We start from the raw sequence: 56,576 nt of genomic DNA on the forward strand, positions 1-56,576 counted from the left end.
GGTCAGTGAGCTGCCTGCGGAGCTGCGGGGCGCCGTCGAGCTGGCAGTGCGGTCCAGCGGTGACGCTGACTACGTATTCCTCATCAACCGCACCGACGCGGCGGTGGACATTACCGGCGTCGACGGCAACCCCCTGCCGGGCTGGGAATCCAAGCTGGCTCCGCGGTCGGTATCAGTGCTTACGAGAAAGGCACGCAGCGCCGCCTAGGAACTCCCTTCCAATCCGCGAGCGCCGTGCCGATGCCGGGGAGCAAGTCTCCCCGGCATCGGCACGGAGTAAGTAGGGTCTGCGCTATGGATGACAGCGCTCCCCTGTGGGCTCAGGCGGTGGATTACGTCAGCACCGGGACAGCGGGTCCGCCCCTGGATCCGTCCCTTGACGTCACGGTGCACTTCCATCCCGACTCCCCCGTGTCCGGCACAACACTGCTGGCGCATCTGGTCACGGATTCCGTCTACCGCTCGCAGTTTGAAACCGGAACCGGCAACGGGGGCCTCACGGCCTGGCCGGGCGGCGAGCGCTGGCGCTGGGAACAGCGGATGTTCGGCGGGGTGTACGACGGCGCCCCGGCAGCTGAGCGCCCCAAGTACGGTTCGCTGAACTACCGCCGTCTCCCCGTCGGCGGTTCCGTGCGGTTTGGCTCCTCCCACTTCCGGCTTCGCGGCGAGGAGCTTCCCCGCGTGACGTTCTGCTATCCGGACAGCAGCACGGAGCCGGAGCACTTTGGCACGGCCGAACACATGCCCCTGGTGGACCTGGCGCTCAAACATGCGCCTGCAGCCGGTCTGGACGTACTGGATGACCATGTGGAAGCGCACATTCACGGCCCTCTAAGGATCGAAAGCGACATTGCGGTGCTGGTCCTTGATCCTTCCTACCGCGGCACTGACGTCGAAGCGGCTGCCCGCGCCCTCCCGTGTCCCCTGGAGTGGCACCCCGGGTTCCGCCTTTCTGCGGCGGAGCTGTCCCGGTACCCCGACTATCGCAGCCCCCGCGTTGTGGCGGCCGGGCAGGAGATTGCTGAAGACGGGTGGCTGGACCCCCGGGTTATCGGCATCGCCGTGCGGGGCCGGCGGTATGACCGGCAGACGCTCAAGCAGCTCTGGCACTGCGTCGCACGGTTTGGCTACGACTGGAGCGGCACTGGAGATCCCCCTGCGTGAAGAAGATCCCCCGGGGCAGAGCACCGGGGGATCTTCTTCATGTGGGATCTTCAGGGGGAATATCTATTCGAACATGTGTCCGATCAGGCCTGGTGTTAGGCCCGGAGTTAGGGAAGGCTGCCTGCCTCAGCTTCCCTGGGCCGGGACAGGGCAACCGCGGCCGGACGTTCACACGTACTGAGAATCGGCACTGCGCCGCCGGACTCCGCGGAGGCCAGCACCGCCTGCATGACCTCCAGCACGTGGAACCCCAGTTCCCCGCTGGCCCGCGGCAGCTCCCCTGCCGGGGTAAGGGCCAAGTCCTCCAGGCCTATCCCCCGTGACGCGCCCTGATATCCCGCTGATACCGGCAGAAGCTCCCAGCCGTCGCCGTCGAGCCGCCGCAGATGGACCTCCCCGTCAAAGCGGTTCGGGTCGGGAACTGCCAACGAACCCGTCTCCCCGTGGATCTCGATGTTGGAAGACCGTGTGGCCACGGCATCAAAGCTCATCACCAGAGTGGAGAGCGCACCGGACGCGTGGACCAGGACCCCGGTGACGTGAGTGGGAGTGCTGACCGGAATTTCCTCTCCCGCACGAAGGCCCGAGCCGATGATCCGGGTATCCCGGGTGCTGCTGGCCGCACCGATAACAGAAGCAACGGGTCCCAGCAGTGTCACCAGGGCGGAAACATAGTAGGGACCCATATCCAGCAGGGGACCACCTCCCGGGACATAGTAGAAATCGGGGTTCGGATGCCACCGCTCATGGCCTGGCGTGACCATGGTGGCCGTGGCGGAGATGGGCTTTCCGATCAGCCCGTCATCAATTGCCTTTCGGGCCGTCTGCGTGCCGGTGCCAAGCACTGTATCCGGTGCCGAGCCCAAGACGACGCCGGCAGCAGCGGCGGCATCCACCATCGCCTGTCCTTCAGCCGTGCTGGCGGCCAGCGGCTTTTCGCCGTACACGTGCTTGCCGGCAGCAATCGCCTTCAGCGCAACCTCTGCATGTGCGGCGGGGATGGTGAGGTTCAGGACCAGGTCAACGCCGTCATCGGACAGCAGTTCATCGACAGTCAGGGCGCGAACGCCGGGGTACTCGGCCGCGACGGCACGGGCACGGTCCATGTTTAAGTCCGACACTGCGGCAAGCTCCACGGCATCGAGCCGCGGAAACGTCTCAAGATAGGCGGCACTGATGTTGCCGCAGCCCACCATGCCGATGCGCAGCGGGGCAGCGCCCTTCGATTCGGAATTCAGCGGCTCGCCCACAGCATGCCCCTTTCAATGAGAGTCTTTACGTTCTGGTCCTTCAGGATCTCCACCGAGTGGCCGGGCGTGGCCACGAAAATCCTGCCGGCGCCCCACTGCCGCGTCCAGACCGCCGGACAGGTGACGGGGCGGTGCCAGGAGTCCCATTCCCGCGCCGGAAGCGTGGTGGTGGCCAGCACGTCGATGTAGTCGTCGGTAAGGACCCAGTACTGTTCGGTGCGCAAATCAAAGTCCGTCAGCCCGGCCGTAATGGGATGGTCTGCGGCTGCCGGGAGCATCTGAACCGTGTAATCGATGAAGTTGTCGGAGGCGTCCCCCACCCTCTCCTCCGGGTGCTTGCCCGGGTGGCAGGCGAACTGGCCGCCGATCAGGTGCAGATAGTCGGAGTTGTTCCGGTAGGAGTCCGCGATCCCGCCGTGCCAGCCGGCCATCCCGGTACCGGCGTCAATGGCAGCCCGCAACCCCTCGAATTCCTCTTTCTCGATGGTGTTCATGGTGTTGCACTGGACGATCAGGTCAACAGTGGCCATGTACTCGGCGTCGGCATAGATCTTTGGGGATTCCTCTACCCGGATCTCAAAGCCGTTGTCCCTCAGGTGCGGCAGGAAGAGGTCGGTGGCTTCAACCGGCTGATGTCCGTCCCAGCCGCCCCGGACAACGAGGGCCTGGCGTGTGGTGCTCATAGGGTAGTTCCTTTACTTGGTAGCAAAAGCTGAATCGAAGGCTGCTGCGGGCGGGGTGATCTGGGCCAGGGATTTCACCAGGGCCAGGGCCCCCGGTCCGCCGACCATGCGGTCCATTCCGGCGTCTTCCCATTCCACGCTGGTGGGACCGTCGTATCCGGTGGCGTTCAGCATCCGGAAGATGCGCTCCCAGGGCACATCTCCGTGCCCGGCGGTGACAAAGTCCCAGCCGCGGCGCGGATCGCCCCACTGAAGGTGTGAGCCGAGCCGGCCGTTGCGGCCGTCCAGCTGCTTCACCGATTCCTTGACGTGCACGTGGTAGATGCGCTCGCGGAAGTCGTAGAGGAAGGCCGCTGGATCGAGATCCTGCCAAATGAAGTGGGAGGGGTCGAAATTCAGGCCGAAGCCCTCGCGGTGGCCGATCGCTTCCAGGGTCCGGTGTGCGGTCCAGTAGTCGTAGGCAATCTCGGAGGGATGGACCTCCAGTGCGAAGCGGACCCCCACCTCGTCGAAGACATCGATGATGGGGTTCCACCGGTCGGCGAAATCCTGGTAGCCCCGCTCGATCATGGAGTCGGGAACGGGCGGAAACATGGCCACGGTCTTCCAGATGGAAGAGCCGGTGAACCCGGTTACCGTCTTTACCCCCAGCCGAGCCGCGGCCCGGGCTGTCATCTTCAGTTCTTCGGCCGCGCGGGTGCGGACGCCCTCGGGATCGCCGTCGCCCCAGACACGCGCGGAAACAATGCCCTGATGGCGCTCGTCGATGGGGTCGTCGCAGACAGCCTGCCCGTTGAGGTGGTTGGAGATGGCATAGACCGACAAGTTGTTCCGCTTGAGGATGTCCAGCCGGTCCTGGAGGTACTCGTCGTCCTCCACGGCACGCCAAACATCCAGGTGATCGCCCCAGCAGGCGATTTCAAGGCCGTCAAAGCCCCACTCTCCTGCGAGCCGGGCCACCTCCTCGAACGGAAGGTCGGCCCACTGGCCGGTGAACAGTGTAATGGGGCGGGTCATCGGATTTCCTCTGCTGTAGTTGTCAGGGCGGCAGCGGCCGGATGCGGCTGGGCATCCACCGCCGTCCAGCGGCTTTCGTCAGCCGCACTGTCCTCGACGGCTGCCAGCACGCGCTGTACCTGCAGGGCGTCGGCGAACGACGGCGTGGGCTGGGTTCCGGCGGCGAGGGACGTCACCAGGTCCACCACCTGATGCGTGAAACCGTGCTCGTAGCCCAGCCCGTGGCCCGTGGGCCACCAGTTCCCCACGTAGGGGTGCTCCGGTTCGGTGACCATGATGCGGTGGAAGCCCTGCTCACCGCTGCGGTCGGTGGAATCGTAGAACTGCAGGAAGTTCATGTCCTCGAAGTCGAAGGACAGCGAGCCCAGGGACCCGTTCACTTCCAGCCGCATGGCATTCTTGCGGCCAAGGGCGGCCCGGGTGGCTTCAAAGACACCGATCGGTCCGCCGTCGAACCGGGCGGTGAAGATCGCGGCGTCATCCACCGTGACGTCTCCCATGGGCTGGTCTTCCCCGGTGGAGCCGTGGCCGCCGAGTCCCACGAAGTCCCCGCCCACAGGGCGCCGGCTGGTAAAGGTCTCCAACAGCGCGGAAACACCGGTGATCTGCTGGCCGGTGACAAACTGGGCGGCATCAATAATGTGGGCGCCGATGTCCCCCAGGGCACCGGAGCCTGACAGCGTCCGGTCCAGCCGCCAGGTCAGGGGTGCGTTTTCGTCCGATAGCCAGTCCTGCAGGTACTGGGCCCGAACCTGACGGATCTTCCCCAGCCTGCCGTCGTCGACCATTCGCTTGGCCAGCGCCAATGCGGGCGTGCGGCGGTAGGAGTAACCGCACATGGCAAAGACTCCGCGGCGTGCCGCTTCGGAGGCCGCGGCCGCCATTTCCTCTGCTTCCTCCACCGAGTTGGCCAGGGGCTTTTCACACAGGACATGTTTGCCGGCGCGCAGTGCTGCAATGGCAATCTCGGCGTGGGTATTTCCGGGTGAGCAAATGTCGATCAGATCGATGTCTTCCCGTTCCACCAGCGCTTTCCAGTCCGTTTCCGTCGAGGACCAGCCCATTTGCCCGGTTGCTGCCTCGACGGCCGAAGCATTCCGGCCCGCAACGGCGGTGAGCTCGGGTCGAAGGGGAAGGTCGAAAAAACGGGGGGCGCTGCGCCACGCATGCGAATGCGCAGCGCCCATAAAGGCGTAGCCCACCATTCCGATTCGAAGCGGGGCAGTTTCTGCCTGAGGCATGTAGTTCCCTTTCATTTCAAGTGCTAACGCTATTTGCTGAAGCCTGCGGTCAAGCCGCTCAGCAGCTGGCGACGTCCCACGATGTACAGCACCAGGATTGGCAGCGTGGTCAGGACCACAGAGGCCAGGACCGCCGGAATATTCACACTGTATTCGCCCTGGAAGCTCCAGAGGGCCAGCGGAAGGACACGCAGGTCGGGACTCTGCGTCAGGATGAGCGGCAGCAGGAATCCGTTCCAGACTCCCAGGGCGTTGTAGATACCCACCGTCACAATGGCCGGTTTGGTCAGCGGCAGGGCCAGCCGCCACATGGTCTGCCACTCGCTGCAGCCGTCCAGGCGCATTGACTCAAACAGTTCATTTGGCACGTCCCGAATGAAGTTCGAAAGGATCAGCACCGTCAACGGAATAGAAAAAGCGATGGAGGGCAGGATCAAGGCCAAGAGAGTGTCATACAGCTGGAGCCGGATAATCATCAGGTAAATCGGAATGATGGTTGCCTGCAGGGGAATGGCCAGGCCCAGCAGGAACAACCCGTTCGAGAATCTGAGGAACCTGCTGTTGCCGCGCACGATCGCGAAGGACGCCATGAATGAGATGGTCACTGCCGGAATGACGGTGCCCAGCGTGATAATTGCGCTGTTCAGGAAGTACCTGGCGAAGTCCGCCTCCAACACCATCCGGTAGTTCTCCAGAGTTGGAGAGGAGGGTACGGCAAGCGGGTTCTGCGAATAGTAGCCGGCGGAAGTCTTCAGGCTGGTAATCACCACGTAGTACACGGGAATGATGATGATCGCCAGCCGAATCCAACCGGAGAGACCGCCGGCGTAGTTCAGCTTGCTCCAGCGCAGCCCGCGCCGAGCAGACGAGGACGCAGCCGGAGGGGCGGGGGATTTTGGCCGTTTGGTGGCTGTTGCCGTCATGTCAGAGACCTTCCAGTTGGCTGCCGCTGGAGCCCTTGCCGCCCAGCCGCTGCAGGGCAAGCGCCAGGCCCAGCCCAATAACCACCAGGATCACGGCAAGAACGCTGGCCGGTCCCATAAGGTTGGCACGGAAACCCGTGAGGTACATATCCAGTGCCAGGATTCGGGTTGAATTGCCGGGGCCTCCCGCCGTCAGCACGAAAATGAGGTCGAAGTAGGTCAGGGATCCCACCACCATCAGGGTGGAGGACGTGATGATGGTGTATTTCAGCTGCGGAAGGGTGATGTGGAAGAACTGCTTTACTTTCCCCGCCCCGTCAATCTCCGCGGCCTCGTAAAGTGACTGGGGGATTTGGCGCACGCCGCCTTGGTAGATCAAGGTGTGGAACGGAACAAACTGCCACGCAATCACGAAGATGACCACCAGGAGGACCAGCTGCGGATGGCCGAGCCAGTCCTGCGCGAGGGCCGGCATGTTCAGGCCTTCGGCCAGGCCAAAGTTCGGATCCAGCAGCGCCTTGAAGGCAATGGCTATGGCAGCTGAGGAGAGCAGCAGCGGCAGGAAGTACAGGACTGCGAGAACTGCCCGGTACCGCTGGCTTCCGGCGGTGAAAACGCCCAGCAGGAGGCTGATCGGTGTCTGCACCAGCCAGGAGACGATCATGATGAGGAAGGTCAGCCGGAGGGCATTGTGCATCACGGGATCCCCCAGGACGGACAGCCAGTTGCCCACCCCGGCCAGGGTGATGCCGCCGATCCCGTCCCAGTTCGCAAAGCTGAGCACAAAAACACCGATCAGCGGAATGACGGCGAAGACCAGAAAGAAAAACAATGCCGGAAGGACCAGCCACCACAGGCTGCCGGTCTTTCCGCGGCTGGCACCCTCCACCGGTCCCTTGTCCGTGCGGCCCGCGGCCGGCAGCGCCGCGGGCGGTACAGCGGCGATCATTTGCCCAGCGTCGCATTCATGTTGTTGGCGAATTCCTCGGGCGTGATGGACAGCAGGAACAGCTGGTCAATGTTGCTCAGGAGCGCTTCGGCGGCGGTGGGGTTCAGGGCCTGGTCCCAGGACTGCTGGAAATTCGGGGCATTCTTCGTCAGCTCGTAGACGAAGGTAAGGAATTCCTTGTCCTCGGACTCCTGCAGCTTGTCTTCGATGCCCTTGACGACCGGCACCGATCCGGACTTGATGTAGGCATCGACCTCTTCGTCGGTCAGCAGTCCATCCTTGAAGTATTTCTTGGCCGTTTCCTTTTCGGCGTCGCTGGCCTTGGACGAGATGTACTCGTAGCCGCCCGGGTTGCCCACGGTATTGGCCGGATCACCCGCACCTCCCGTAACAGAGGGGAAGTTGACCCAGCCGAGCTTGCCGCCCTCAACGAAGCCCGCGCCGTCGTTCTTCATGCCTCCGTAGGTCCAGCCGCCGTGCAGCATCATGGCAGCCTTGTTGGTGTACAGCAGAGCCTGGTCGGCATTGCTGTCAGCAGTGATGGAGGTAAAGCCCTTGATGAACCCGTTGGCCTTGACCAGGTCCTGGATCATGGTGTTGGCCTTGACAGCTGCGGGGTTCGACCAAGCGTCCGCCTCACCGTTGTAGATAGCGGTAAAGACTTCCGGACCTCCCACGCGGTCGTAGAGGTACTCGAGCCACATCATGGAGGTCCAGCGCGACTGTCCGCCCAGGGACAGCGGAGCAATGCCCATGTCGTTGAACGGTTTGGTCAGGGCCATGAGATCGTCCCAGGTCTGGGGCGGTTCTGCTCCGGCCTGCTCGAACAGTTCCTTGTTGTAGTAGAAGATAATCGGCGTCACGGTCTGGGTGGGAAGGGCATAGATCTTGCCGTCAACCGTGGCCGCGCCGAACGTCGAGTCCAGCAGGCGGTCCTTGACGTCCGGATTCTCCTCGAACCAGGGAGTGAGGTCCTCGATCTGCCCGGCGTCGGCGTACGCGCGCATCGTTCCGCCGCCCCAGCCGGCAATGATGGTGGGTGCCTGGCCGGCGCCGATGGCTGTCTTGATCTTGGTCTTGTAGGCGTCGTTCTGGAAGAACGTGACGTTGATTTTCCCGTCCGGATTGGAGCTGTTGAACACGTCAATTGTGTTTTGCCGGATGGCCTCATTGGGCTGCCCGCTGAGGGCCCAGATGGTGGCTCCCCCGGCGGAGGTGTCGCCGGGCCCGGAAGAGCCGCAGGCCGTCAGGCCGTAGGCGGCGATGGGCACCAGGGCGGCCAGCGACAGGAAAGACCTGCGTGACGTGAGCTTCTGTTCCATTCTTATCTCCATTGAAAAGAGCCGCGTCGCTGCGGCGGGATGGTTGACCCCAGCCCGGGGCCGGGAAGTATCGAAACTTTTCGCAACACCTGCTGTACTGCCATGAAAGCTACTGTGATATGCATCACTCGTCAAGAACAATTTTCGCCATAAATGTGGGCGTGTTGACGCCGATGCACCTATCCGCCAGACTTCAGAAACCGAAAACTTTCGCAAAGGAGCGTTGCCTTGAACCGGGCTCAAACTGCTAAAACGACGCTTGCCAGCGTCGCAGAGCTGGCCGGGGTGTCCGTTCCTACTGTTTCCAAGGTCATCAACGGACGCGACGACGTTGCTGAGCCGACCCGGAAACGCGTACGGGCGGCATTGACCCGGCTGGACTACGAATCGCCCGTCCAGCGGCGGGTCCGCAGCAGCGCCCCGGCCATGGTGGACCTGGTCTTCGACGGGCTCAACACGTCCTATTCGCTTGCCATCCTGATGGGGATCACCACCCTTGCAGCTGCCGAAAACGTTGAAGTGGTGCTCAGTACGGTCACGCCGGGAAAGCTCAAGAGCACCAACCATCTGGAATGGTCTTCCCGACTGGCCGATTCGGGGCGCACGGGACTCATCCTGGTAACCTCCGAGATCACCAGCGAGCAGCTGGAGGCCTTTGCCCGGCGCCATATTCCGGTGGTGGTGATCGATCCCCTGAATCCCCCGCCGTCCGGCTACATCAGTGTCGGAGCCACCAACTGGGCCGGGGGCAAGGCAGCCGCCGAGCACCTGGTGGAACTGGGACACCGGCGGATCGCGTTTGTGGGCGGGCCTGACGCAGCAGAGTGCAGCATGGCACGGCTTCACGGGTACCTCGCAGCGCTGCGGGCGCACGGGATTGATGTTCCGGACGGCTACATTGTCACCGGCAATTTTAACCGCGAATCCGGAGTACGCGGGGGGTCCGCGCTGCTGTCGCTCGAGAATCCGCCCACCGCCATCTTTGCCGGGAGCGATCTCATTGCGCTGGGAGTGCTGGATGAAGCCCGCCGCCGCGGCATCCGCGTTCCGGAAGACCTGAGCGTCGTGGGTTTTGACGGAACTGAACTCACGGAGCAGTCCGTGCCGCGGCTGACCTCGGTCAGCCAGCCCCTGCAGGAAATGGGCCGCACAGCCCTGCGCAGCGTCCTGCGTCTGGCTAATGGGGAGGAACTGGAGTCCCTGCACGTGGAACTTGCCACCACGCTGGTGGTGCGGGACTCCACCGCGTCCCCCCGCTGCCTGAAACCGGCCCGGCCCCGGCAAGCCCCTCCGCCCGGAGGACCGAAAAAGAAATAAACGTTAGCGCTAACAGTTTTCCTTGCCCTGTGGCCTGTCAGGTCCTAGGCTCGGGGCAGATCGGGCCGGCTGCTTCTGCAGCAGGCCGGTTTCAGGCAGCAACCACCGTTCACAAGGGAGTGACGAGTGAAAACAACACAGCAATTAGGCGGCCCGGTTTTTGACCGCCGCCAGGTGCTTCTGGGGGCCGGGGCAATAATGGGAGGCCTGCTGACCGCAGGCACCCTGACCGGCTGTGAAGGGCCGGCTGCTTCGGCGGCACAAACGCTGCGCTTCTGGCACCTGCTGTCCGGCGGCGACGGCATCAAGATGCAGGGCATGATCGACGCCGCAAACGCCAAGAACACGAATTTCCATGCCACCCCCACCGTGCTGGCATGGGGGGCGCCCTATTACACCAAGCTGGCCATGGCCTCGGCCGGCGGGAGGCCGCCGGAACTGGCCATCATGCACGCCAGCCGGGTGGTCGGCTATGCACCCGGAGGCCTCCTCGATGAATGGGACCTGGATCTGCTGGCAGAAAACGGTCTGACCGAAGCGGACTTCGCCCCCCGGATCTGGGAGAACAGCCGGATAGACGGGAAGCTCTACAGCATCGCCCTGGATTCCCACCCCTTCATCATGATGTACAACACCGACGTCGCCTCCAAGGCGGGAGTGTTGGGAACGGACGGGCTACTGATCCCGATCAGCTCGCCGGACCAGTTCCGGGACGTTGCCGTGGAGATGCAGAAGGTCACGGGCAAGCACGGCCTGTCTTACGGCTTCCTCGGTGACGGTGCCCAGATGTGGCGCCTGTTTTACACCTTCTACCGGCAGCACGGGGCGGAGATGATCCTGAACCAGGGTGAGACCGCCGTCGTGGACCGGGATGTGGCCATCTCCAGCCTCGAGTTCATCCGGTCACTGCTGGATGACACCATCACCACCAGCAGCGGGGATATTGGAACGGCCATTGCTGAATTTGCCAGCGGCGAATCGGGCATGCTCTTCAGCGGAGTCTGGGAGCTGCCCACCATGAAGACGGCGAATGTACCGCTCGGTGCGGCACCCATCCCCACTCTGTTCGGTACTCCGGCCGCATATGCCGACTCGCACGCCTTTGTCCTGCCGCACCAGGTGAACCTTGATGATGCGCTCCGCCGGGATTCCTACAAATTTGTGGCGGACATTCTTAAGGGGTCCCTGGCCTGGGCGGAGGCGGGACATATTCCGTCCTACCAGCCCGTGGTTTCCTCCCCGGAGTATGGCGCCCTGGCTCCCCAGGCCAACTACGCTGCAGCAGCCGAAATCATCAACTACGATCCCCGGGCGTATTTCTCCGGTTCGGGGTCGGACTTCCAAACGTTCTTCGCGAACAGCGTCCAGAACGTTTTCCTTGGCCGTGACCAGCCGGCAGCGGGCTGGGACTCCTTTGTGGAACGGCTGAACATCCTCCTGGCCAAGCCCAATCCCGTCTAAGCCTGACCGGCAATCCGCACTGCAATGAAAGCGACAAAGGAGTCCTTCATGAGTATCGCAACCGCTCCCGAGGGTGCCGACAGACGCGCGCCGGCCCCCGCACCCCCGCCCGCCAATCCGCTGCGCCGCACACGGGGCAACAACCTTGCCGGCTGGGCGTTCAGCGCACCGTTCCTGGTGTTTTTCCTGGCATTCCTGATCGGGCCCCTCGTTTACGGGTTCTATATGAGCTTTACCGGTAAATCCCTGACCGGCGCGAATGACGAACTTCTGGGCCTGGCCAACTACACCGAAGCGTTCGGCGACCCCGATATGTGGCATTCGCTTGGAAACACCCTGTACTTCACGGTCATCAGCACCGTGCCGCTGGTGATTATCGCGCTGGCCTTGGCGGCACTGGTCAACATGGGCCTGCCCGCCCAGTGGCTTTGGCGGCTTTCCTTCTTTTCCCCCTACCTGCTGGCGTCCACCGTTGTTTCCCTCTTCTTTTCGTGGATGTACAACCCGCAGCTGGGCCTGATCAATGACATTCTCTCCAAGGTGGGAATTGCGCCGGTTGCCTGGCTCAATGATCCCAACATCGCCATGTGGGCAATCGTTATTGCCACCGTCTGGTGGACCGTGGGGTTCAACTTCCTGCTCTATTTGGCGGCTATGCAGAACATTCCGCAGCAGCACTATGAGGCGGCAGCCCTGGACGGCGCCGGCGGGTGGCGCCAGTTCTTTTCCATCACCCTGCCCCAGCTTGGTCCCACCACGGTGCTCATTGTCATCCTGCAGATACTGGCCTCACTGAAGATTTTCGACCAGGTGTACCAGATGACCGCCGGCGGTCCGGCCGGTACCACCAGGACGATCGTGCAGTACATTTTCGAATCCGGGTTCACGGGTTACCGGCTCGGTTACTCGGCAGCGATCTCCTACGTGTTCTTTGCCCTCATTGTCCTGGTGTCAATTGGACAGTTCTTCATCACCCGCCGAAGGAGCGTCTGACATGGCAGCACCGGCACTCACCCGAGCTCCGTCCGCAACAGCAAAGCCTGCTCCCCTGCAGAACCGCAGGCGGATCGCCCCGGCACGAATTATCGCCACCGTCGTCGTTTCGGTGCTGGCGGTCATCTGGCTGATCCCGTATGCGTGGGCCGCGGTCACCGCATTCAAGTCCGAGACGGAGGCCGCCGCCACGCCGCTGACGTGGTTTCCCCAATCGGGCTTTACCCTCGATGCTTTTTCCAAAGTGCTCAGCGCCGGCAACATTCCGCTCTGGACGTGGAATTCACTCTTCACCTCCACCGTCATCACGGTCATTACCCTGGTGATCTCCGCACTGTGCGCCTACGCCCTCTCCCGGATCGATTTCAAGGGCAAGCAGATTCTCATGGCGGTCATCATCGCCTCCATTGTGGTTCCACCGCCGGTGCTGATCATTCCGCTGTTCTACCAAATGCTCTCCATGCATTTGATTGACACCTACTGGGCCGTCATTCTTCCCCAGGTCATAGCCCCGGCCATGGTTTTTGTCCTCAAAAAATTCTTCGACCAGATTCCGCGGGAGCTGGAGGAAGCAGCCATCATGGACGGCGCCGGACGCATGCGCGTGTTCCTGCAGATAGTGCTTCCCCTGTCGCGGCCCATCCTGGCCGCCGTCGCCATTTTCGTGTTCATCGGAGCCTGGAACAACTTCCTGTGGCCCTTCATCGCCACGAATGAATCCTCGCTGCTGACCCTTCCCGTGGGGCTGCAGACCATCAAGAGTGCCTATGGCATCCAATATGCGCAGAACATGGCCTCTGCCCTGCTTGCTGCCCTCCCGCTGATCATTGTGTTCCTCTTCTTCCAGCGGCAGATCATCAAGGGCATTTCCACCACCGGCCTTGCCGGCACCTGACCGTTCCACCCCGATTTACACAGCACCGGATTTACACAGCACCGGATCTCGACAGCAACAACAATCAAGGAGCAAGAACATATGTCCCGCGCAAGGATCAGCATTGACCGCAACTTCACCATAGGCGAGGTACCCCGCCGCCTGTTCGGCTCCTTTGTGGAGCACATGGGCCGATGCGTCTACACCGGTATTTACGAACCGGGCCACCCGGAAGCCGACGAGCAGGGATACCGGCGTGATGTCCTGAAACTGGTCCAGGAACTCGGTGCCACGGTGGTCCGCTACCCCGGCGGAAACTTTGTATCCGGCTACAACTGGGAAGACGGCGTGGGACCGGTGGAGCAGCGCCCTGTCCGCTTGGACGGAGCCTGGCACACGGTGGAGAGCAACGCCTTTGGCCTGCATGAATTTGTTGACTGGTCCCGCAAGGCCGGCGTCGAAATCATGGAGGCCATCAACCTGGGCACCCGCGGAGTGGACGCCGCCCGCGAACTGGTGGAGTACGCCAACCACCCCGGCGGCACTTACCTTTCCGACCTGCGGGCCAAGAACGGACACAAGGATCCCTTCAACATCAAACTCTGGTGCCTGGGCAACGAGCTGGACGGGCCGTGGCAAACCGGCCACAAGACGGCGGATGAATACGGCAGGCTGGCCCAGGAAGCCGGCCGGGCCATGCGCTACGTGGATCCCGACCTGGAACTGGTGGCCTGCGGCAGCTCCGGTTCCGGCATGCCCACCTTCGGAGCCTGGGAGCAGACCGTTCTGGGCCACGCGTATGACGAAGTGGACTACGTTTCCCTGCATGCCTATTACCAGGAAGAAGAAGGCGACGCCGAGAGCTTCCTTGCCAGCGCCGTGGACATGGACTACTTCATTGAGTCAGTGGTTGCCACGGCGGACGCCGTGCGGGCGCGGGGCAAGCACAAGAAATTCATCAACCTTTCCTTCGATGAATGGAACGTCTGGTACCAGCGGGGCCTGAACACCGAGGACCAGCCGGAAGCGGTGGCCCGGGCGGGTTGGCGCGAGCACCCCCGCGTCATCGAGGACAAATACAACGTGACCGACGCCGTCGTCGTCGGTACGCTGCTGAACTCGCTGCTGCGGCACGGCGACCGCGTCACCATCGCCAACCAGGCGCAGCTTGTGAACGTGATTGCACCGATCATGACCGAAGAAAACGGTCCGGCCTGGCGGCAGACCATTTTCCACCCCTTTGCTCGGATGGCCGCCCTGGCCCGGGGCCAGATCCTGCGCACGGCGGTGGATTCGGATAAGTATGAAACCACCCGCTTCGGCGGCGCCGACCTGGTGGACGTCAGCGCCACCTGGGATGAGGAGAACGGCAAAGTGGCGCTCTTCCTCGCCAACCGCGGCCTGGAAGAGGCCGCAGACGTAGAGGTTGGGCTGGGCGGGTTCGAGGCCGGACGCATCCTCCGCGCCGAGGTCCTGCAGGTTCCTGCCGGCAAGGACCGGTTTGCCATCAATTCCCAGGCCGACGGCGAGCAAGTGGGGCTGGTCCCGCTCCAGGACGTTAAGGCAGTTGGCAGCGAGCTTCGCCTGTCACTGCCCGCGCTGTCCTGGGCCGTGATTGAGGTGGAGGTCAGCAAGGGCTAGGACCCTTCGCTGCGGTTGAGGGCCCGCTGCGGGGTGCGGGCCCTCAACCCACGGGTCGGCGAGCGCCGGCGCTCCGGAGCAGCGGCAGGAGCGCCAGGAAGCAGACAGCTCCCATTGCGGCTATCAGCAGCCGGTAATCCACGACGCCGATCAGGGCCGCTGCGGCCATGGACGCCGCCACCTGGGGAACGTTGGTTAGGACGTGGGTTGCTGCCGCGGCCCTGCCCTGCATCCTTCCCGGCGTCTCCCGCTGCCGCAGAGTCACAAAGCCAATCACCAGCCAGGACGCGCTGACTCCCAGGAGCACAGCGGCGGTAAACACCAGCGCCGGGACCGTGAGCGCTGTGAGCAGGACGGCGAGCGCCAGCACCGCCACCGACATGATCATCGTGGCACGGAAGCCGACCCTGCGGATCACTGCTGAGGCAGTGAGGCCGCCGAGCACTGCCGCAACCCCCTGGATGCTGAGCAGCACACTGAGGAACTCCGGCGGCATGCCCAGGCCCTGTTCATTGGTGGCAAAGATGGTGACGTTCAGGACGCCGGTGGCTCCCACCGCAGCGCAGAGGGTAACGACGGCGGGCCGAAGCAGGGAATGGCGGGCCAGAAACCGGAACCCCGCCGTCGTGCTTTGCCAGAATGTTTCGGTGCTGTCCACGGCAAACACGGACTCCGTCAGCTTCAGCGTTCCGAGCACCGCTGCGGCAGCCACAAAGCAGCCGCACGCCAGCAGTACCACGGAGTCCATCCCCCACAGGGCCAGCATGCCGGCGCCCAGCAGCGGGGAGACGATCCGCAGTCCCTGGTCAATGCTGCTCAGGAGTCCGTTGGCGGGGGCCAGCAGGCGGTCGGCAAGCAGGTCCCGCAGCAGGCCGGACTGTGCAGCAGCCGTGACATAGGACGAAGCCGCGTATCCAAACATCACGGCGTAGATCAGCCACAGCTGGTCCGCGTCCCGCACGGCAAGCAGAAAAAGGACAACGACGGCGGCGCACACGTTGTTGATGATGAGGACCGGCTTGCGCCGGTAGCTGTCCGCGAGTTTGCCCATGAGGGGAGACAGCAGCGCAGGCAGCCCCAGTGCGGCGAACACCATGCCGGCCGCGGCATCGCTGCCGGTGAGCTGCTTGACCCATATCGCCGCCGTCAGGAACAGCACCGAGTCGCCAAAGTTGGAAAACACCCAGGCCAGGGCGAGCCTGCGGAAAGCGGGGACACTGAACGCCTCCCGGTTGGTGCCGACGCCGCCGGCCGGATGCTCTGCGTCGGCGGAAGCGGACGCAATCGGATTCTCGGTGCTCACTGCCGGCCCTCTCCGGTGCCGTGCTCCGGCGCCGCCGGCGTTCCGAAATCCGGATCGATGTTCAGGACGGTGAAGAGCTGGACCGGAACCGACCCCTGGGGCCGCTGCTCCGGATGCTGCCAGCGGCCGTCAAAGCGGGCGGCGATTTCCCAGAGGTCCGCCCGCAGCTGCCGGAGCTCCTCATGGGTGGCGTAGAAGCTGGAGTTGGAAATGGTGGCAACATCCATATCTTCAAACGGCAGTTGCGGAGCACGGCGGAGCCAGGACTGGATACGGTCCAGCTGCCGGTTTACGTGGATGGCAGCCATGGCAGACAAGGCGTGGAGGGATCCCGGAGCGTTGCGGTCGGGAATGTGCGACCTTCCCCGGGACAGCACCCGCCAGGGTTTCTCCCGTCCGGTCCGTTCCCCCTGCTCGATGTAACCGTGTTTGGCCAGCATGCGCAGGTGATAGGAACAGCTGGCCACGGATTCTCCGATGCCCGCAGCACACTCGGTGGCTGTCGCCTGGTCCACGTCGTCGAGGAAATCAAGCAGCTCAAGCCGGACCGGATGTGCCAGGGCCCTGATGCGGACGGGGTCGGAGATGATCTCCTCCCCGCTGCGAGGACGGTATGCGCCCGGTTCTGCGTCGGAGAGCGGGGCGCGGCTGTCTTGACCGTTGTCGGCTGGGGAATCCATGCCCAGAGTCTGCCTGCTAAAGAAGTCTTTAGCAAGGGTTCTTTAGAATCACTCCGGAGAGAGCAAATGGCGGAGGACGAACAGAGCCAGGGCCGGAGATGTCCGGGTTCCCAGCGGTGACAGCCCTAAGCGGAGAACGTGACCGCCGACGTTTCCTCGACGCTGGCCGTGCGCCCGGGAGCCGTCTGGAACCGCCAGTACAGGTTTGTGTGGGCAATAACCGCTTCCGGAGCAGGTGCACCCCACTGCGTCAGGTCATCCGTCGTGTGGGCATCCCCCACCAGTGTGACGTCATATCCGCGGTTAAAGGCCCCGTGGATGGTCGAACGGATGCACGCATCTGTTTGCGCACCGGCAACAACAAGCCGCCCGATAGCCGCACGGGCCAGAACGCTTTCCAGGTCCGTGCCCTCAAAGGAATCACCGTAAGCCTTGTGCACCAGCGGCTCCGCCTCCAGGCGTGCGAGCTCGGGGATGTATTCCCACTCTTCGCTGCCCTGGGGAAGCTCGTCCCCGTGATGCTGGATCCACACCACCGGGACTGCCGCAGACCTCGCGCCGTCCAGCAGGGCGTTGATGTTGGCTATCACCGTGTCCCGGTCATATGCCTCCGCCACCACACCCTTTTGCATGTCGATGATCAGCAAGGCAGTGTTGGGCCGATCAGGCAGTGTGCTCATGTTGGTCCCTCGGGTTTGTGGATGGCCGTGCCCACAGCGTACTGCCTGCCGGCGCCGGATGGGAACGTGTGTTCGAACCGCATCCGAACGGTTCCCCCGGCCGCACTTATGCCCTTGACGGTTCCGGATCCGGGAGGCAGGCTAAGTAATTCATCAGCATGCTTGCTAATAAGGGAGTGACGGATGCGGTCCATGACGTACCGCGGGCCGTACAAGGTCCGTGTTGAAGAAAAAGACATTCCAGTCATTGAGCACCCCAACGACGCAATTGTTCGGGTGACGGCGGCGGCCATTTGCGGGTCTGATCTGCACCTTTATCACGGAATGATGCCAGACACCCGCGTGGGCACCACCTTTGGCCACGAGTTTGTGGGCGTGGTCCACGAGGTGGGGCCCTCCGTCCAGAACCTCAAGCCGGGAGACCGGGTCATGGTCCCCTTCAACATCTACTGCGGCTCCTGCTACTTCTGTGCACGCGGGCTGTACTCCAACTGCCACAACGTCAATCCCAATGCGACGGCGGTGGGCGGCATCTACGGCTACTCCCACACCTGCGGAGGGTACGACGGCGGGCAGGCGGAGTTTGTCCGTGTCCCGTTCGCCGACGTCGGCCCCAGCATCATTCCCGACTGGATGGACGAGGAGGACGCCGTGCTGCTCACTGACGCCCTCGCCACGGGGTACTTCGGCGCACAGCTGGGAGACATCGCTGAAGGAGACACCGTCATCGTGTTCGGTGCCGGACCGGTGGGACTCTTCGCAGCGGCTTCCTCCTGGCTGATGGGTGCCGGGCGGGTCATCGTCATCGACCACCTGGACTACCGGCTGGAAAAGGCCCGTACCTTTGCCCACGCCGAGACGTTCAACTTCTCCGAGTACGGGGACATCGTGGTGGAGATGAAGAAAACCACCGATTACCTCGGCGCGGATGTAGTGATTGACGCTGTGGGAGCGGAGGCGGACGGCAGCTTCCTCCAGAACGTCAGCGCTTCCCAGCTGAAGCTGCAGGGCGGATCCCCGGTTGCCCTGAACTGGGCGATTGATTCGGTCCGGAAAGCCGGCACCGTCTCCGTGGTGGGAGCCTACGGCCCAATCTTCAGCGCCGTGAAGTTTGGCGATGCCCTCAACAAGGGGCTGACACTGCGCATGAACCAGTGCCCGGTCAAGCGGCAGTGGCCGCGGTTGTTCGAACACATCCGCAACGGGTACCTCAAACCCAGCGACATCATCACCCACCGCATCCCGCTGGAGCACATTGCGGAGGGCTACCACATGTTCTCGGCGAAACTTGATGACTGCATCAAACCCCTCATCATTCCCAGCGCGTCCTGAAGGCGAGGAAACCATGACGGAAACACCAAGCACCCCCTACGTCGCCGCCGCATCCAACCGGAAGTACTCCAATGAGGAGCTGCGGGCGCGCATTCCGGGCTGGGGAGCGGACCTGGATCCCCGGAACCGCCCCTCGGTTCCCAAGGAACGCATGGATCTGGAAACCGGCGCCCGCTGGACCTTCCCGGACCGGCAACCGGAGAAACAGCCAAGGGAACGCTCCATTGAACACCAGTTTGTGACTCCCGTCTTCGGAACCTCCGCTCCGCTGAAGGGCGTCTCCGGAGCCATCCGCCGGTACGCCTACCGGTACAGCGAAGCGCGCGCCGCGCACTGGCTCATCCTGATTGCCGCGGATCGGGTGGATGCCGGCGGCAGTCACCTGCGCTCATTCTTCACCCAACACCCCGACAATCCGTTGACCGAGACGGGGGTCGTCAGTGAGTTCACCCGCCACGGCATATCCTCCCGGGTGGGCAAGGAAAGGGCGGATCTCAAGGAACAGGCTCTGGCTCCGGTGTTTGTGGCGGGGCCCTGGATCCTGGCCGGGGGTGCTGCGTTCGTCGTCGTCCGCAGACTGCTTCGGGCGGTCCGGCACTGAGCGCTGCAGCTTCCGGGCCAGGGGCTGGATTGCCGGATTAGGTTGCCGTTCCCGCCGGTGCAGCCGTCAACACGCGTTGTCGTAGGACTTTCGAGCAGGGCGCGCCTCCGCCTGCCAGAATGGGGAGATGCCACGCTCCCAGGGTTTTGATGATCCGCGGCTCGTCCGCGAAATCCAGCGGCGGCCGGACGCCGTCGTTCCGCCGGACAGCTGGCCGGCGACGGTTCCTGCCGTGGCATCGGTCCTGGAGTCCGGTCTTCAGCTTCCTGCCGGCGTGACATTTTTGGTCGGAGAAAACGGCAGCGGCAAATCCACCCTGGTCGAGGCGGTTGCGGCGGCCTACGGCCTCGGACCGGAGGGCGGCACAGTGCATTCGGCGCACAGCACGCACCACACCGAATCTCCGCTGAGCACCTGGATTACCCTTGCCAGGCAGCCGGGAGCTCCGAAATGGGGCTTTTTCCTGCGGGCGGAAACGATGCACGGGTACTACACCTTCCAGGATCAGCTCGGCGGCGGCCGAAACTTCCACGCGATGAGCCACGGCGAGTCCTTCCTCGCCCTTGCGGAAACCTACCTGAACTCCCGGGGGTTTTACTGTCTGGATGAGCCCGAGGCTGCCCTGTCCTTCAGCTCCACCCTGGCCCTGATCGGTGTCCTCAGTGACCTCGCGGCCAACGGGTCGCAGATCCTGTGCGCCACTCACTCCCCCGTGCTGGCCTCGCTTCCTGGAGCCGCGATCTATGAAACGGGCGACCACGGGTTAGCCCGCCGCGAGTGGGAAGAGCTGGACCTGGTGACGAACTGGAGATCGTATCTGAACGAACCCCGCCGCTACCTGCGGCACGTCCTCACGCCGTGACACCGAAGACCAGCCGCAGCAGGCACCGGTCTTCCCGCAGCCACGGTCAACGTCCGGGTATCCCGGGTGCGGGTGCGGGTGCCGGAGCGCTGTTCGTGCTCGTGGCTTCCGTGCTTTGGGGCACCACCGGCACCGCCGCCACCTTCGCATCGCACGTCGGTCCGCTTGCCATTGGTGCCGCGGCAATGGGAATCGGCGGGCTGCTCCAGGCCCTGACGGCTCTGCCGCTGCTGCGGACAGCCCGCCTTGCCCTGCTTCGCCATCGGTCAACAGTGCTCCTCGGCGGGGCGGCGGTAGCCGTGTACCCGCTGGCCTTCTATTCCTCCATGCACCTGGCGGGTGTCACGGCGGGCACAGTGGTCAGCATCGGCTCTGCTCCGCTGGCCTCCGCAGTCGTTGAGCGATTCGCGGACGGCAGGAGGTTCAGCCTGCGCTGGATAGCGGGAGCGGGCACGGCAATCGCCGGGACGGTGCTGCTGTGTGCGGCGGAAGCGGCCGCCGCAACGGGCGACGACGGCGCACGCCAGCCCGGCGCCGTCGTCGCCGGTGTCCTGCTCGGGCTGGTTGCCGGGACCACCTACGCGCTCTACTCCTGGGCTGCGCACCGACTGATGAACCGGGGAATCCCGGCACGCGCTGCGATGGGAGCGACCTTTGGCTTGGGCGGGCTCCTGCTGCTGCCGGTACTCGCGGCTACCGGCGCCCCGCTGCTGGCCTCGTGGCCGGCTGCGGCGGTGGGACTGTACATGGCGCTGGTTCCGATGTTCGCCGGCTATGTGCTCTTCGGCCGGGGACTGGCCCGAATCCTGCCCAGCACCGCAACCACGATTTCCCTGGTGGAGCCCGTGGTTGCCGCGGCGCTCGCGGCCCTGATTGTCGGCGAGCGCCTGCTGCCGGCCGGCTGGGCGGGCGCAGCGCTTGTCCTGGCCGGGCTGCTGGTCCTGACTATCCCCGCATCATCCGGGACACTGAGCCGCAGGACAGGACATACGACGCCGTGACGCTTCGGGCCCGCTCGCACCGCCGCTGGCTGCCCTTTGACTTTGGGACCGCGTTACCGTGGGATGGCACCATGACGAAGAACTACCGCATTGCCCTCATCCCAGGCGACGGAATCGGCCACGAGGTCCTCCCCCCGGCCCGGGCCGTGCTTGACGCCGTGGCACCGCGCCACGGAATCAGCCTGGCCTACGACGAATATGACTGGTCCTGCCAGCGGTATCTGGAGAAGGGCGCCATGATGCCCGAGGACGGGCTGGACCAGATCCGCGGACATGATTCCATCCTGCTTGGAGCGGTTGGCTGGCCCGGAGTGCCGGACCACGTGAGTCTGTGGGGGCTGCTGATTCCCATCCGCAGGGAGTTCCGGCAGTACGTCAACCTGCGGCCCATCCGGGTTCTGAACGGTGTCCCCAGCCCCCTGCGCGCGGAGCTGACCGAACCGGGGGTGGACTTTGTGGTGGTGCGGGAAAACAGTGAGGGTGAGTACTCGGAGATCGGCGGGCGCATGAACCGCGGACTGCCCTCGGAAATGGCCATCCAGGAATCAATCTTCACCCGCCGGGGCGTCACCCGGATTCTGGATTATGCCTTTGACCTGGCCGGACAGCGCAGGGGCATCCTGACCTCAGCCACCAAATCCAACGGCATCATCCACACCATGCCCTTCTGGGACGAGCTGCTGCAGGAACGGGCGGCGGATTACCCCGGGGTGCAGTGGAACCAGGAACACATCGACGCCCTGGCCGCGAAGGTGGTGCTGAACCCCTCCCGCTTCGACGTCATCGTGGGATCGAACCTCTTCGGGGACATCCTCAGCGACCTTGCCGCAGCCATTGCCGGCAGCATCGGCATTGCTCCCTCCGCCAACCTCAACCCGGAGCGGGAGTACCCCTCCATGTTTGAGCCTGTCCACGGTTCAGCCCCGGACATCTACGGCCAGGGGGTCGCCAATCCCCTCGGCGCCATCTGGTCCGCGTCCATGATGCTGGATCACCTGGGCCACGCGGAGGCCGGAGCCGAGGTGCTTGAAGCAGTTTTTGGTGTGCTTGCTGAATCCCCGGTACGGACCCGGGATCTGGGCGGCACTGCCGGCACCGAGGAATTCACCCGGGAAATCCTCAACCGGATTGGCTAGTCCCGCAGGGGAAGGGGGTGCCGGGCTTCCGGGAACGGCGCGGCGTCTTGCACTTCGCCTCCCGCGGGCCAAGGTGGAGCCATGAGTAAACAACCGGGATCAGTCATCGTCGTGGGCGCGGGCAGCGGAGTGGGGCTTGCGGTGGCCCGCCGTTTCTCCCGGGACGGGGCGAACGTAGGACTGATAGCCCGGTCAGCACAGCACCTGGATGAGCTGTCCTCCGCACTGCACTCCGAGGGAGTCCAGTGCGAATGGATAGCAGCCGACGCCGGGCAGCCGGACCAGCTTCGGACCGCCATCCGCGAACTCGTCAGCCGTCTCGGTCCTGCCGATGTTCTTTGCTACAGCCCCCTGCCGGCGGTGGGGCTGATCAGGCCTGTGCTGCAAACCGGTCCCGAGGACCTAATGGCCTCCCTGTCACTCAGCGTGGGCGGGGCGGCAGCGGCAGTGACCGAACTGGTGCCGGGAATGATCACCCGCGGAGCGGGAAGCCTGCTGTTCACCACGGGCAGCGGTGCCCTGCGCCCGCACCCGGACCGGGCCGCCAGCGCCGTGGGAACAACAGCGGAAACGGCTTACATCGCCCTCCTGCATGACGCGCTGAAGCCGGCGGGAATTCGGGTGGTCCAGCTGGCCGTGGCGGGTCCGGTCGGCAGCGGCGCGGTCCATGAGCCGGCAGATGTCGCAGACGCTCTGTGGGCAGCTTCCCGTGAGGACTCGTCCGGCCCGCTCACCGTCCTGGACAACCTTTCAGCGCCTCAATGACGGCGTCAGTGACCTCTTCCGTATCCGCGGTTCCGCCCACGTCCGCCGTGGTGCAGCCGGCCGCCGTGACGGCTTCCACCGCGCCCTGAAGCCTGCGGGCGGCAGCGGGCAGGCCCAGGTGCTCCAGCATCAGCGCTCCGCTCAGAATGGCGCCAACCGGGTTGCAGATGCCGCGGCCGGCGATGTCCGGGGCGGAGCCGTGGACCGGCTCAAACATGGAGGGAAAGCGCCGCTCCGGATTGAGGTTCGCGCTCGCCGCCAAACCCAAGCTGCCGGCGAGCGCCGAGCCCAGGTCGGAGAGGATGTCAGCAAACAGGTTGGAGGCCACCACCACGGACAAGTCCTCCGGATGCAGGACAAATCTGGCGCTCATGGCATCCACCAGGACACTCTCCGACTGAACGTCCGGGTAATCCGCGGCCACCCGGTGAAATACGTCATCCCAGAGCACTGAACCGTACTGCTGGGCATTGGACTTGGTCACGCTGGAGACCCTGCGCACCGTACGGGTACGGGCCAGGTCAAAAGCGAAACGGATGATGCGCTCGCAGCCCTTCTCCGTAAAGAGCGCCGTCTGCACCGCCACTTCATTGCCCGGGCCCCGACCGGAAAGATTGCGTCCCCCCAGACCGGCGTATTCGCCTTCGCTGTTTTCCCGGACCACCACCCAGTCCAGCGGCATCCGGTCCGCCTTGCGCAGCGGAGACTCGATGCCGGGCAGGAATGTCACCGGGCGCACGTTGGCCCATTGGTCGAAGTTCTGCGTGATGTTGAGCCGGAGTCCCCACAGGCTCACATGGTCCGGAACGTTCTCCCAGCCCACGGCGCCGAAGTAGATCGCGTCGAAGTTCCGCAGCCGCTGGAGCCCGTCCGGGTCCATCATGAGTCCGTGCTGTGCATAGTATTCGGATCCCCAGGGGAAGTCTGTCCAATCAAACCCGAAGCGGGGCTCGTCCCTTCCTGCTGCGGACTGGCCGGCGAGCGCGTCCAGGACGCGCCTTCCGGCGGCAATTACTTCCTTCCCCACGCCGTCGGCCGGGATAGCCGCAATACGATAGATCCTTGGTCCGGCCATCTCCTGCTCCCGCCTTCAGCGTCCATTGTCCCCTCCACTAGAGCGGGCCGGGGCGGCGGGCGTCAAAGACCGAATCCGCATCCGATCAATAGGTGTTTTCTATCAGGGAACGGCAGCGGCCTCCGGTCGCGCGGCGACGGCAAGGAAGGCCCGTGCGGCCGGGGTCAGATCGGAGGCGCGGCTGAGGGCGGAGACGTACAGGTACACGGCCGGTTCAATGCGGGCTGTCCGCAGTCCGGCCTGCCGGGCCAGCGGAGCCCACGACGACGGCAGGACGGCGTGCCCGAGGCCGGCCAGGACCAGCGGGAGGACAGAGGTTCGGTGCGCCACCTCCACGGCGATTTCCAGGTCAACGCCGTTCACCACGGCCTCATCCACCGCCCACCGCATCAGTGATCCGCGCTGCGAGACCACCATCCGCTGGCCGGAGAGGTCCTCCCACGCCAGCACCAGTTTGCCGGCGCCGTCGTCGTTGTCCATGTCCTTGCCTTTGTCCAGCTCTGCGCTTGTGCCCTCGGGGAGGACGGCATCCGGATTGAGGACCAGAATCAGCGGCTGCCGGTCCAGCGGCAGCACGTCGATGTCCGCCGCCCGGAAGGGCCGGTCAGAACCGAGCAACCCAATCTCGGAACTTCCGTCACGGACCGCCGCCACTACATCATCGCGGGTGAAGGCCGCCGCAATGTTGACGGTGACCGTCGGATGGGTGCGTGCATAAGCGGCAATGATCGAGGTCAGCGGCTCAATTCCGGGCGAAGGCATGGCGATGACGTCCAGCCGCCCCCGGCGCATGCCCTTAAGCTCGTCGATTGCCGAGCGGGCGGCGTCGAGGTCGCGGACGACGACGCGCGCCGGGCCCACCAGTTCGCGGCCTGCCTCGCTGAGCACCACGTTGCGCCCCACCCGGTGAAAGAGCGGAACCCCCAAATCCCGTTCCAGGCTTTTGATGGTCTGCGAGAGGGACGGTTGTGCGATGAGCAGCCGCTCTGCTGCCCGGGTGAACCCCTGGTGGTCCACTACGGCCAGGAAGTACTTCAGGTGCCTGACGTCCACGCGGGCTCCCTTGCAGTCGGGTGAACGGATCCGGGGCCGGATGCCGCGGCGATGCAGTGGCGCCGTCCCATTGGTTTCGCCTATGGGGAAGTAGACAACAGGTTTTGGACGCGGCACAAGGGACTGGGCCATAGTGAACGCAATTCAACGAGGAAGGACTCCGACGTGTACACACAGCAGCCGGCTCCAACCGAAGATTCGGGGGCTCCGCAGCGCACGGATGTGCGGGCAGCCCTCTTGGGCGGGACCACGTTCCGCAGCCTGAGCGAACAGACCCTCTCTCCGCGGGAGGAGAAGTTTGAACGCACCAGGCAAACCATCGGACTGTTCCTCGCCCCCGTCGTCGCCGTTGTCTTTGCCCTGCTGCCGCTGAATTTGGACTTGCGGCAGCATCTGCTGGCCGCGGTTCTGCTGGGCGTCATTGTCCTGTGGATCTGTGAACCGGTGCCCATCCCCATTGGCGGGCTGATTGGAGTCGCTGCGGTTGTGGTGCTGGGAGTGGCGCCGGCCAGTGCCGTCCTGGCGCCCTTCGGTTCCACCACCATCTTCACGTTTATCGGCGCTTTCATCCTGGCCCAGGCCATGCTCAAACACGGGATCGCCCAGCGCCTGGCCTTTGCCGTGCTGTCCGCTCCGGGTGTCGGCAAGTCCACGTACCGGGTGGTGATTGCCTTCGGCGTGATCACCTGCCTGCTCTCCGCCTTTGTCTCCAACACCGCTACGGTGGCCATGCTGATGCCCACCGCCCTGGGCGTACTGGTGGTGATTGCCCAGCTAATGCAGGACCGCGGCATGGTGAAAGCGGATTTCGATCCGCTGCGGCTGCGCGTCGGTGCAGCCCTGCTGCTGATGCTCGCCTACGGAGCCAGCGTGGGCGGGCTGCTCACTCCGGTTGGCTCGCCGCCGAACCTGATCGGGCGGGGGCTCATTGAAGAGGCAACCGGAGTGCGGATTTCCTTTGCCCAGTGGATGGCCATCGCTGCGCCCGTCTGCTTGGCCATGTTCGTGGTGCTGGCGCTGGTCATGCTGCTGCTGAACCGGCCCGAGATCCGCCGGCTGGAGGGCGTGGAGGAGTATGTGCGCGAACAGCGTGCGGCGCAGGGCAAGATGTCCCGGGCTGAGGTCAACACGCTGATCGCCTTCGGCGTGACGGTGACCCTGTGGCTGGCTCCCGCCGTTGCAAGCCTGATCGGAGGCACCGAGTCGGAAGCATACATATTCCTGGACGACCGTCTGGATGAAGGAATTGTGGCCGTCATCGGCGCCTCCCTGCTGTTCATCCTGCCGGTGAACTGGAAGCAGCGGCAGGCCACGCTGACCTGGGCAGATGCGGCGAAGATCGACTGGGGAACCATTCTGCTCTTTGGCACCGGAATCATCTTCGGTGCGCTGCTTGCCGAAACCGGTCTTGCCGAAACCATTGGCCAGGGCGCCTCAGACAACCTGAACATCACCAACATTGTGGCCATTACGGCCTTTTCCGCGGTCCTGGCCATCCTGATCTCCGAAACCACGTCCAATACCGCCTCCGCCGCAGTGATCGTGCCCATTGTCATCCCGCTGTGCCAGGCCATCGGCGTCGATCCCTTTGTTCCGGCGCTGGCCGCCACCTTCGCCGCGTCCTTCGGGTTCATGCTGCCGGTCTCCACACCGCAGAACGCCATCGTGTACGGGACGGGAGCCGTACCCATCACCCGGATGATCCGCACCGGGCTGTTCTTCGACATTCTGGGAGCCGCCCTGATCGTCACGATCGTGCCGGTGATGATCGCCGTGGTCGGGATCGGCGGTTAGCTTCCCTGTCCGGCCCAGCCGGTGAGGTCCAGCAGGCGTGCGGCGACGACGGCGGCGCTTGAGGTGTCCGTGTCGATCCGGTGCACCCAGCCGGGTGTGTCCCGGTCCAGGGCCGCTGCAGCGGCCCTGCTTCTTACCACGTGTTCCTGCAGCGTGCTGCCGGATTCGCGGGAGGCCAGCCGTACTCCTGCGCACCCGTCGGAGGCGCGCAGGAGTACAGCGTGAACGCGGGGGCTGTCCCCCATGGCCGCTGAGAGTTCAGCCGTTTCGCGCACGGCCACGGTGTTGGTGTAGATCAGGCGCCGGTAGCCGAGGGCCCGGTAATTGCGCCACATGGCGGCCAGGTTCACGGCCGCCAGTCCCTGCGGCCACGGGGAGGGTTCCTGCCAGGGTGCCGGATACGCCAGGTCAAGGTTGTCCCCTTCAATGACCGCGTGCCGGATCTTATGGCGGCTGAGCAGCGCATGCAGTTCCAGGGCGGCGGCGCTCTTGCCCACGCCGGACCGTCCGCCGATGAAAAGGACCTCGGATTCCGGCTGCAGGGACATGGCGTCCAAGCTATCAGCAGCGGCGGCGGTCTTCGGGCGCCATGGCCGCGATGCTGTTCCCCTGTTCTGCGTTTCCCACCGCCGGTGCCCGGCTTTCCTCTTGCGAAGGAACGGTTCAACGGAAAGACTTCCTCCACACGCCCGCCTTGAAAGGAACCGTCATGCCCCATGTCACTGTAGGGACCGAAAACACCGGCGACATCAACCTCTACTACCAGGACCAGGGGTCGGGGCAACCGGTGCTGCTGATCCACGGATATCCTCTGGACGGCGACTCGTGGGAGCGGCAGACCAGGGCCCTGCTGGGCGGCGGCTACCGGGTGATTACGTACGACCGGCGCGGTTTCGGGCGGTCAAGCCAGCCCAACACGGGCTATGACTATGACACTTTTGCCGATGATCTTGCCGCCGTCATCAACGAACTGGACCTGCAGGACGTGGTGCTGGTGGGCTTCTCCATGGGAACCGGTGAGCTCGCCCGCTATGTTGGCCGGCACGGAACCGACCGGATCAGCGGCCTGGCCTTTCTGTCCTCGCTGGAACCGTTCCTGCTGCAGACCGATGACAATCCGACCGGAGTGCCGGCCGAGGTCTTCGAAGGCATCGTCGCGGCCGCACAGGACGACCGCTTTGCCTGGTTCGACAATTTCTTCTCGGACTTCTACAACCTGTCGGAGAACCTCGGTACCCGCATCAGCGAGGAGGCTGTCCGGGGCAGCTGGAACGTGGCCGCGGGAAGCGCTCCGCGGGCCGCCTACGCCGTCGTGCCGTCCTGGCTCACCGATTTCCGGGACGACGTCGCCAAGGTCCGGGAATCAGGGCTTCCGGTGCTGATCCTGCACGGTACGGAGGATAATATCCTGCCCATCGATGCGACCGGGAGGCCGTTCTCAGCGGCGCTGCCGGATGCCCGCTACGTTGAGGTGGAGGGCGCCCCGCACGGTTTGCTGTGGACGCATGCCGATGACGTCAACGCTGCGCTGCTGGACTTCCTGAACAGCTGAGCCCTGCTATCCGGTGATCTTGTACTTTTCGCGGTCCTGTTCGTCCAGGATGACCTGCTCTTCCACCGTCATGGCGCTCCCGCCGCGGCTGACGGGCATCCACCAGGCCCCGGGCTCGGGCTTCACCGGATAAGTGTCGATGCAGTGGTCCATGCCGGACTGCAGGATTTTCTGCAGCTTCTCGGTTTCTTCGGCCACTGAGGCATCCGTGGCAACCCGCAGCATGGGACTGACATGGATGCGGACCGGCGTCTTCCAGACGGACTTCAGGCTCAGGCCGTGGCCTCCGCGCGTGAGCATGCGGTGGCTTCCCCACACGGAGACGGGAATGATCGGCACTCCTGCTTCGGCTGCCATGCGCACGGCGCCGGTCTTGAGTTTGCGGACGCTGAAGCTGCGGCTGACACCGGCTTCAGGCAGCACCGCCAGGTATTCGCCGCGGCGCAGGGCTTCCACGGACTCGGTGTACGCGGCGGCGCCGTCGGACCGGTCAACGACGATGTGCTCGCACATGTCGCAGACAGCTTTGACGAACGGCTTGCGCGCTGCCTTCTTGGTGACCAGAAAGCGCATGTGGGCCTTGAGCTTCTTCCACACCAGTAACTCGGCGAAGGCAAAGTCCAGATAACCGAAGTGGGTGATCGCCACGACCGCTCCCTTGCCCGGCACGGCGGTGCGCGTCAGGCCCCGGATTTCCTCATCGGCGGGAAGATTCTCCAGGCCGGAGGGGAGAACGGGAATCCGGAGGGCTTTGAAGGACAGGACCCCGGTCAGGACAATGCTGCGGTAGACGTACTTGTTGGGGCGAAACTTCAACGTCATCTCCTCGTCGGTAATCCGGACAGGACAATGATTCTATCCGGTCGGTGTCCGCTCCGTTGAACCGGCGTATAGCAGGTGACGGCCGCCTTTCGGCGGTACGTGTCTGCCATCCGGGCGGCACACCCGGTTATCGTGACGTATGGCCTGGCGAAACCTGACACGCGTGCGCGGTGGACGGAACCCCCTGCGCGCGTACCCGGTTTACTTCGACGAAGCCCAGCGCCTCGATGCCCGGCTGGGAGAGGTCGATTGGGCCGCTCCTCCGGCAGGCTCGGTTTCCCGCACGTTCCACGCGCCCAGCGGCCCACTGGCCATGCGGACCATGGGGGCCGAGACCGATCCGCCCGTGCTCCTGGTTCCGGGGGCGATGGGGTCCAAGGAGGACTTTGCGCTGATGATGCCGTTGTTGGCCGCGGCGGGATATTACGTCCTCAGTTATGACCTGGCCGGGCAGTATGAGTCGTCCCCCGCCGGACCGGAGCATCTGAGCCCGCCGCAGGACCATTACAGCTATGACCTGTTCGTGAACGACCTCCTGGCCGTCCTCGAGTCGCTTTCCGGTGCAGCGCACGTCCTGGGCTACTCCTTCGCCGGGATTGTGGCGCAGATTGCCCTGCAGCGCCGCCCCGGCCTCTTCCGTTCGCTGTGCCTGCTCAGCTGTCCCCCGGTTCCCGGCCAGAGTTTCCGCACCGTCAGCCGGGTGGGCAGGTTCAGCCCGCTGGTCAATGACAAGATGCATGCCGGGCTCATCGTCTGGGGCATCCGACGGAACTTTGTGGGCGTGCCTGCCGCACGCATGGAGTTCATCCGCCACCGCTTCGACTACACCCGCAAGGATTCGCTTCAGGACATCGTGTCGCTGATGAAGCGCTCACCGGATCTGCGGCAAACCCTGGCTGCCGCTGCGCTGCCCAAGCTGGTGGCCGTAGGCCGGGCGGACGTGTGGCCGCTTTATCAGCACTATGCATTTGCCCGGGCCATAGGCGCCGGATTTGCCGTCTACGGAACCGGACACGGGCCGTGCGAGGACGCGCCGCACCAGCTCAGCCGCGATCTCCTCGGGCTCTACGAGCAGGCCCGCTAGGGACGCGCGCGCGACGGCGGGCAAGCGGCGGCTCCGCCCGAAAATTTAAGTCAAAAGTCTGCCAGGCCATGACCAGCCGGCGGCGCAGCCCGCTCCAGTCATCAAACGGCCGGGCGGAGACCCCAACGCGCAGGGTCGGGTCATACAGGACGGACATCCACGGGCGAATCTGGTAACTCAAATCCAGATCATCGTGGACCTGCGGCAGGTCACGGTGGACGCGCTCGCGCAGCTGCTTCCACATGGGCGCGGACAGGGCAAAGTTGGAACCGAACAGGGGCGGGTGGCCCAGGAGCAGGCCGACGACGCGGATGTAACCGCCAATGTAGACAGTCCGCCCAATCCACCTCGTGAGGCGGTTGCCTCCGTAAAAATCCCCGGGGCCCGTTACCGCAGTCATGGGCCCCTGAGCTTCGAGGATCTTTTCCACCCGCTCCAGCCAGTCCGGCGGCGGGACCGAGTCTGCATCCAGTCTGGCCAGGATGTCCCCGGCGGCGGCGTCGAACCCGGCCGCCGTTGCCCCGGCGATTCCCGGAACGTCCAGGGGCACCCGCCGGACCCCCGCGGCGGCGCACACGGCGTCCGTTCCGTCCGTGCTGCCGTTGTCCACCACTACGATTTCCTCCGGCTGCCGGGTCTGCCGCTGAACGGCCGCCAAACAGGCAGACAGCATCGGTGCATCGTTCCGGGACGGGATAACCACCGAGATTGTAGGCATGGTGTCAGACTGTAGCGGCCTGCCGTCCCGGCGGAAATGCTCCGTGCCGCAGTGGCTGCGGTGCCGTCCTATTTAGTCCCGCGGTCCTGCTGATAGACGTCCGGGATGCCGTCGCCGTCGTCGTCCGTGTCTTCTTCGGCTTCAACGGCGCGGTAGTGGCGGTTGCGCGGCGTGAGGACCAGGGCGGCCAGCAGTGCGGCCACAACGGAGGCGGTGAGGATCCCCACCTTGGCGTGGTCATTGGCAATGGTTCCGGAGCCGAAGCTCAGGTCCGCCACCAGCAGGGACACGGTGAAGCCGATGCCGGCGAGCACTGCCACGCCGAACAAATCGATCCACTTGAAGGACGTATCCAGCCGGGCCTTGGTCAGTTTCGTCAGCAGCCAGGTGGTGCCCAGGATGCCGATGGGCTTGCCCAGCACCAGGCCGGCAATGATGCCCAGGGAGATGGGATCCGTCAATGAGGACATGAAGCCGTCCCAGCCGCCCACGGCCACTCCGGCGGAGAAGAACGCGAAGACCGGTACGGCGAATCCGGCCGAGATGGGGCGGAACCGGTGCTCGAAGATTTCGGAAAGGCCGGGACCGGCTTCGGGTCCGCCGCTGGCCTGGCTGCGGATGACGGGAACAGCGAAGCCCAGCAGGACGCCGGCAACGGTCGCGTGGATGCCGGAGGAATGCACCAGGGCCCAGACGACGACGCCGATGGGCAGCAGGATGAACCAGGCGGCGCTTGCTTTCAGCCCGAAGAAGCGGCGGTACTTCTGTGCCAGGAAGGTGTAGACGGCAAGGCCGGCAACAGCCAGCAGCAGCGGGGTGATCTTCAGTTCATCGGTATAGAAGACAGCGATGATGGTGATGGCCAGCAGGTCATCCACCACAGCCAGGGTCAGCAGGAAGATCCGCAGGGCGGAAGGCAGATGAGAGCCGATAATGGCCAGGACGGCTACGGCAAAGGCGATGTCAGTGGCGGTGGGGACCGCCCAGCCGGTGAGGCTTTCGGGATTGCCGAGATTGATGGCGGCGTAGATGGCGGCCGGAACGGCCACACCACCGACGGCGGCAGCCACCGGGACGATCGCCTTGCTGATGTTGCGCAGGTCGCCCGCGACGAATTCGCGTTTCAGCTCCAAGCCCACCAGGAAGAAGAACACGGCAAGAAGCCCGTCCGCAGCCCAAGCCCCCAGGCTCAGCTGCAGGTGCCACGGCTCGTAGCCGATCTCGAAGTCCCGCAGCGCGAAGTAGCTGTCCGAAAGCGGCGAGTTGGCCCAGATGATGGCAATGAGCGCTGCCGCTACCAGCAGCATGCCGCCAACGGTTTCCTTGCGCAGGATTTCGCTGATGCGAAGCTTTTCGCTGTAGCTGCCGCGGCTGAACAGGCGTCCGCCTTCAGCTGCCGGCTTTGGGGAGGTATTGGGCTGCACGGAAATCTCCTGAAAATGCGGTCGACAATGTTGTTGCCGACCAGACTTCCCGGCGCACCTTCGTTCCACCCTACGGGAAATCGGGAGTGCGCTCCAATCCGCAGCGGCTGCCGGGAACTGCGTCATCAGGCGTTTCGACGGCGGCCTTTCCGCCGGCCAGGCGGATGCAGCAGTCGGCTGTGGCGGCCTGGGCGGCGTCGTGGGTGGACTGCAGGACCGTGACTCCCCTGCGCACTTCAGCCCGCAGGACCTCATTGATCAGCTGCAGCGCCGACTGGTCCAGGCTGGCATCAGGTTCATCGAGCAGCAGCACGGCGGAGTCCTGCGCCAGGCCCTGTGCCACCAGTGCACGCTGGCGCTGGCCGCCGGAAAGTTCCCCGAGCGGACGGTCCGCCAACTCCCGGATTCCCAGCCGTTCCATGGCCTCCTCCACGGCGCGCCGATCCTTCGCCGTCGTTCTGCCGAGGAGTCCGGAGTGTGCCCACCGGCCCATGCCCACGGCACCCTGCACGGTGATGGGAAAAGCGTCGGGCACCGCGGAGCGCTGCACCACAAGCGCGGCACGGCCGGGGATATGTGCCTGCACCCGGCCGGCATGGGGTTTGTGCACGCCCGCCAGCAGGGACAGCAGCGTCGATTTGCCGGCCCCGTTGCCGCCGACCAGGGCGGTCAGCGCGCCTCGGGGCACGGCAAGGGACAGATCCGTGAACACTGCCCGGCTCCGGTATCCGAAGGCCACTGATTGAACGGTGAAGGCCTGCATGAATCTCCTCAGATGGGGATGAAAGGTCTTATTGCGATTGATTCTCATTATCTATTGTAGGGTTTCTCTCGTGATGACTTGGTTGCTTGAACCGTTCGCGGTTGTTTTTGTCCAGCGGGCACTGATTGCCGGTGTGCTGGCGGCTGTGCTTTGTGCCGTGGCCGGCACCTGGATTGTGCTGCGGGGGATGGCATTCCTGGGTGATGCAATGTCCCACGGAATGCTTCCGGGTGTTGCTGCGGCAACGCTTCTCGGGGTCAACCCGCTGCTCGGAGCGGCAGTCAGCGCCGCACTGATGGCTGCCGGAATGAGTGCGGCGACCCGCAGCGGACGCATGTCCCAGGACACGGCCATCGGAATGCTCTTTGCCGGGATGCTCGCCCTGGGGGTCATCATTATTTCCCGCTCGGGATCCTTTGCAGTGGATCTGGCCGGCATCCTTTTTGGCGACATCCTCGCTGTCCGGCCTCGGGACCTGGCCGTCCTCGCCGCCGGACTGCTGGTGACGTGCCTGCTGGCGCTGGCTTTCCACCGCGCTTTTGCCGCGGCTGCCTTCGACCCGCGCAAGGCACAGACTCTGGGCCTGCGTCCCGGCCTGGCGCACACCGCCCTGATGGCTCTGATGATCATCGCGGTCTCTGTCTCGTTCCAGGTGGTCGGAACACTGCTGGTGTTCGGCCTGCTCATCGCCCCGCCGGCAGCTGCGCGGCTGTGGACCACAACGATTCCGGCGATGATGCTTCTCGCCTCAGCCATCGGAACGGCGGCCGTTGCCGCCGGGCTCCTGCTCTCCTGGCACGCCTCCACTGCCGCTGGGGCAAGCATCACCGCCGTGGCAGTCCTCGCTTTTTTCCTGTCTGCGGCCCTCCGGCCGCTGGTACGCGCGGCCCGCGCGGCCCGCGGAGGAAGCGACGACGGCGACGGCGGCATCCGCCCGGAACCACCACCACTTCCAACTGCAGTTCCAATTTCCGACGTTCTGCCCGTCCCCCGCCCCGACACAAGGAGCCACCCGTGATCCATCATTCCGCCGTCCCCTCCCCGGGCCTTTTGCCGCCGCCGGGACCTGCCCCCGGTTCCATCCGCCGCACTGCACCTGCGCGGATCAGCGGCGCAGTGGCTGCCCTGTCTGCCGCAGCCCTGCTCCTGACGGGGTGCATGGCGCCGGCAGGCAGCCCTGCTGGGCCCGCTTCGTCCGGCCCGCCGGCGGCGGAAACACCGCACGGCTACGTTGCCGGCGCCGCGGAGGCTGCCGAACCGCAGGCGCGGCTGACCGCGGTCGCTGCAGACGGGCAGGTTAGCGTGACCGATCCGGCCGACGAATCGGTCACCGAACTGGGCACGTTCCCGGGCGTCAAAGCGGCAACCGGCACCGGCCGCTTCGTCTTCCTGTCGAACCCCGAGGACGGAACGGTCCACGTTGTGGATGCAGGGGGCTGGACCGTCAATCACGGAGACCACCGGCATTATTACTCCGCGGAGCCCCGCGTGGCCGGAAGCATCAACGGTCCGGACCCGGGGAGCATAGAGAGCAATGACGGCCGTTCCGCCGTGTTCTTCGGTGACGGCACCGTGGCCGTGCTGGACCATGAAGACCTGGGCGCCGGTACCGTGACCGAAACCCGTTTCACCGTCGCGGCGCACCGAGGGGTGGCCATACCCTTTGGGGACTCCGTCCTTGTCTCAGTTGCGGAGCCGGGAGCGGAACGTGCCTCCGCCGTCGGGCTCTATTCCGCCGACGGACGGCGGGCCGGCATTACCGGCGCACGGTGCCCGGAACTTGAGGGGCACGCAGTGACCCGCACGGGTGCTGTCTTTGGCTGTGCGGACGGAGCCCTGGTCATTACCGCCGGAGACTCCGGTGCTCCTGTGGCCCGGCACGTTCCGTACCCGGACACAGACGACGGCGCTGCCCCGGGCGTCGAGAGGGCACGCGCGTTTGACCACCGCCCCGGTTCCAACGAACTGGCCGCCGTGGCCGGAACCGCAGGGGCCTGGCATTTTGACGCGGCCGCTGAAGCCTGGCAGCTGCTTGCCACACCCGAGCCGCTGCTGACAGCGGCAGCCGCAGGCGACGGCACCCGCGTCCTGGGACTGGGAACGGGCGGCACTCTCTTTGCCCTGAACACGGGCCCCGTCCCGGCGGTTAGCCCGGTGGACACCAGCCGGCACCTCCTGGCCGGCCCAGCCGCACCGGACACCGTGCCCGGCCTGGAGATTGACCTGGAACGCGCCTACATCAATGACGAACACTCCGGATCCATCGTCGAGATCGACTATGCCGACGGCCTGCGGACCGCCCGTGAACTGGATCCCGGCCTGCCCGCCCGCCTGATCGTGGAGACGGGACGATGAGGGCCGGCCGAACCCTGGCCTGCGTCCTGGCCGCCTGCACGGCACTTACGGGCTGTGCTGCGCTCACCGGAGCAGAGGAAAAACCGGGAACGATTGTGGTGACCACGAACATCCTGGGGGATCTGGTCTCCAACATCGTCGGCACGGAGGCCGATGTCGTGGTGCTCATGCAGCCGGGGGCAGACCCGCATTCCTTCGGCATCTCCGCACAGCAGGCGGCCCGGCTGGAGTCAGCTGATCTCCTGATCTACAACGGACTCGGCCTGGAAGAGGGAGTGCTGCGCCACGTCGAAGCCGCTGCGGACCAGGGCGTGCCCGTCCTTGCGGTGGCTGACGTCCCGGATCCGCTGCCGTTCGCGGCCGGAACCGGCGCCGGGGACGGAGCTGCCGACCTGCCGGACCCGCACTTCTGGACCGATCCGCAGCGCGTATCAGACGCAGTTGACCTGATTGCCGACGCCGTCACCGCCAACGTGCCGTCCGCGGATCCGGACACGGTCCGGGAAAACACGGCGGAATACGGCGGCCGGATCGATGAACTCGATGCCTGGATGGAATCCTCATTCTCCCGCATCCCCGCGCAGCGGCGGCAGCTCGTCACCAACCACCACGTCTTTGGCTACTTCGCATCCCGGTTTGGCTTCACCGTCACCGGTGCCGTCATTCCCGGCGGCACCACCTTGGCCTCCCCCAGCTCTTCGGACCTGGAAGAGCTCGCGGGGGAAATCCGGGAGGCCTCCGTGCCCGCCATCTTCATCGACTCGTCGCAGCCGGACCGCCTGGCCCAGGTGCTGGCCCGGGAAGCGGGGCTGGACGTCGCCGTCGTCGGCCTCTTCACCGAATCCCTCGGCGCTGCCGGCTCCGGTGCCGAGACGTACCTGGACATGATGCGCACCAACACGGAGCGCATCACCGCCGCGCTCACCCGCTGACCCGCACATCCACCGCCCACTGTTTTGACCCAACCGAAAGAAGGAACCATGAACACCCGCACCCTTCCCCGCCTGGCAGTGCTCTCCGTTGCTGCGCTCCTGCTTGGCGGCTGCGCCGCGCAGCCGCCAAGTGAATCCGCAGCCGCGGACCCCTCGGAGACGCACCAGGCGACCCCGGCCGCCGATGCGTCGCCGCGCCTGGTCACCACCTACGACGGCGGCGTCGCCGTCCTTGACGCCGGGACGCTGCAGGTCCTGGCCGAGTTCGAGATGGAAGGCTTCAACCGCGTCAATCCCGCCGGTGACGGGCGCCATGTCATTATCTCCACCGCCGATGCTTTCAAGGTTCTGGACACCGGTGCCTGGACCGAAGACGACGGCGCCCGCCAAGTTGCCGAACCGGTGCTGACCGGCATTGAATTCGCTGCCAGCAAACCGGGCCACGTGGTGCACCATGCCGGCCGGACCGTTCTTTTCAGCGACGGCACGGGCGTCGTGGAATCCTTTGCAACCGCCGATCTGGCCGGAGGCAGGCCCGAGACCCAAATCCACACTGCAGCGCAGGCCCACCACGGAGTTGCTGTGGAGCTGGCAAACGGGGAGCTGGTCCTCACCCTCGGAAACGATGAGCAGCGCCCCGGAATTGCCGTCCTCGATGCAGACCGCAGCGAAATCCTCCGCAACGAGGACTGCCCCGGAGTGCACGGGGAGGCCACTGCCGCGAATGAAGCCGTGGTGATCGGCTGTGAGACCGGTGTCCTGGTCTATGCCGACGGGGCCATCACCAAGATTTCCAGTCCCGATGCCTACGGCAGGATCGGCAACCAGACCGGGTCGGAGGAATCACCGGTGACCCTGGGAGACTACAAGTCCGATCCCGATGCCGAATTGGAACGGCCGCAGCGGATCTCACTGGTCAACACCGCCACCAAGCAGCTGCAGCTCGTGGATTTGGGCACCAGCTACAGCTTCAGGTCACTGGCCCGCGGTCCGCACGGCGAGGCCCTGGTCCTGGGCACCGACGGCGCGCTGCACAGCATCGATCCTGACAGCGGTGAGATCACGGCGAGCACCCCGGTCATTGCTGCGTGGGAAGAGCCGCTGGAATGGCAGCAGCCGCGGCCCACGCTGACCGTGGTGGACCACACCGCGTACATCACGGACCCCGCCGCCAACACCATTTCGGCCGTGGACATTGAGTCCGGAACTGTCACCGAAAGCGGCGTGCTGGAGCACACCCCCAATGAGCTGACCGGGGTTACCGGGTAACCGGCACAAGGTGCGGGCGGGGTTCGGCTGCAGGCCGGACCCCGCCCGCAGGCGCGGCTAGTCCCGCTTCCGCGCCCGGCTGGGCTGGACCCGCATCGGTTCGCCGGGCATCTTGGGATAGTCCGGCGGAAACGGCATCTCCCCCAGCCCGTTGTCCAGGTCCCGTTGCCACCACTGCAGCAGCACGTCGATGCTGCCGGGGTTGGCACCCATGTCCGCCCACGGATCCCCCAGGGTCCGCAGCCGTTCCGGAACAGTCAGGACGGTGAACTCGCGCGGGTCGGCGCCCTCCAGTTCGTCCCAGCGCAGCGGGGTGGACACCGGCGCGTGCGGCAGCGCCCGGGGGCTGTAGGCACCGGCAATGGTGCGGTCCCGGTTGGCCTGGTTGAAATCGACAAAGATCTTCTGTCCCCGTTCCTCTTTCCACCAGGCCGTGGTGACGTGCTCAGGCATGCGGCGAACAAGTTCGCGCGCGGCGGCAATCACGGCGTGCCGGACGTCGAGGAACTCATGGTCCGGGGTGATGGGTGCGTACACGTGCAGGCCGCGGTTTCCGGATGTCTTGATGAAGGCGTCCAGGCCGGCTTCAGCCAGGACGCCGCGCAGCTCAAAGGCGGCCCGGACGGCGTCGTCGAACCCGGTTCCCGGCTGGGGGTCCAGATCGATGCGCAGCTGGTCCGGGTTGTCGGTGTTCTCGGTCCGCGAGGGCCAGGGGTGGAACACCACGGTGTTCATCTGCACCGCCCAAACGGCGGCAGCCGGCTCATCCAGGACCAGCTGCGGATGGGCCCGGGCGCTGGGATAGGTCACCGTGACGGCACGGATAAAGTCCGGCGCGCCCTTGGGCGGATTTTTCGAGAAGAACTGTTCGCCGTCGATCCCGTCCGGAAACCGCTGCAGCGACACCGGGCGGTCGCCGTTGGCGGCAATGAATGCCTCACCGACCTCCGCCGTGTACTTCGCCAGGTCCAGCTTGGTCAGCCCCAGTTCGGGCCACAGGATACGGTCCGGACTGGAGATGCGCATGTCGCGCCCGCCGTTCGGACCAGGGACAGTCAGGGTGGTTGCTTTGCCGGCCATGGCCATAACCTACAGCACCGGACGGTCCCGGAGACCGGCGGGCGTCCAGGCCGCGGTCTTTAGGCCGGGGCGTCCCCCGAAGTTCCCGCGCTGCGGCGGTAGTGCTTGTGGCCGTGGACAAAGTGATACAGCACAGTGGTCGCCAGAATGCAGCCGGCCAGCAGCCAGTACATGCCGTGGAACCCGGTCACGGAGATGAGGGCGCCCAGGGCCAGCGGGCCCAGGCCCACGCCCGCGTCCAGCATGATGAAGTACGTGGAGGTGGCCAGCCCAATGCGGTGCGGCGGGGCCATGGTGACTGCAATGGCCTGGGCGGTGGGAACCAGGGTGCCGAAGCCCATGCCCACAAACACTCCCGCAGCTGCCAGCACCAGGCCGTTGGGTGCCCACGCCAGCATGGCCAGGCCGACGGCGAAAGAGACCAGGGTGGGATAGATGACGGCGTTGTCCCCGTAGAGGTCGTGCAGGCGGCCCATGAACAGGCGGGAAACCAGCACCACAGCGGCGTAGACCAGGAAGAACGAGCTGGCCGCGGCCACCAGGTTCTCCTCCTGGGCATAGGAGTTCACGAAGGTCAGGATTCCGGCATAGGAGGCGCCGGCAACAAACATGACGGAGGCAATGGCCAGGGCGGCCGGATCCAGGATGTCCGTAAAGCGGAGGTGCCATTTGCGGGCCTGTTCCACCGGTGTGGGCGTGCGTTCGGGAAGGCGAAGCATCAGGGCGACAATCAGGGCCAGGGCTGCGCAGGCTGCACTGGCCAGGAACAGGAAATCGTAGGTCATGGTGTCCACGATCAGCACGGCCAGGAACGGTCCGACGGCGGTGGCCAGCGTAGTGGAAATGCCGAAGTATCCGGTGCCTTCTCCGCGGCGGCGGCGCGGAATCAATCCCATGACAGATGCGGAAATGGAGGTGCTGGCTGCGCCGAACGCGGCTCCGTGAAGGAGCCGGATGGCCAGCAGCGCGGCGAGGCTGTCCGCCAGCGGATAGAGCAGTGCAGCACCGGTAAAGACCACAAGTCCGCCCAGGAGCAGCCGCCGGCGCCCTACGAAGTCCAGGAACTTGCCGCTGAAGACCCTGGCTGCGAGGGCTCCGACAACAAAGGAGCCTGAGGCAAAACCGGAGGCGCTGTCCGAGGCGGAGAACTGCTCAACGGCATACAGTGCCATGGTGGTCATCAACAGGTAGAACACCAGGAAAAGGAAAAAGTTGGTGATAATGGCAAGGACGAAACCCTTGGTCCACAGTCTCTGGTCGGGTTTCTTCGCGCCGGGCGTCACGCATACTCCTGTTGCTTTGTTCTGTTACGAGGGTCTTGGGGCCGGAACAAGCTGCTGGACCGGCCAATCAACGCTACGCCCGCTGAAAATGAGAGCGAAATCCAGAGCGGTGCATGTGCTCCTTCTCTCACCGGCTTTCCAGCCGGCCCCTCGGGCTATCCGTTTCCGCCGTGCTGGCCGCCGCCGGACGCCGGTCCCTGTTGAACCGTCCATGCCCGGCCCTACACTTTGGGGGCAGGCGGAAGCACGCCATGCGGCGGGCCCCGCCGCCGCTTGGAGCGCCTGCGAAAGGATCTTCGCCCCATGAGGAACCCGTACCTGCCGGCATGGTGGACCAACGCCGTCGTCTACCAGATCTATACGCGCAGCTTCGCGGACAGCACAGGGGACGGCATAGGGGACATCACGGGTGTCATTGAACATCTGGACTACCTCAGCGAGCTGGGGGTGGACGTTATCTGGCTCTCCCCCATCCACCAGTCTCCCCAGCATGACAACGGCTATGACATCTCCAACTACCGGCGCATCGACCACCTGTACGGCACCGAAGAGGAGTTCGAACTTCTGCTGGCCGAGGTGCACCGGCGCGGCATGAAACTGATCATGGACCTGGTGGTGAACCACACCTCCGATGAGCACTCCGCCTTTGTGGTCTCATCGTCATCGCGCAGCAACGTGTCGCGGGACTCCTACTACTGGCGGGATCCGCGGCGGGGATTTTCGCCCGACAATCCGGGCGCCGAACCGAATAACTGGGGATCCATCTTTGGCGGCAGCGCGTGGAAATATGATCCCCGGACCGAGCAGTATTACCTGCACCTGTTCAGTCCCCACCAGCCGGACTTGAACTGGGAAAGCACCCGCGTCCGCACCCGTGTCTACGAAATGATGAACTGGTGGCTGGACCGGGGCATTGACGGGTTCCGCATGGACGCCATCAACTTCATCTCCAAACGGCCCGCCCTGCCGGACAGCCCGGTGGGAAGCGGCGGGATGTACGCGAACGGGGCTCCTTTCTACGTCTCCGGCCCGAGGGTGCACGAGTTCATCCAGGAGATGATGCGGGCGGTCTTCGATTACCGGACCAGTGAGTATCTGGTGGTGGGAGAGACCGACGGCGTGACGGTGGAGGAGGCGGTGCTGTTCACCGACTCCCTGCGCGGGGAGCTGGACATGGTCTTCCAATTCGAGCACATGCGCCTGGACCACGGGCCGGGCGGCAAATGGGACCACCTGCCGATGAAGCTGCGCGACTTCAAGACGATCGCGAACCGGTGGCAGCGCTCGCTGGCGGACCGCGGCTGGAACAGCCTTTACCTGGGAAACCACGACCAGCCCCGGTCGGTGTCGCGTTTCGGCAATGACGCGCAGTACCGGTATGAATCAGCCACCCTGTGGGCAACGGTGATCCATCTTCAGCGCGGCACGCCGTTCATTTACCAGGGCGACGAAATCGGAATGACCAATGCCGGCTTCACATCGCTGGACCAGTACCGGGATGTGGAATCGTTCGCCTACTATGACTACGCGGTGGCCAGGGGCATAAACGAGGAACATGTGCTGGACACCCTGGGAAGGGTTAGCCGTGACAATGCCCGGACTCCCATGCAGTGGGATGATTCCCCCAACGCGGGTTTTACTGCCGGCCAGCCCTGGATAGACGTCAATCCCAACTACCGGTCCGTTAACGCCGCGGCGGACAGGGCCGCCGAAAAGTCCATTTTTCGCTACTACCGGCAGCTGATCCAACTGCGTCACGAATCCTTGCTGGTTTCCCTCGGAGACTTTGAAATGCTGGAACCCAACGACCCGCAGCTTTTTGCCTTCCGGCGCCGCCTGGGCAACGAGGAACTGACCATCATGTGCAACGTCTCCGCCGGTTTTCTTCCCGTGCCGGCCTATCTGCGCGGTCCGGAACTGGTGCTGGGCAACTACACCGAACCCGGCGACCCGGGGATGCTGCGGCCGTGGGAGGCCAGGGTCCACCGCTCGACCGGAGTTCCTACCACCCGGGCTTAGCGGCAGCTGTCCCTAGCGCCGGATGATCCGCCGCTTCCGGGCCTCATTGACGGCCGCCGTACGGTTGTCGACACCCAGTTTCTCGTAGATGTGCACCAGATGCGTTTTGACGGTGGCTTCGGAGATAAAAAGTTTCCGGGCCATGGCGCGGTTGGCCATTCCGTCAGCCAGCAGCTCCAGCAGTTCCAGTTCCCGCGGGCTCAGTGTGGATTCAGGGCTGCGCAGCTGTCCGAGCAGGCGTCCGGCGACCTGGGGGGCCAGCGCCGTCCGCCCCTGCGCAGCTGCTGCGACGGCAGCGCGGATGTCCTCCGGTGCCGCGTCCTTCAACATGTAACCGGCAGCGCCGGCGTCCACGGCGGCAAGGATGTCCGCGTCACTGTCATACGTGGTGAGAATCAGAACCGGCGGACCGCCGGCAGCACGGATCCTCCGCGTGGCCTCCGCGCCGTCCAGGCCGGGTCCCATCTGAAGATCCATCAGCACCACATCGAACGGCGTACCCAAGGTCTCCTGCCGGGCTACCTCGGCGATGGCCGCCGCGCCGTCGGCTGCTTCTGCGGCCACTTCCAGCCCGTCAAAGTCACCCAGCAGCGCCCGCAGCCCGGCTCGGACCACCGGGTGGTCATCCACCAGCAGGACACGAATGCCGTTCATGCGCCGTCTCCGGGAGCAGCGGCGGCCGCGGCGGAGTCCGGGTCGGGATTCAACGGCAGCCTCAGCGCCACCACGGTGCCCTCCCCCGGCGCCGACTCCACGCTCAGCGAACCGTGCAGATCGGAAATCCGCTCGCGCAACGAGAGCAGGCCAAATCCTGTTCCATCGGCCCGGGGGCCGGCGGGAAGCACCGCCGGATCAAAGCCGGCGCCGTCGTCGAACACATCCAGTGCCACCGAATCCGGGGAGTATTCCAGCGTGAGGACAGCACTGGAAGCACCGGCATGTGCCTCAATGTTGGCCAACAGGGACTGTGCTGCCCGCAGCAGAGTTGTCTCATAGGCCGGGTGCAGGGGAACCGGAGCACCGTCCACCCGGAACAGGCACTTCAGGACTCCGCCGGCAGCAGCGACCCGCCGCTCAGCATCCGAACACAGCGCGGCGAGGCGTGCATCGAGGGATCCCTGCTCCAGGGGTGCCGCAGCCAGGCCGCGGACAAACCTCCGGGCCTCCGTGAGGTTGTCAGCGGCGGTGCTCTGCACCAGTTGGAGGCGTTCCCTGGCAAGCACCGGGTCACCGGCATCGAGGGCGCTTCCGGCCGCACGGGAAAGCAGGACGATGCTGGAAAGGCCCTGGGCCAGGGTGTCGTGGATTTCGCGTGCCAACCGTTCGCGCTCGGTCAGCACTCCGGCGAGGTGCTGGGATGCGGCCAGCTCGCCGCGCGTGCGGTGCAGCTCTGCGAGAGCCAGGCGCTGGTTGACACTCTCACGGTGGAGGGCCGAGTACGCACTTCCCATGACGACAGCAAACAGGGCGCCGATCACGGGTCCCAGGAGGGCGGCCGCACTGGGGTGGCCGGTGCGGGCCCACTGCGCTAGGACGACGGCGGCGGTGGTGACGAGGACGGCAGCGAGCGCCGGCAGGGTCCGCAACAGCTGAAGATCCAGGAAGAACAGCGGGAAGGCCAGCCAGGAGAACTCCGGGCTGATCATCAGCAGGCCCAGCCACAGCGCCGTCACTGCACCGAGCCACGCTGCACCGTAGCGGCGGGGATCGGGCCCCCTCCCGGTGGAGGCATGGCGGCTTTCAGCCACGGTGCCCGTGACGTACACGGCAGCCAGGAGTGCACTTCCCGCATAGGCACTCACGCGCGCCGGCCAGCTCTGCGCCGTGATGCTCATCTGAACCACGGCCAGTACCAGCAGGCCGGCAAATGCGGTGTGCAGGGCGATGCGCAGCGCCTGCAGCACCACATCTCCGGGGGAAGCGCCGTCGGCAGGGGTGTAGGGGGCGCTCATATGTCCCAGCCTAGGGCGCAGCCCTGCCCGGCACATCAACCGTTTGGTGGAGCGTCGGCTCAACCCAACAGTTTGCGGGGATCGACCGCCCGTCGGATGGATTGGTGCGCGTTTCACGGGACGGTGGAAGACAAGGACAACAGGCCGGACATTCCGGCCGGCGATCTGGAAGGAACCATCGTGTATCTCGCACTTCGTGACATTCGCTTTGCCAAGGGGCGCTTTGCCCTGATGGGCAGCGTGGTGGCACTGATCTCCCTGCTGCTGGTACTGCTCTCCGGGCTCACCGCCGGCCTGGGCAACCAAAACACTGCCGCTGTGGCCGGGCTTGAGGACCACGGGGTCAACTCCGTGGCGTTCGGCGCTCCCGGAAACACCGGGGCGAAGGCCTCCTACACCGAGTCAGTGGTCACCGCCGGGCAACTGCAGCAATGGCGGAACACTGAAGGGGTGAGCCGCGCGGAACCGCTTGGCATCACCCAAACCCGGGCCGTGGCTGGCTCCACCGCCAACGTTGCGGTTTTCGGCGTCGAGCCCGGATCCGCGCTGGCTCCCCAAAAGGTGGCCGACGGCGGTGTCATCCTTGGTGCCTCCACCGCAGAGGACCTTGGCGTTGACGTCGGCGGCAGGGTGGACCTGGGGGGACGCAGCCTGACGGTGAGCTCCGTCTCGGAAGACTCCTGGTACAGCCACACCCCGGTGGCGTGGGCTTCGCTGGACACCTGGCAGCAGGTGTCCCACACCGAAGACGCGTCCCTGTCCGAACCGCCGGTTGCCACCGTCATCGTCGCCGACGCGGATGACGCCGCAGCGAAATCCGCTGACGCTGCCGCCGGGACGGTCTCCACTGACGTCCGCGGCTCCTTCAAGGCCCTGGGCTCCTACACATCCGAAAACGGATCGCTGCTCCTGATGCAGGTGTTCCTCTATGGAATTTCCGCGCTGGTGATCGTGGCGTTCCTGACCGTTTGGACCGTGCAGCGCACCCGGGACATTGCGGTGCTCAAGGCGCTGGGCGGCTCCTCTTCCTACCTGCTCCGGGATGCGCTTGCGCAGGCAGCCATTGTTCTGGTCAGCGGTGCCCTCCTGGGTGGCCTTTTGGGTGTGGGAATCGGTGCTGTTGCAGCACAGGTTGCCCCGTTCCTCACCAGCACAGCCACCACGGTGCTGCCCGTTCTGGGAATCATCGTTCTGGGCCTGGCCGGGGCTGCGCTCGCCGTCCGCAGCGTCACCAAAGTCGACCCGCTGACCGCCCTGGGCGGGAACTGACGATGCCCGCCTCAACAAACCCCTCTCGAAAGGACCACCCCATGACTGCATCTGCTGCTCTGTCCCTGACCGGCGTCACTCTGGAATACCCCGACGGCGAGGGAACGCTCAAGGCACTGGATAATGTCAGCCTGCACGTTCCGGCCGGCCGGATCCTCTCCCTGACGGGCCCCTCAGGCTCCGGCAAATCGTCACTGCTGGCCGTCGCAGCCACGCTGATTCGCCCTACCTCCGGATCCGTGGTTGTCTCCGGCACGGACACCGCTTTGCTGGACGACGCCGGCCGCACCACCCTGCGGCGCGACAAAGTGGGCTTGATCTTCCAGCAACCCAATTTGCTGCCTTCCCTCACCGCGGCGGAACAGCTGATCATCACCGACCGGCTGCGCGGGGTGCACGCCTCCGCGTCCGCCGCGCGGGCACTGGAATTGCTGGACCTCGTGGGCCTGGCTTCAGCAGCGGACAAGCGCCCGCACCAGCTGTCCGGCGGCCAGCGGCAGCGGGTCAACATTGCACGCGCACTGATGGGAAGTCCGGCCCTGATGCTGGTGGATGAGCCCACGGCAGCGCTGGACCATGAACGCTCCGAGAGCATTGTGAAGCTGCTCGTGCAACTGACCCGGGAATTTGGCTTCGGGACGGTCATGGTCACGCATGACACGGACTTTGTCCCGCTCACCGACGCCGTGGCGGTCATGCGCGACGGCTGCCTGAAGGACGACCTGCTGACGAACTTCGGCCGGGTTGGTGCTGCACTCTAGCTCCACGTGGTTGTGGGCCAGCCATCCTCCCACTTCAGCTCCGTGATACCCAGCCGGAAGGCACCGTCGAGTTCCCGGTCATAGTAGTGGAACCCCAGATAATTTCCGGACACGGATTGGCCGCCGGGGCCGGTCCTTGAACCGTCCGTGGACAGGAGTTCAGTGCCGCCGTCGTCCGTCATGGCCACCCCGTCCGCGTCCAGATACGGGCCGGTCACCTCGGTGGAGCGTCCTACCGCGATGTTGTACGTGCTCTCGGCTCCCTGGCAGCAGAAATCGCGGGACACGAACAAGTAATAAAATCCGTCGCGGTTCAAGATATACGGGGCCTCGATGGCATTGGGCGGAGCATTCCGGCCTGCCAGGGTTAGCGGAGTGGCGTCGTCGGCGCGTTTACCGTCCGACCAGTCCAGCTGCACCATGCGAATTCCGGACCAGAACGAGCCGAAACTCATCCACGGCGTTCCGTCCTCGTCCTCCACGATGCCAGGATCGATGGCGTTGAAATCCTCGCCGAGCGAGGAAATGACCGGACCGCGGTCCACCCATTCATACTCCGGGTCCGCTGGATCCAGTGTGGTGTTGGTTGCCAGTCCGATGACCGAGAGGTTGCTGCCGAAAGACGACGCCGAGTAGTACAAATACCAGGTGCCGTCATGTTCATAGAGCTCCGGTGCCCACAGGTTGTCGGTCTTTGGCACCGCCTCAGTGACCCATGCCGGTTTCTCCTGCCAGACTTCTCCGGCGTAGTCCCAGTCCACACCGTCCGTCGAGCGCCGGATCTGCACATTCCCGTCGGCAATGTCCCCGTTTCCGGTGGAATAGATGAACCAGGGTTCTCCCTCCGCACCCGCGACCAGTGCGGGGTCATGGGTGAAGAAGTCACCGCTGGAATCCCGTAGCCCGGGGCTGTCGGCGCAGCCGGTCAATCCCGCGGTGAGGCCCGCCGCCAGGGCGGCAGCCAGCATCAGCTGCCTGCCGCCCCGGACGGCGGAGACCATCAGGCCAGTGCGACGGCGGACCATGAGACCGGAGCAAGTCGGACCGTGAGGATGCCGTCCTGCAGCACCACGCCGGAAAGTTCCTTCAGGCCCACGCGGTTCTGGTCCGTCAGGGTGTTCTTGGCGTACACGTCCTCGTCGTGCAGGGTGTGCGCTTCGGTGACGACGGCGGCGTTGAGGTCGCTGACGTCGACGGATACCTCGAGGGTCTCGGTCTGGCTGCGGTTGACCAGGAACACGGCCGAGTTTCCGGCGGCCGTGTCCGTGGTTGCGACGACGTCGACCAGGGGTGCCTCGCCGTAGACGGCCGTCGTGTAGGTGCCGGAGGTGATCCGCGGCAGCAGGACCTCGCCGCGGGCCAGCCGGGACGTCACCGAGAACGGGAAGAAGGTGGTCTGGCGCCAGGCGTCTCCTCCGGGCTCGGTCATGATCGGCGCAATCACGTTCACGAGCTGGGCCAGGGATGCCGAGCCCACCCGGTCATGGTTCTTCAGCAGGGTCATCAGCAGGTTGCCGAAGACCACGGCGTCCGCCACCGAGTAGACGTCTTCGAGCTGGCGCGGTGCGATCGGCCACGAGTCGTTGACCTCGTCGGATTCGCGGTGCTCGTCCAGGTACCAGATGTTCCACTCGTCAAAGGACAGCTTCAGCGTCTTGTTGCTGCGCAGCTTGTGCTTGACGTGGTCGGCGGTGGCCACCACGGTTTCGATGAAGTACTGCATGTCCAGGGCCGATGCGAGGTAGGAGCCCAGGTCTCCGTTGCGTTCCTGGTAGTAGGCGTGGCAGGAGATGTAGTCCACGTTTTCGTAGCTGTGCTCGAGGACCACCCGCTCCCACTCACCGAAGGTGGGCATCGAGGAACCGGAGGATCCGCACACCACCAGTTCCAGGCTGCTGTCGGCAGTCTTCATGGCCGAGGCGGTGCGTGCCGCGAGCCGGCCGTAGTTGTCTGCGGACATGTGCCCAATCTGCCAGGGTCCGTCCATCTCATTGCCCAGGCACCACATGCGGATATCGTGCGGCTCCGGAGCGCCGTCGGCAATCCGCTTGTTGCTCAGTTCGGTGCCGGAGGGATGGTTGGAGTACTCGAGCAGGTCCAGAGCTTCCTCGATGCCCCGGGTGCCCAGGTTCACGGCCATCATCAGTTCCGAGTTGGTGAGCTTGCACCAGCGGGCAAATTCGTTCAGGCCCACCTGGTTGGTTTCGATCGCGTGCCAGGCCAGGTCACGGCGGACCGGACGCTCCTCCCGGGGACCGACGCCGTCTTCCCAGCGGTAACCGGAAACAAAGTTGCCGCCGGGGTACCGAATGGTAGTGGAGCCGAGCTCCTTGACCAGCTCCACGACGTCGAGCCTGAATCCGTCCTCATTGGCGGTCGGGTGGGAGGGCTCGTAGATTCCGTCGTAGACGCAGCGTCCGAGATGCTCAACGAAGGAGCCGAAGATACGCCGGTCAATCGGGGCTACCGAGGCTGCGCGGGTCACTACTGCAGTGACGGGCTTTGGAGCTGCTGCAGCCGCGGTATCGCTGGCGGCAGAGGTGGTGACGGTCATGGATCTTCCTTTTCTTTACAGCGGGTGGAACGGGTGAAAAATCAGGGGGTCGTACAGGGGGTGCCGGGTTGTCTGCCGGAGGCGCTTCGCGCTACACAGTTGACGCCGGAGGTACCGTTGCGGGTATTGGCTCCGGAGGCGGCACCACGCCCAGTTCGGCGATCCGGCGGTTGACCAGCCAGCCGGTGAGCAGCAGAGGCAGGGAGGCTCCGGCCAGGGGCAGCAGCAGCGGAGCGGCGATGAAGAGCATCGCCGCCGCGGCCAGGGTCATGATTACGCCCAGGCCGGCCGCCGGGGATGCCAGCGGAAGGACAAAGGCCAGGCGCCAGGTACGCAGCACTGTGTCCCGGTAACGGGCGCAGATGGCCACGGCATTGAAGGCCGCCGCGATAGCCAGGACGGAGACGGCAGCGAACAGCAGGAACAGGACCGCTCCCGGCACCGAGGCGCCGGTCAGCGGACTGACGCCCGGTGTGCTGAAAGCCAGCAGGTTGGCGACAGCCAGCGCTCCGGCTGCCCAGAAGATGCTGCCCACCCGGTTCAGGTGCAGGAACTGCCGGCGGTAGACAGCAATGAAGTCGCGGACCAGCCGGTCCCCTTCTGCTCCGGCCAGGAGCCGGCTCAGCAGCACAGAAGCGGCCGCGGCCGACGGAAACAGTCCCAGCACCCCCAGCCCGGTGACGGTTCCGGCCACAAAGAGCACATTGATCAGTACCAGCCGGACGGCGAAGGCCAGCCACTGCATGAGCCGCTCGGCCCAGCCCAGGGAAGTATTCATGCCGAAACTCCCCGGGTGCCGAACCAGGCCGTTCCTTCAGCATCAAGGCCGCTGAAGCACAGTGCGTCGCGGTTCCCGGCCCAGTCGCGGCCTGCAAACAGCACCGCTTCGAGCACCTGTCCGTCCACGTCCAGGGTGAGATCCACGGGAGTTCCGTCGCTGGCAGCCGGTGATGCCGCCCGCACGGGAAGATCCCGGGCCCCAGCCATGCCGGAGTCGGCCGGATCCAGCCGGACCACCTGCCACACGCCGTCCACGTCAATGGGTGCCGGAAGACGCTCCGAGGCCAGGCCCGCAAACGGCTGGGGTGAAACCACGGGCCAGCCCGATGCCGTGAAGTACACGCGGCGCAGCTGGGCTTCGTGGTGGGACGGATCATCGGCACGGCGGACATGGTGCACCATGAACAGGTCCTCCGGGTCCGGGGCAACAGAGCAGCCGGAACCGTCGCTGCTCGCTGAGCTCTCCGACCTGTCGGAGCTGCCGGAGTTGTCGGTGAAGATCGAGTTATGGCCCGGCGCGAGCCAGGCGGTGCCGCCGTCGAAGGCGTAGCTGCCCAGGATCTTCGTTCCGGTCCGCTGCGGGTCTGCGCTGGTCTCGGTCAGAGGGTTTCCGTTCCGGTCCAGATACGGTCCGGTGATGTCCGTGGCAACGGCAGTCCGTACGTTGTAGGTGCTGAACAGGGAATCATAGGAGAGGAAGAGGACAAAACGGTCTTCCTGCGGACGGTACAGGATAAAGGCACCTTCCACGGCGCCGTCGACCGACTCCGGCCGGCGGGCCAGAAGTGTTCCCGGCCCCGGCTCTGCAGCCAGGCCTGTCTGAGGGTCCAGCGGAAGGCAGTAGATGCCGTCAAAGAAGGACCCGTAGGTCAGCCATGGGCGGCCTGCGCGGTCAAAAGTCACTGCCGCATCAATGGCGTTCTGTCCGGATTCGCCCTGGCGGGTGGTCAGCACCAGGCCCCGGTCCAGCCAGGGGCCGGCAGGCTCCCTTGCGGTGGCCAGACCGATTGCGGATGTTCGGGAGCCGAACGTGGAGGCCGAGTAATACATGTGCCAGGACGCATCCGGCCAGCGCACGACCTCGGGCGCCCAGAGACCCGCGGCCCCTGTCCATTCGGCAGCCGGGCCCGGAACGCCGTCCAGCGCCGTCCCGGAGTATGTCCAGTTCACGAGATCCGCCGAGCGGCGGATGTGGACTCCGGCCGGAATCGCTTCGGAGTTCGCCACTGCGTCAGTGGAGAACATGTAGTAGGTGCCGTCGTCGGCCCGAACCACGGTGGGGTCGTGGGCGTGCTTGGTCCCCCAGGTGTCATGGTCTCCGGGGTGGCGCTGCAAGCCCGGTCCGGGAAGAGGCGGAAGGTTAGTCGGCACGGCGCTCAGCCCTTTGAACCGGTCAGGGCGATGGATTCGATGATCTGGCGCTGGAAGACCAGGAATACGATCAGCACCGGGAGCAGCGCGATGAAGGACGCGGCCATAATCAGCGGATAGTCGGTCTGGATGGCGTACTGGGCATTGAAGCTGGCAATGACGAGCTGCAGTGTCTGGATGTCCGGCGAGTTCAAGTAGATGATGGGCGCCAGGTAGTCGTTCCAAACGGCCATGAACCAGAGGATGAACTGAGCAGCCACCGCAGGCTTGATGATCGGCAGGATGAGCCGGAAGAAAATCTGCAGGAACGAGGCACCGTCAATGCGGGCTGCCTCCACCATGGAATCCGGAACGCTGTTCAGGTACTGCCGCAGGAAGAAGATCATCACGATATTGCCGAAGACAAACGGAACGATCAGCGGCAGGAGCGTATCCACCCACCCCAGGCCGGCAAACATCGTGAACTGCGGAATCATCAGCGTGGGGAACGGAACCATCAGCGCGGCCAGGAGGAACAGGAAGATGACGTTCTTGTACGGCATGCGCATCTTGGCGAAGGCAAACGCCGCCAGTCCGGAGAAGACGGTGCCCAGGATGGTCACCGAGCAGGCCACAATCAGGCTGTTCTGGATACCGCTGAGCAGCGGTCCGGCGCTCCAGACGCGGATGTAGTTCTCCCACTGCACGGGATCCGGGATCCATTGCGGCGGAAGGGCGAAGACATTGTCCCGGGTCTTGAGCGAGGTTGAAAAGGTCCAGGCCAGCGGGGCGACCATGATGATCGCGCCCAGGGAAAGGAAAAACCCGACGATCAGGTTTCCCGGTCCCCGACGGGCTCCGGGACCGGACTTTCCGCGTCCGGAGCTGGCCCGTCGGCCGGCGGCGGGAGCACCGGGCGAACCGGGAATGGTCTCGGTGGGATTCAGCGGCGGAGTGAGCAGGTGTGATGATGACATGTCGGTCGCCCTCAATCGATGGAGAACTGGTTGCGGCGGTTAAGGCGGAACTGCAGGAACGTGACCAGGAAAACGAGCAGCCCCAGGACCACTGACATTGCCGAGGCGTATCCCATTTGCAGGTTGTCGAACGCCTTCTGCCAGATGTACCAAACGATGGTTGCGGAGGAGAACTCCGGGCCGCCGGTGGGGGTCATGATGTTCACTTCGACGAAAACCTGTGAACCGCCGATGATGCTGGTGACGAGCAGGAAGAAGGTCACGGGACGGACCATGGGAATGGTGATGTTCACGAACTGCTTCCAGGCGTTTGCTCCGTCCAGGGCCGCTGCCTCGTAGAGATAGCGGGGCACTGATTGCAGAGCTGCCAAGTAGAGGAGCATCGAATACCCCAGCCCCTTCCAGACAGCCATGATCATCAGTGCCGGTTTCACGGTGCCGGCATTTTGCAGCCAGTTGGGGCCGTCAATACCCACCAGGGCCAATACCTGGTTGATCAGTCCGAAGTCGCCGTTGAACGCCCACTGCCAGAGAATGGCAACGGCTGCAATTGAGGAGATTACCGGCAGGTAATACACGGTTCGGAAAAATGTTGTTCCCCGCATCTTGCGGTTCATGGCCAGCGCCAGCGCCAGCGAAACCACCAGGCCCACGGGAATGGCCAACATCATAAAGACGGTGTTCCAAAGAGATTTGCGGAAATACGGATCCTGGAACATCGTGACGTAGTTTTTGAGCCCGCTGAATTTCGGTGCGGACAGGCCGTTCCAGTCCGTGAAGGAGGCGTACACCGAATAGCCGAGCGGATACAGGGTAAAAAGCAGGAACCCGGTGACGGGAACGGCCACGAAGGCCAGGGCCGCCCTGTGCTCCCGCCGGTGGAGCGTTGACCGGCGCATTGTCTGGGGCATCAGTAATCCTCTTTGATTGTTCTGATCGAACTTACGGCTGCGGCCGCGATGAGAAGCAGGTGCCGCGGTTCCGTGCCGCGGCACCTGCTGTGCGACGGAGTTATCCGATGCCGGCCTGCTGGTTGGCGGAGTCCAAGAACTGCTGCATCTTGGGCTGGGCTTCCTTCACGTAGTCGGCAGCACTCTGCTTACCGTCCAGCACGGGCTGGATGTTGGTGAAGAATTCGTCATACCACTCGGCGTTGTACGTGAATCCGCCCGGCAGCGGACGGCCGTAGTCATTGACGATCTCCAGGAACTCCTGCTTGTTGGCCGGCTTGGTGGTGGACTCGGCCACCCATTTCTCGGCCATGTCCTTCAGATTGGGGATCTGGACCCCGGCGTCCACCAGCGTCTGCTGCGCTTCCACGTCAGTGGACAGGTACTGTGCCAGTTTCACTGCTTCCTCGGGGAAATCGCTGCTTTCAGCAACGGCAATTCCCAAAGTGCCGATCCAGGTAGCCGGCTTGCCGGTGGAGCCTGCCGGATATGGAATGACGTCGTAGTCGAAATCGAGCTTCTCGTAGGTTGAGAGGTCCCAGGGGGCGATCGGGAAGAACCCGATTTGGCCCTGCATCCAGCGCTGGTAGGTATCCAGTGTCTGGGATTCTCCGGCCGACGGCGTCACTCCATGCACGTTTTGCAGATCGGCAAACCACTGCAGTGCTTCGGTAAATTCGGGGGTGTCAACGGTGACCTTGGTGCGGTCTTCATTGAGGAAGTCCGCCCCGTTGGACCAAGCAAATGCCTGCATGTTCCACGAAGCATTCAGCCCGGTTCCCCAGCGGTCCAGTTCGCCGTCGCCGTCGGTGTCCTTGGTCAACTGCTTTGCAACGGTGACAAATTCATCGAAGGTATAGGGCTTGTCCGGGTCGGGTAGGGGGATTCCGGCTTCCTCGAACATGGTCTTGTTGTAACCGAAGGAAAACGGGCCGATGTCCTTCGGCAGGGCGTAAATGGGCCCCTGGCCAACCAGTTCGCCGTCGAACCGGTAGCTGTCGATGCCATACTCCCAGATGTTGTCCAGATCGATGGACTCGCTGCCCTCTACGTCGGCGGTGATGTCCTTGATGATGCCGTTTCCCACGTAGGACTGCACATCACCCGGGGCCACGTAGAAAACATCGGGAATTTGCTTGCCCGCGATGGCCGCTTTCAACTTGGTGTTGTATTCGTCCGCCGTGGTGACGATCATTTCTACGTCCACACCGTTGGCCTCTTCGAAGCGTGACACGGCTGCGTCGTAGGCCGTCTTTTCATCAGGCCCTCCCCGGAACATGAACGTTAACTTCTTTTCGTCGGAGCTGGCTCCCGAGGACGCGGAGCACCCGCTGAGGATAAGCCCGGCGGCTGCGACCAACGCCGCGCTGGCAGTAAGTGAACGTGACCTCATTATCACGTGGTCCTTCCGGTTGGTGGTGTGCATTGACCGCGGTGTCTGCCGCGCCAGAAAATGTGAGATTCAGCACGTTTACAACGTTGCAAGAGCAATACTCCACGCGTTGGCCTTTTCCGTCAAGGAGCCCGTCCGGCATTTCCAAATCAGGCTTGGCCGTGGTTATGTTAGCGCTCACACAAAGTTGGCCACGGAGCGGCAAAAAATTCTGGCATCCTTGCAAGAACGCGTTTTCCGTAGCCTCACCCTCCCTCTGCCACCTCTGACAGGAGCCACACATGACCCGCCGAGCAGCCAGCCCGAATGGACAGATCGTCACGTTGACAGCAGGCGGTTACCGGGCGGGCATCGCTGCGGTCGGGGCGGGAATCCAAAGCCTGAGCCATGACGGTGTGGATCTGGTCCTGCCCTTTGACCCGGACCGTGTACCGCATGCCTACGCGGGCAAGACGCTGGTCCCCTGGCCCAACCGGATTGACGGCGGCAAGTACGTCTTTGACGGCCAGACGTATGAGGTACCCGTGAACGAAGCCTCCACCGGCACGGCCCTGCACGGGCTGGTGGTGTGGTCCGAGTGGGAGGTCGCCGACCGATCCGTCAACGCGGTGGTCCTGGAACACCTTCTGCACGGACAGCCCGGGTATCCGCACCAGCTGCTGCTGCGGGCCGAGTTCACCCTGGATGCCGAGAGCGGACTGACTGTGAGGGTCCGGGCCGCAAACGCGGGCCGGACGCCCGCACCCTACGGCGTCTCCTCGCATCCGTACCTCACCGTGGGCGGGAAGCCGGTGGATAATTGTGAGGTGGCTTTCTCCGCGGCACAGGTCTTGATGACTGATGAGCGGCTGCTGCCGCTGGCGTTGAAGGAAACAACGGGCACCGACTTCGACTTCTCCCGTCCCCGTCTCCTCGGATCAATGAGCCTGGACCATGCCTTCACCGGCTTGCCCGAGGGTGGCTGGCAGGTCAGCCTGCGGGACCCCGCAACGGGCAAAGCCGCCGTCCTTTCCTCCCCCGCCGGCGCAGGGGCAACGGGTTGGCTGCAGGTCTATTCCGGCGAAGAGCTCGGACGGCGCGGCATGGCAGTGGAGCCGATGACCTGCCCGCCCAACGCATTCAATACGGGCACCGATCTGGTGGTGCTGGAGCCCGGCGAGGACCACGTTTTTTCTTATTCCATCAGCGCCGGATAACCTCGGGTTTTCCTGCCACTCCCGCCTGCGCCGCCGCGCCGGTCCCTATCGAAAGAAGTTCATGCCCCCGTCACGCCGCAGGCCGACCGGATCCGCTCCGACCATGGAGGACGTTGCCCGCGTTGCCGGTGTTTCCCACCAAACGGTGTCGCGCGTGTTGAACGACCACCCCAATGTCAGTCCGGACACGAAGGAACGTGTTTCGGCTGCCATCTCCGAGCTCGGGTACCGGCGCAACGCGGCGGCGCGGTCCCTCGTCACCCGCTCTTCCAAGGTAATCGGCGTGATCATCACGGAACTGGAGCAGTACGGGCCTGCAAGCACCCTGCTGGGCCTGCAGGAGGCAGCGTTTCGGAACGGCTATTTTGTCAGCGTTGCCGGCCTGCGGGAGAAGACCCGGGCTGCCATGCTGGAGTCCGTCAACCATCTGCTGAATCAGGCCCCGGACGGAATTGTGGTGGTGGCTCCCGTGCAGGCCGGCGTCGATCTTTTCCGCACTTTGGAATTGAAGATTCCGCTGGAGATCGTTGCCAGCGGCCTGGCTCCCGAAGGCAGCCAGGAACAGGCTGCCCGAACCGCAGTGGCGCACCTCGCTGACCTGGGGCACCGCTCAATTGCCCATCTGGCCGGTCCGGAGCCGTGGATGGACGCGCGGCGCCGGACCGCCGGATGGCGGGAGGAACTGGCCGCGCGCGGTCTTCCTGCGGCTGCCCCCATGGTGGGTGACTGGGGTGCGGAGTCGGGGTACCGCACGGGCCTGGAATTTGATGCTGCCGCGGCCACAGCTGTCTTTGTGGCGAATGACCAGATGGCGCTGGGGTTCATGCGTGCCCTGCACGAGCGCGGGATTCGGGTCCCCGACGACGTCAGCGTGGTGGGGTTTGACGATCAGCCCGAAGCAGCCTATTTCCTGCCCCCGCTGACGACCATCCGGCAGGACTTTCGCAGCATGGGCAGTTACTGCATCGACATGCTG

General features: G+C 64.7%; 53 protein-coding genes (2 of these 53 cut by a window edge). 25 read left to right on the forward strand and 28 right to left on the reverse strand.

The window, feature by feature from the left end; all coding sequences use genetic code 11:
* A protein-coding gene (locus ACIQXM_RS06605; RefSeq protein ID WP_400929304.1) for a beta-galactosidase crosses the window boundary here: on the forward strand, nt 1-208 show its 3' portion. It extends 1,832 nt beyond the left edge of the window; the window shows 208 of its 2,040 coding nt (coding positions 1,833-2,040); its start codon lies beyond the left edge, outside the window; the stop codon is at nt 206-208.
* Nucleotides 209-294: 86 nt separating this feature from the next.
* On the forward strand, nt 295-1,164 hold the full coding sequence (locus ACIQXM_RS06610) for a DUF3626 domain-containing protein (protein WP_400929307.1): 870 nt from the start codon (nt 295-297) through the stop codon (nt 1,162-1,164).
* A 107-nt stretch (nt 1,165-1,271) separates the two neighbouring features.
* Here ACIQXM_RS06610 and ACIQXM_RS06615 read toward each other — a convergent pair whose 3' ends face one another.
* Genes ACIQXM_RS06615 through ACIQXM_RS06645 form a run of 7 tightly spaced genes read right to left on the reverse strand, consistent with a single transcriptional unit; the run spans nt 1,272 to nt 8,549 of the window.
* Nucleotides 1,272-2,360 (reverse strand): Gfo/Idh/MocA family protein, encoded by a 1,089-nt coding sequence (locus ACIQXM_RS06615; RefSeq protein ID WP_400929554.1) that lies wholly within the window; start codon nt 2,358-2,360, stop codon nt 1,272-1,274.
* A 38-nt stretch (nt 2,361-2,398) separates the two neighbouring features.
* Nucleotides 2,399-3,097 carry a ThuA domain-containing protein gene (locus ACIQXM_RS06620; protein ID WP_400929309.1) on the reverse strand — a complete coding sequence of 233 codons (699 nt, stop codon included), beginning with the start codon at nt 3,095-3,097 and terminating at the stop codon, nt 2,399-2,401.
* 12 nt (nt 3,098-3,109) lie between these two features.
* Entirely contained in the window at nt 3,110-4,114 is a 1,005-nt protein-coding gene (locus ACIQXM_RS06625; RefSeq protein ID WP_400929312.1) for a sugar phosphate isomerase/epimerase family protein, read from the reverse strand.
* Nucleotides 4,111-5,355 carry a Gfo/Idh/MocA family protein gene (locus ACIQXM_RS06630; RefSeq protein ID WP_400929315.1) on the reverse strand — a complete coding sequence of 415 codons (1,245 nt, stop codon included), beginning with the start codon at nt 5,353-5,355 and terminating at the stop codon, nt 4,111-4,113. Before ACIQXM_RS06630 ends, ACIQXM_RS06625 begins: the two co-directional genes overlap by 4 nt.
* A gap of 29 nt (nt 5,356-5,384) precedes the next feature.
* Nucleotides 5,385-6,278 (reverse strand): carbohydrate ABC transporter permease, encoded by an 894-nt coding sequence (locus ACIQXM_RS06635; RefSeq protein WP_400929319.1) that lies wholly within the window; start codon nt 6,276-6,278, stop codon nt 5,385-5,387.
* Between the two features lies 1 nt (nt 6,279).
* Nucleotides 6,280-7,227 carry a carbohydrate ABC transporter permease gene (locus ACIQXM_RS06640; protein WP_400929322.1) on the reverse strand — a complete coding sequence of 316 codons (948 nt, stop codon included), beginning with the start codon at nt 7,225-7,227 and terminating at the stop codon, nt 6,280-6,282.
* Nucleotides 7,224-8,549 carry an ABC transporter substrate-binding protein gene (locus ACIQXM_RS06645; RefSeq protein ID WP_400929324.1) on the reverse strand — a complete coding sequence of 442 codons (1,326 nt, stop codon included), beginning with the start codon at nt 8,547-8,549 and terminating at the stop codon, nt 7,224-7,226. The genes ACIQXM_RS06640 and ACIQXM_RS06645 overlap by 4 nt, the downstream gene beginning before the upstream one ends.
* A 228-nt stretch (nt 8,550-8,777) precedes the next feature.
* Between ACIQXM_RS06645 and ACIQXM_RS06650 the strand changes: the two genes are divergently transcribed.
* The 5 genes from ACIQXM_RS06650 to ACIQXM_RS06670 all read left to right on the forward strand — a co-directional run bounded on the left by ACIQXM_RS06650 (nt 8,778) and on the right by ACIQXM_RS06670 (nt 14,835).
* Complete coding sequence (locus ACIQXM_RS06650; RefSeq protein WP_400929327.1) at nt 8,778-9,866, forward strand: LacI family DNA-binding transcriptional regulator; 1,089 nt, start codon at nt 8,778-8,780, stop codon at nt 9,864-9,866.
* A 126-nt stretch (nt 9,867-9,992) separates the two neighbouring features.
* The gene (locus ACIQXM_RS06655) at nt 9,993-11,327 is read left to right on the forward strand and encodes an extracellular solute-binding protein (RefSeq protein WP_400929330.1); all 1,335 of its coding nucleotides are present in this window, start codon (nt 9,993-9,995) and stop codon (nt 11,325-11,327) included.
* Between the two features lie 48 nt (nt 11,328-11,375).
* On the forward strand, nt 11,376-12,320 hold the full coding sequence (locus tag ACIQXM_RS06660) for a carbohydrate ABC transporter permease (RefSeq protein ID WP_400929333.1): 945 nt from the start codon (nt 11,376-11,378) through the stop codon (nt 12,318-12,320).
* Nucleotide 12,321: 1 nt separating this feature from the next.
* A complete protein-coding gene (locus tag ACIQXM_RS06665) occupies nt 12,322-13,215 on the forward strand; it encodes a carbohydrate ABC transporter permease (RefSeq protein WP_400929336.1) in 894 nt (297 codons plus the stop codon).
* A gap of 81 nt (nt 13,216-13,296) precedes the next feature.
* Nucleotides 13,297-14,835, forward strand: coding sequence for an alpha-N-arabinofuranosidase (locus tag ACIQXM_RS06670; RefSeq protein ID WP_400929339.1), 1,539 nt, complete (start codon nt 13,297-13,299; stop codon nt 14,833-14,835).
* A 43-nt stretch (nt 14,836-14,878) separates the two neighbouring features.
* On the opposite strand, the gene ACIQXM_RS06675 is transcribed toward ACIQXM_RS06670, so the two are convergent.
* The 3 genes from ACIQXM_RS06675 to ACIQXM_RS06685 all read right to left on the reverse strand — a co-directional run bounded on the left by ACIQXM_RS06675 (nt 14,879) and on the right by ACIQXM_RS06685 (nt 17,498).
* Nucleotides 14,879-16,138, reverse strand: a complete 1,260-nt coding sequence (locus ACIQXM_RS06675) for an MFS transporter (RefSeq protein WP_400929341.1) — start codon at nt 16,136-16,138, stop codon at nt 14,879-14,881.
* A complete protein-coding gene (locus tag ACIQXM_RS06680) occupies nt 16,135-16,818 on the reverse strand; it encodes a winged helix-turn-helix domain-containing protein (protein ID WP_400929344.1) in 684 nt (227 codons plus the stop codon). Before ACIQXM_RS06680 ends, ACIQXM_RS06675 begins: the two co-directional genes overlap by 4 nt.
* A gap of 125 nt (nt 16,819-16,943) precedes the next feature.
* Entirely contained in the window at nt 16,944-17,498 is a 555-nt protein-coding gene (locus tag ACIQXM_RS06685) for a cysteine hydrolase family protein (protein ID WP_400929347.1), read from the reverse strand.
* Between the two features lie 183 nt (nt 17,499-17,681).
* Here ACIQXM_RS06685 and ACIQXM_RS06690 point away from each other — a divergent pair, with 183 nt between their 5' ends.
* The 6 genes from ACIQXM_RS06690 to ACIQXM_RS06715 all read left to right on the forward strand — a co-directional run bounded on the left by ACIQXM_RS06690 (nt 17,682) and on the right by ACIQXM_RS06715 (nt 23,195).
* On the forward strand, nt 17,682-18,830 hold the full coding sequence (locus ACIQXM_RS06690) for a zinc-dependent alcohol dehydrogenase (RefSeq protein WP_400929350.1): 1,149 nt from the start codon (nt 17,682-17,684) through the stop codon (nt 18,828-18,830).
* 13 nt (nt 18,831-18,843) lie between these two features.
* Entirely contained in the window at nt 18,844-19,431 is a 588-nt protein-coding gene (locus tag ACIQXM_RS06695; protein ID WP_400929353.1) for a hypothetical protein, read from the forward strand.
* Nucleotides 19,432-19,558: 127 nt separating this feature from the next.
* Nucleotides 19,559-20,293, forward strand: a complete 735-nt coding sequence (locus tag ACIQXM_RS06700; protein ID WP_400929355.1) for an AAA family ATPase — start codon at nt 19,559-19,561, stop codon at nt 20,291-20,293.
* Nucleotides 20,294-20,394: 101 nt separating this feature from the next.
* On the forward strand, nt 20,395-21,294 hold the full coding sequence (locus tag ACIQXM_RS06705) for a DMT family transporter (protein ID WP_400929358.1): 900 nt from the start codon (nt 20,395-20,397) through the stop codon (nt 21,292-21,294).
* 71 nt (nt 21,295-21,365) lie between these two features.
* Nucleotides 21,366-22,430 (forward strand): tartrate dehydrogenase, encoded by a 1,065-nt coding sequence (locus ACIQXM_RS06710; RefSeq protein WP_400929364.1) that lies wholly within the window; start codon nt 21,366-21,368, stop codon nt 22,428-22,430.
* An 81-nt stretch (nt 22,431-22,511) separates the two neighbouring features.
* Nucleotides 22,512-23,195, forward strand: a complete 684-nt coding sequence (locus ACIQXM_RS06715) for an SDR family NAD(P)-dependent oxidoreductase (protein ID WP_400929367.1) — start codon at nt 22,512-22,514, stop codon at nt 23,193-23,195.
* Here the strand turns inward: ACIQXM_RS06715 and ACIQXM_RS06720 are convergent.
* Nucleotides 23,161-24,270: a tartrate dehydrogenase gene (locus tag ACIQXM_RS06720; protein WP_400929369.1), complete on the reverse strand. Its 1,110-nt coding sequence runs from the start codon at nt 24,268-24,270 to the stop codon at nt 23,161-23,163. The genes ACIQXM_RS06715 and ACIQXM_RS06720 overlap by 35 nt on opposite strands.
* A 102-nt stretch (nt 24,271-24,372) precedes the next feature.
* The gene (locus ACIQXM_RS06725) at nt 24,373-25,323 is read right to left on the reverse strand and encodes a LysR family transcriptional regulator (protein WP_400929372.1); all 951 of its coding nucleotides are present in this window, start codon (nt 25,321-25,323) and stop codon (nt 24,373-24,375) included.
* Between the two features lie 165 nt (nt 25,324-25,488).
* Between ACIQXM_RS06725 and ACIQXM_RS06730 the strand changes: the two genes are divergently transcribed.
* Complete coding sequence (locus ACIQXM_RS06730) at nt 25,489-27,117, forward strand: SLC13 family permease (RefSeq protein ID WP_400929375.1); 1,629 nt, start codon at nt 25,489-25,491, stop codon at nt 27,115-27,117.
* On the opposite strand, the gene ACIQXM_RS06735 is transcribed toward ACIQXM_RS06730, so the two are convergent.
* Entirely contained in the window at nt 27,114-27,665 is a 552-nt protein-coding gene (locus ACIQXM_RS06735; protein ID WP_400929377.1) for an ATPase, read from the reverse strand. The two genes, ACIQXM_RS06730 and ACIQXM_RS06735, sit on opposite strands and share 4 nt — an antisense overlap.
* A gap of 161 nt (nt 27,666-27,826) precedes the next feature.
* On the opposite strand from ACIQXM_RS06735, the gene ACIQXM_RS06740 reads away from it, so the two are divergent.
* A complete protein-coding gene (locus ACIQXM_RS06740; protein ID WP_400929380.1) occupies nt 27,827-28,669 on the forward strand; it encodes an alpha/beta fold hydrolase in 843 nt (280 codons plus the stop codon).
* Nucleotides 28,670-28,675: 6 nt separating this feature from the next.
* On the opposite strand, the gene ACIQXM_RS06745 is transcribed toward ACIQXM_RS06740, so the two are convergent.
* The gene (locus tag ACIQXM_RS06745; protein WP_400929384.1) at nt 28,676-29,491 is read right to left on the reverse strand and encodes a lysophospholipid acyltransferase family protein; all 816 of its coding nucleotides are present in this window, start codon (nt 29,489-29,491) and stop codon (nt 28,676-28,678) included.
* Between the two features lie 139 nt (nt 29,492-29,630).
* Here ACIQXM_RS06745 and ACIQXM_RS06750 point away from each other — a divergent pair, with 139 nt between their 5' ends.
* Nucleotides 29,631-30,575 carry an alpha/beta fold hydrolase gene (locus ACIQXM_RS06750; protein ID WP_400929387.1) on the forward strand — a complete coding sequence of 315 codons (945 nt, stop codon included), beginning with the start codon at nt 29,631-29,633 and terminating at the stop codon, nt 30,573-30,575.
* Here ACIQXM_RS06750 and ACIQXM_RS06755 read toward each other — a convergent pair.
* From ACIQXM_RS06755 to aztA, 3 genes are all read right to left on the reverse strand, one after another.
* Nucleotides 30,535-31,293, reverse strand: coding sequence for a glycosyltransferase family 2 protein (locus tag ACIQXM_RS06755; protein WP_400929390.1), 759 nt, complete (start codon nt 31,291-31,293; stop codon nt 30,535-30,537). The two genes, ACIQXM_RS06750 and ACIQXM_RS06755, sit on opposite strands and share 41 nt — an antisense overlap.
* 68 nt (nt 31,294-31,361) lie before the next feature.
* The gene (gene nhaA / locus ACIQXM_RS06760) at nt 31,362-32,717 is read right to left on the reverse strand and encodes a Na+/H+ antiporter NhaA (protein ID WP_400929393.1); all 1,356 of its coding nucleotides are present in this window, start codon (nt 32,715-32,717) and stop codon (nt 31,362-31,364) included.
* A gap of 70 nt (nt 32,718-32,787) precedes the next feature.
* Nucleotides 32,788-33,480: a zinc ABC transporter ATP-binding protein AztA gene (gene aztA, locus ACIQXM_RS06765; RefSeq protein WP_400929396.1), complete on the reverse strand. Its 693-nt coding sequence runs from the start codon at nt 33,478-33,480 to the stop codon at nt 32,788-32,790.
* Nucleotides 33,481-33,553: 73 nt separating this feature from the next.
* Between aztA and aztB the strand changes: the two genes are divergently transcribed.
* Genes aztB through aztD form a run of 4 tightly spaced genes read left to right on the forward strand, consistent with a single transcriptional unit; the run spans nt 33,554 to nt 38,036 of the window.
* On the forward strand, nt 33,554-34,498 hold the full coding sequence (aztB, locus tag ACIQXM_RS06770) for a zinc ABC transporter permease AztB (protein ID WP_400929398.1): 945 nt from the start codon (nt 33,554-33,556) through the stop codon (nt 34,496-34,498).
* Complete coding sequence (locus tag ACIQXM_RS06775; RefSeq protein ID WP_400929401.1) at nt 34,495-35,835, forward strand: hypothetical protein; 1,341 nt, start codon at nt 34,495-34,497, stop codon at nt 35,833-35,835. Before aztB ends, ACIQXM_RS06775 begins: the two co-directional genes overlap by 4 nt.
* Nucleotides 35,832-36,767, forward strand: a complete 936-nt coding sequence (aztC, locus tag ACIQXM_RS06780; protein ID WP_400929404.1) for a zinc ABC transporter substrate-binding protein AztC — start codon at nt 35,832-35,834, stop codon at nt 36,765-36,767. Before ACIQXM_RS06775 ends, aztC begins: the two co-directional genes overlap by 4 nt.
* 48 nt (nt 36,768-36,815) lie before the next feature.
* Nucleotides 36,816-38,036, forward strand: a complete 1,221-nt coding sequence (gene aztD / locus ACIQXM_RS06785) for a zinc metallochaperone AztD (protein WP_400929407.1) — start codon at nt 36,816-36,818, stop codon at nt 38,034-38,036.
* Between the two features lie 57 nt (nt 38,037-38,093).
* Here aztD and ligD read toward each other — a convergent pair whose 3' ends face one another.
* A complete protein-coding gene (gene ligD / locus ACIQXM_RS06790; RefSeq protein ID WP_400929410.1) occupies nt 38,094-39,116 on the reverse strand; it encodes a non-homologous end-joining DNA ligase in 1,023 nt (340 codons plus the stop codon).
* 59 nt (nt 39,117-39,175) lie between these two features.
* The gene (locus tag ACIQXM_RS06795; RefSeq protein WP_400929413.1) at nt 39,176-40,399 is read right to left on the reverse strand and encodes an MFS transporter; all 1,224 of its coding nucleotides are present in this window, start codon (nt 40,397-40,399) and stop codon (nt 39,176-39,178) included.
* A gap of 303 nt (nt 40,400-40,702) precedes the next feature.
* Between ACIQXM_RS06795 and ACIQXM_RS06800 the strand changes: the two genes are divergently transcribed.
* Entirely contained in the window at nt 40,703-42,418 is a 1,716-nt protein-coding gene (locus tag ACIQXM_RS06800; protein WP_400929416.1) for an alpha-glucosidase, read from the forward strand.
* Between the two features lie 12 nt (nt 42,419-42,430).
* Here ACIQXM_RS06800 and ACIQXM_RS06805 read toward each other — a convergent pair whose 3' ends face one another.
* Nucleotides 42,431-43,072, reverse strand: a complete 642-nt coding sequence (locus tag ACIQXM_RS06805; RefSeq protein WP_400929419.1) for a response regulator — start codon at nt 43,070-43,072, stop codon at nt 42,431-42,433.
* Complete coding sequence (locus ACIQXM_RS06810) at nt 43,069-44,370, reverse strand: sensor histidine kinase (protein ID WP_400929422.1); 1,302 nt, start codon at nt 44,368-44,370, stop codon at nt 43,069-43,071. The genes ACIQXM_RS06805 and ACIQXM_RS06810 overlap by 4 nt, the downstream gene beginning before the upstream one ends.
* Nucleotides 44,371-44,550: 180 nt before the next feature.
* Here ACIQXM_RS06810 and ACIQXM_RS06815 point away from each other — a divergent pair, with 180 nt between their 5' ends.
* Nucleotides 44,551-45,639 carry an ABC transporter permease gene (locus ACIQXM_RS06815; RefSeq protein ID WP_400929425.1) on the forward strand — a complete coding sequence of 363 codons (1,089 nt, stop codon included), beginning with the start codon at nt 44,551-44,553 and terminating at the stop codon, nt 45,637-45,639.
* A gap of 41 nt (nt 45,640-45,680) precedes the next feature.
* Nucleotides 45,681-46,400, forward strand: coding sequence for an ABC transporter ATP-binding protein (locus ACIQXM_RS06820; RefSeq protein WP_400929428.1), 720 nt, complete (start codon nt 45,681-45,683; stop codon nt 46,398-46,400).
* On the opposite strand, the gene ACIQXM_RS06825 is transcribed toward ACIQXM_RS06820, so the two are convergent.
* The 7 genes from ACIQXM_RS06825 to ACIQXM_RS06855 form a co-directional block, all read right to left on the reverse strand.
* Entirely contained in the window at nt 46,397-47,401 is a 1,005-nt protein-coding gene (locus tag ACIQXM_RS06825) for an arabinan endo-1,5-alpha-L-arabinosidase (RefSeq protein ID WP_400929431.1), read from the reverse strand. The genes ACIQXM_RS06820 and ACIQXM_RS06825 overlap by 4 nt on opposite strands.
* Nucleotides 47,401-48,954, reverse strand: coding sequence for an alpha-N-arabinofuranosidase (locus tag ACIQXM_RS06830; protein ID WP_400929433.1), 1,554 nt, complete (start codon nt 48,952-48,954; stop codon nt 47,401-47,403). The genes ACIQXM_RS06825 and ACIQXM_RS06830 overlap by 1 nt, the downstream gene beginning before the upstream one ends.
* Before the next feature lie 91 nt (nt 48,955-49,045).
* On the reverse strand, nt 49,046-49,732 hold the full coding sequence (locus ACIQXM_RS06835) for a YesL family protein (protein ID WP_400929435.1): 687 nt from the start codon (nt 49,730-49,732) through the stop codon (nt 49,046-49,048).
* On the reverse strand, nt 49,729-51,105 hold the full coding sequence (locus ACIQXM_RS06840; RefSeq protein WP_400929438.1) for an arabinan endo-1,5-alpha-L-arabinosidase: 1,377 nt from the start codon (nt 51,103-51,105) through the stop codon (nt 49,729-49,731). Before ACIQXM_RS06840 ends, ACIQXM_RS06835 begins: the two co-directional genes overlap by 4 nt.
* A 5-nt stretch (nt 51,106-51,110) precedes the next feature.
* The gene (locus tag ACIQXM_RS06845; protein WP_400929441.1) at nt 51,111-52,061 is read right to left on the reverse strand and encodes a carbohydrate ABC transporter permease; all 951 of its coding nucleotides are present in this window, start codon (nt 52,059-52,061) and stop codon (nt 51,111-51,113) included.
* Between the two features lie 11 nt (nt 52,062-52,072).
* A complete protein-coding gene (locus ACIQXM_RS06850; protein ID WP_400929444.1) occupies nt 52,073-52,972 on the reverse strand; it encodes a carbohydrate ABC transporter permease in 900 nt (299 codons plus the stop codon).
* A gap of 100 nt (nt 52,973-53,072) precedes the next feature.
* A complete protein-coding gene (locus ACIQXM_RS06855; protein ID WP_400929447.1) occupies nt 53,073-54,290 on the reverse strand; it encodes an ABC transporter substrate-binding protein in 1,218 nt (405 codons plus the stop codon).
* A gap of 395 nt (nt 54,291-54,685) precedes the next feature.
* Between ACIQXM_RS06855 and ACIQXM_RS06860 the strand changes: the two genes are divergently transcribed.
* Together ACIQXM_RS06860 and ACIQXM_RS06865 are read left to right on the forward strand one after the other, a co-directional pair.
* A complete protein-coding gene (locus ACIQXM_RS06860; protein WP_400929450.1) occupies nt 54,686-55,600 on the forward strand; it encodes an aldose-1-epimerase in 915 nt (304 codons plus the stop codon).
* Nucleotides 55,601-55,661: 61 nt separating this feature from the next.
* Nucleotides 55,662-56,576, forward strand: partial view of a LacI family DNA-binding transcriptional regulator gene (locus ACIQXM_RS06865; RefSeq protein WP_400929453.1) — the 5' portion only. The gene runs 150 nt beyond the window's last position; the window shows 915 of its 1,065 coding nt (coding positions 1-915); its start codon is at nt 55,662-55,664; its stop codon lies beyond the right edge, outside the window.

It is taken from the genome of Arthrobacter sp. NPDC097144, from assembly GCF_044762205.1.
Taxonomy (GTDB): Bacteria; Actinomycetota; Actinomycetes; order Actinomycetales; family Micrococcaceae; genus Arthrobacter_B.

Bases quoted from the DNA above. Each gene is read 5' to 3' on its own strand.
- ACIQXM_RS06810 (WP_400929422.1), bottom strand. From the start codon at position 44,370: ATGAGCGCCCCCTACACCCCTGCCGACGGCGCTTCCCCCGGAGATGTG.
- ACIQXM_RS06640 (WP_400929322.1), bottom strand. From the start codon at position 7,227: ATGATCGCCGCTGTACCGCCCGCGGCGCTGCCGGCCGCGGGCCGCACG.
- aztD (WP_400929407.1), top strand. From the start codon at position 36,816: ATGAACACCCGCACCCTTCCCCGCCTGGCAGTGCTCTCCGTTGCTGCG.
- ACIQXM_RS06830 (WP_400929433.1), bottom strand. From the start codon at position 48,954: ATGACCGTCACCACCTCTGCCGCCAGCGATACCGCGGCTGCAGCAGCT.
- ACIQXM_RS06665 (WP_400929336.1), top strand. From the start codon at position 12,322: ATGGCAGCACCGGCACTCACCCGAGCTCCGTCCGCAACAGCAAAGCCT.
- aztA (WP_400929396.1), bottom strand. From the start codon at position 33,480: ATGCAGGCCTTCACCGTTCAATCAGTGGCCTTCGGATACCGGAGCCGG.
- ligD (WP_400929410.1), bottom strand. From the start codon at position 39,116: ATGGCCGGCAAAGCAACCACCCTGACTGTCCCTGGTCCGAACGGCGGG.
- ACIQXM_RS06715 (WP_400929367.1), top strand. From the start codon at position 22,512: ATGAGTAAACAACCGGGATCAGTCATCGTCGTGGGCGCGGGCAGCGGA.
- ACIQXM_RS06710 (WP_400929364.1), top strand. From the start codon at position 21,366: ATGACGAAGAACTACCGCATTGCCCTCATCCCAGGCGACGGAATCGGC.
- ACIQXM_RS06645 (WP_400929324.1), bottom strand. From the start codon at position 8,549: ATGGAACAGAAGCTCACGTCACGCAGGTCTTTCCTGTCGCTGGCCGCC.
- ACIQXM_RS06800 (WP_400929416.1), top strand. From the start codon at position 40,703: ATGAGGAACCCGTACCTGCCGGCATGGTGGACCAACGCCGTCGTCTAC.
- ACIQXM_RS06610 (WP_400929307.1), top strand. From the start codon at position 295: ATGGATGACAGCGCTCCCCTGTGGGCTCAGGCGGTGGATTACGTCAGC.
- ACIQXM_RS06845 (WP_400929441.1), bottom strand. From the start codon at position 52,061: ATGTCATCATCACACCTGCTCACTCCGCCGCTGAATCCCACCGAGACC.
- ACIQXM_RS06755 (WP_400929390.1), bottom strand. From the start codon at position 31,293: ATGCCTACAATCTCGGTGGTTATCCCGTCCCGGAACGATGCACCGATG.
- ACIQXM_RS06625 (WP_400929312.1), bottom strand. From the start codon at position 4,114: ATGACCCGCCCCATTACACTGTTCACCGGCCAGTGGGCCGACCTTCCG.
- ACIQXM_RS06660 (WP_400929333.1), top strand. From the start codon at position 11,376: ATGAGTATCGCAACCGCTCCCGAGGGTGCCGACAGACGCGCGCCGGCC.
- ACIQXM_RS06835 (WP_400929435.1), bottom strand. From the start codon at position 49,732: ATGAATACTTCCCTGGGCTGGGCCGAGCGGCTCATGCAGTGGCTGGCC.
- ACIQXM_RS06630 (WP_400929315.1), bottom strand. From the start codon at position 5,355: ATGCCTCAGGCAGAAACTGCCCCGCTTCGAATCGGAATGGTGGGCTAC.
- ACIQXM_RS06690 (WP_400929350.1), top strand. From the start codon at position 17,682: ATGCGGTCCATGACGTACCGCGGGCCGTACAAGGTCCGTGTTGAAGAA.
- ACIQXM_RS06820 (WP_400929428.1), top strand. From the start codon at position 45,681: ATGACTGCATCTGCTGCTCTGTCCCTGACCGGCGTCACTCTGGAATAC.
- ACIQXM_RS06700 (WP_400929355.1), top strand. From the start codon at position 19,559: ATGCCACGCTCCCAGGGTTTTGATGATCCGCGGCTCGTCCGCGAAATC.
- ACIQXM_RS06615 (WP_400929554.1), bottom strand. From the start codon at position 2,360: ATGGTGGGCTGCGGCAACATCAGTGCCGCCTATCTTGAGACGTTTCCG.
- ACIQXM_RS06685 (WP_400929347.1), bottom strand. From the start codon at position 17,498: ATGAGCACACTGCCTGATCGGCCCAACACTGCCTTGCTGATCATCGAC.
- ACIQXM_RS06680 (WP_400929344.1), bottom strand. From the start codon at position 16,818: ATGGATTCCCCAGCCGACAACGGTCAAGACAGCCGCGCCCCGCTCTCC.
- ACIQXM_RS06670 (WP_400929339.1), top strand. From the start codon at position 13,297: ATGTCCCGCGCAAGGATCAGCATTGACCGCAACTTCACCATAGGCGAG.
- ACIQXM_RS06855 (WP_400929447.1), bottom strand. From the start codon at position 54,290: ATGTTCCGGGGAGGGCCTGATGAAAAGACGGCCTACGACGCAGCCGTG.
- ACIQXM_RS06860 (WP_400929450.1), top strand. From the start codon at position 54,686: ATGACCCGCCGAGCAGCCAGCCCGAATGGACAGATCGTCACGTTGACA.
- ACIQXM_RS06740 (WP_400929380.1), top strand. From the start codon at position 27,827: ATGCCCCATGTCACTGTAGGGACCGAAAACACCGGCGACATCAACCTC.
- ACIQXM_RS06735 (WP_400929377.1), bottom strand. From the start codon at position 27,665: ATGTCCCTGCAGCCGGAATCCGAGGTCCTTTTCATCGGCGGACGGTCC.
- aztB (WP_400929398.1), top strand. From the start codon at position 33,554: ATGACTTGGTTGCTTGAACCGTTCGCGGTTGTTTTTGTCCAGCGGGCA.
- ACIQXM_RS06850 (WP_400929444.1), bottom strand. From the start codon at position 52,972: ATGCCCCAGACAATGCGCCGGTCAACGCTCCACCGGCGGGAGCACAGG.
- ACIQXM_RS06825 (WP_400929431.1), bottom strand. From the start codon at position 47,401: ATGGTCTCCGCCGTCCGGGGCGGCAGGCAGCTGATGCTGGCTGCCGCC.
- ACIQXM_RS06620 (WP_400929309.1), bottom strand. From the start codon at position 3,097: ATGAGCACCACACGCCAGGCCCTCGTTGTCCGGGGCGGCTGGGACGGA.
- ACIQXM_RS06745 (WP_400929384.1), bottom strand. From the start codon at position 29,491: ATGACGTTGAAGTTTCGCCCCAACAAGTACGTCTACCGCAGCATTGTC.
- ACIQXM_RS06805 (WP_400929419.1), bottom strand. From the start codon at position 43,072: ATGAACGGCATTCGTGTCCTGCTGGTGGATGACCACCCGGTGGTCCGA.
- ACIQXM_RS06720 (WP_400929369.1), bottom strand. From the start codon at position 24,270: ATGGCCGGACCAAGGATCTATCGTATTGCGGCTATCCCGGCCGACGGC.
- ACIQXM_RS06750 (WP_400929387.1), top strand. From the start codon at position 29,631: ATGGCCTGGCGAAACCTGACACGCGTGCGCGGTGGACGGAACCCCCTG.
- ACIQXM_RS06695 (WP_400929353.1), top strand. From the start codon at position 18,844: ATGACGGAAACACCAAGCACCCCCTACGTCGCCGCCGCATCCAACCGG.
- ACIQXM_RS06635 (WP_400929319.1), bottom strand. From the start codon at position 6,278: ATGACGGCAACAGCCACCAAACGGCCAAAATCCCCCGCCCCTCCGGCT.
- aztC (WP_400929404.1), top strand. From the start codon at position 35,832: ATGAGGGCCGGCCGAACCCTGGCCTGCGTCCTGGCCGCCTGCACGGCA.